Origin of the sequence: Rhizobium mesosinicum (genome assembly GCF_019511345.1) — a bacterium.
In the GTDB taxonomy this organism is placed as follows: Bacteria; Pseudomonadota; Alphaproteobacteria; order Rhizobiales; family Rhizobiaceae; genus Rhizobium; species Rhizobium mesosinicum.
Window position 1 is genome coordinate 171185 of the sequence record NZ_JAEUAK010000006.1, and the last position, 55884, is coordinate 227068.

Sequence of the window (55884 nt, forward strand, 5' to 3'; positions counted from 1 at the left end):
AGGCATTGCTCGATAAGGTTCTTGCCGCTCGCACGTTTAATTCCGGTTTCAACACGGTAGAGTTCACCTCGTCGGCTCTGGTCGATATGGCCTTTCATACGCGCGACAAGGTGGATGATCCGATGGCCGTTCAGGCCGAGGTGCTTGCGGAGATCGGCATGCCGAAATCGATCGTCATGCGCCACGCCACGCCGCATTTCCAGCATATCTTCTCCGGCGGTTATTCGGCGGGTTATTATTCCTACATGTGGTCGGAAGTGCTGGATGCAGATGCCTTTGCCGCCTTCGAAGAGACGGGCGACGCCTTCAACGGCGAAATGGCCAGGAAGCTTCGGGACAATATCTACTCCACGGGCGGCTCCGTGGATCCGGAAGACGCCTACAAGGCTTTCCGCGGCAAGCTGCCAAGCCCGGACGCGATGCTGGTCAAGAAGGGTCTCGCGACCTTCGAGGAATTGACAGGCAGCGACGCTTAAGACAGTTTGATGACATAGAGCAGAGCGGCATGGTGATAGCCATGCCGCAGCTTTCGCGTGCCACCCCCTTTCGCAATCGCGAAAAAAACGGTATGAGCGCGCCAACATAAATGGCGCGTCCAATTGGCCTAGCGCCCCAGCCTCAGAGATTATGACATATGGCACTTCGCAACATCGCGATTATCGCGCACGTTGACCATGGCAAAACGACCCTCGTCGACGAGCTTCTGAAACAGTCCGGTTCGTTCCGCGAGAACCAGCGCGTCATGGAACGCGTGATGGACTCCAACGATATCGAAAAAGAACGCGGCATTACCATTCTCGCCAAGGCGACGTCGATCGAATGGAAAGACACGCGCATCAACATCGTCGACACGCCCGGCCACGCCGACTTCGGCGGTGAAGTCGAGCGCATCCTCTCGATGGTGGATGGCGCTATAGTTCTCGTCGATGCTGCCGAAGGCCCGATGCCGCAGACCAAGTTCGTTGTCGGCAAAGCCCTGAAGGTCGGCCTTCGCCCTATCGTCGCCATCAACAAGATCGACCGGCCGGACGCTCGCGCCGAAGAAGTCGTCAACGAAGTCTTCGACCTTTTTGCCGCGCTCGACGCGACCGACGAACAGCTCGACTTTCCGATCCTTTACGGTTCCGGCCGTGCCGGCTGGATGAACTACGATCCGGCAGGTCCGACCGATGAAGGTCTCGCGCCGCTGCTCGACCTCGTCGTCAAGCACGTTCCGGCGCCGAAGGTGGAAGAAGGTCCGTTCCGCATGATCGGCACGATCCTGGAAGCCAACAACTTCCTCGGCCGCATCATCACCGGTCGTATCGCTTCCGGCTCGATCAAGCCGAACCAGGCGGTCAAGGTTCTCGGCCAGGATGGCAAGCTTATCGAGCAGGGCCGTATCTCCAAGATCCTTGCCTTCCGCGGGATCGAGCGCCAGCCGATCGAAGAAGCCCATGCCGGCGACATTGTCGCGATCGCCGGTCTCTCGAAGGGCACCGTAGCCGATACCTTCTGCGATCCGTCGGTGACGGAAGCGATGAAGGCGCAGCCGATCGATCCGCCGACGGTTACAATGTCCTTCATCGTCAACGACTCGCCGCTTGCCGGTACCGAAGGTGACAAGGTGACGAGCCGCGTCATCCGCGACCGTCTCTTGAAGGAAGCGGAAGGTAACGTTGCGCTGAAGATCGAAGAAAGCGCTGACAAGGATTCGTTCTTTGTTTCCGGCCGTGGCGAACTTCAGCTCGCGGTCCTCATCGAAAACATGCGTCGCGAAGGCTTCGAGCTTGCCGTTTCGCGTCCGCGCGTCGTCATGCACAAGGATGACGCTGGTCAGCTTCTCGAGCCGATCGAAGAAGTCTTGATCGACGTTGACGAAGAGCATTCCGGCGTCGTCGTCCAGAAGATGTCTGAGCGCAAGGCCGAAATGGTCGAGCTTCGTCCGTCGGGCGGCAACCGCGTCCGTCTGGTCTTCTACGCACCGACCCGCGGCCTCATTGGCTACCAATCGGAACTGCTGACGGATACGCGCGGCACGGCGATCATGAACCGCCTGTTCCACAGCTATCAGCCGTACAAGGGTGAGATCGGCGGCCGCGTCAACGGCGTACTGCTCGCCAACGAAGCCGGCGAAGCCGTTGCCTATGCTCTGTTCAACCTGGAAGACCGCGGCCCGATGATCATCGACGCCGGCGAGAAGGTCTATATGGGCATGATCATCGGCATCCACACGCGCGACAACGACCTCGAAGTCAACGTGCTGAAGGGCAAGAAGCTCACCAACATCCGCGCCGCCGGCAAGGACGAAGCCGTGAAGCTCACTCCGCCGATCCGCATGACGCTGGAACGTGCCCTTTCCTGGATTCAGGAGGACGAACTGGTCGAAGTGACGCCGAAGTCGATCCGTCTGCGCAAGATGTATCTCGACGCCAACGACCGCAAGCGTTTCGAAAAGTCGAAGGCCGCTCTCTAAGAGCTTTAAATGCCCCTATCAAACCCCGGCCTTGGCGCCGGGGTTTTTTATTGTGCGCTGCGTCGATTCCGTCTTGTGACAATCGTTAAAAAAGCGTTAAATTTTCTCTGTCGTCCACATATCAAGTCTGTGGGCAAACGATCATGATGCGGTCGTCGCATATGGTTAATTGCCTCCGGCAGGACCAGAGTAAGCGTTATGAAGACGTTGTCGATCGATGTCCGGCGGGCCGAACCGCATGATGCCCGAGCCATTTCGGAAGCCCACCGGCTTTCCTGGCAGCATACTTATGCCGGCATCATTCCACATCGTGCTCTGACCCAGATGGTCGAGCGCCGCGGCGAAAACTGGTGGCGCAAGGCGACCCGCGGTCCGGCAACTTTGCTTGTTCTGGATGTAGCAGGCACCGTTGCAGGCTATGCGACCCTCGGCCTCAATCGCGCCCGCGCATTGCCTCAGGAAGGCGAAATCTACGAGCTTTATCTGCGCCCGGAATATCAGGGCATCGGTCTCGGAAAACTGCTTTTCGGTGAAGCCCGGCGGCTGCTGAAGTCTCTGGGCTGCAACGGTCTCGTCGTCTGGTGCCTGGAAGAAAATGAGACCGCCGCCAACTTTTATCGCGACCATGGCGGTATGGATTTCTGCGAGGGCATGGAAAATTTCGACCATAAGCAGATTAAAAAGATCGGCTTCGTTTGGAACTGATTGCAGGTGCCGAAGGCGCTGCATCTTTCATTAGAGAAATTCTATATTCTGTGGCCCCGCATATTAAGCATCGCTTGCGAGGCATGTTGCGTTGCGAGATGAAACCGATTAACTGGCTTCGAGCAATTCAACCTCCCGGGAGTTCCCTATGCGCATCGACGCCGTTTCCATCGGTAAGAATCCACCTGAAGACGTCAACGTTATCGTCGAGGTTCCGGTCGGCGGGCATCCGATCAAGTACGAAATGGACAAGGAAGCCGGCACGCTGGTCGTCGACCGCTTCCTCTACACGCCGATGACCTACCCGGGTAACTATGGTTTCGTACCGCATACGCTCTCGGAAGATGGCGACCCGATCGACGTGCTGATCGCCAGCACCCGTCCGCTGGTCCCGGGCTGTGTCATCAACGTGCGCCCGATCGGCGTTCTGAAGATGGAAGACAATTCCGGCAAGGACGAGAAGATCATCGCCGTACCGTCGCCCAAGCTGACGCTGCGCTATGAGAAAGTCAAAGACTACACCGACCTTCCGGAAATCACGCTGAAGCAGATCGAGCACTTCTTCGAGCACTACAAGGATCTGGAACCTGGAAAGTGGGTGAAGATCTACGGTTGGGGCGATTCCAAGGAGGCCGGTGCGCTCATCCTCGAAGCGATCGAACGCGCGAAGAAGGAAAAGTCCTGATCTTCAGGCTGAAAGTACTTCGAGCTTTTTTACCAAATCCTCCGGGTCTCCGTCGATCCGGAGGATTTTTTTACGCGACGTGTCGCCGGACGCGATGCTGATGGAGGATTTGGCGATACCCAGAGATTTGGCGACAAGCGCTATGAGGGCTTTGTTCGCTTTTCCCTTTTCAGGGGCGGTGGAGACGCGCGCTTTCAGCAACATCTCCCCTTCGCCATCGGCTTCGATGCCGCCGATGGCATCCCGCCCGCCATTCGGCGTCAGCCGCACGGCGAGGCGGACGTGATCATCAAGTTTTTTCCAGGGCGGGTTCAAACGACGAGCGGATAGATCGTCGTCCAGAGGAAGGAGCGCAGGAAGAAGATGATCAGCAGCAGGATGATCGGCGAAATATCGATGCCGCCGAGATTGGGCAGCAAGCGACGGATCGGTCGCAGGGCCGGTTCCGTGACGTTGTAGAGGAATGTTCCAACCTGATTAACGAAGTGATTGCTGGAGTTGATGACATTGAATGCGTAGAGCCAAGAGAAGATAGCGCTGGCGATCAGGATCCAGGTGTAAAGTTGCAAAGCCAAATCAATGGTTTGAAACAGTGCAATCATCGTCGTCTCCAATTCGTTGTTGACAGACATGTAGACATTGGCGACTAAACGAGCAAGTGCCGTGTGGAAACGTACGGTGAATCATATTTAACGGCCGCTTTTGCACGGCTTTTGGCGCCCGTTTCCTCGGAAAAGCTTCATGTCGCTTTCGCCCACCGGAGACCGTTTTGCCGCGTTCCGGCATTCGTCTTACACCCGCTTCTTCTTCGCTCGGTTCCTGCTTTCCTTCTCGCAGCAGATCGTCAGCGTTGCGGTGGGCTGGCAGATGTACGACCAGACCGGCAGCGCCATCTATCTCGGCATGATCGGGCTCGTGCAGTTTCTGCCGTCTCTCGCCCTGATCCTCGTCACCGGCTCGGTGGCCGATCGGCACAATCGTCGCGCCATCGCCTCGATCTGCTCGCTCGTCAGCGCGCTCTGCACGCTCGCGCTGCTCGGAATGACGGTCGCCGGCAGTTTTTCTCCGATCCCGGTCTTCGTCGTGCTCTTAATCTTTGGTATCGAGCGTGCCTTCATGACGCCGGCAGTGCAGTCGCTCGCGCCGAACCTCGTGCCGGAAGAGGCTCTCTCCAATGCGATCGCATGGAATTCGTCTTCCTGGCAGCTGGCGGCCATTACCGGTCCTGTGCTTGGCGGTCTGCTTTACGGCATCAGCGCATCGACGGCCTACACGGTCGCCGTCATCTTTTCCGTACTCGGCGCGATCCTGCTCTATTTGATCCCTAAGCCGCCGCAGAAAACGGCTGGCGAGGCCAAGAGCTGGGATATGATCCTCGGCGGCTTCCGTTATATTCGGGAAGAGAAGGTGGTGCTTGGTGCCATCTCGCTCGATCTCTTCGCCGTTCTCCTCGGTGGCGCTACCGCGCTGATGCCAATCTTTGCGCGCGATATCTTGACGCTCGGGCCGTGGGGTCTCGGCCTGCTACGCTCGGCGCCAGGTGTCGGCGCCATCATCATGGCAGTCGTCCTTGCCGCCTATCCGCTGAAACATAAGGCCGGCATCTATATGTTCATCGGCGTGGCGATTTTTGGTCTTGGCACAATCGTGTTCGGCCTCTCGACCAATACCGAGGTGTCTATCGCGGCGCTCGCCATCATGGGCGCTGCCGACATGATCTCCGTTTATGTCCGCGAGAGCCTAATCGCGCTCTGGACGCCGGATCATCTGCGCGGCCGCGTCAACGCGGTCAATACGGTGTTTGTCGGCGCATCCAACGAGCTCGGGGAATTTCGCGCGGGTACTATGGCGTCGGTTTTCGGCGCTGTTCCGGCCGTCATTATCGGCGGCATCGGCACGCTTGCAGTCGCGGCGATCTGGGCAAGCGGCTTTCCGAAGCTCAGGAAGATCGATACGCTCGACGCGCCTATACGAGAAGCCGCGTAGCAGCTGCTGCCGTCTTGCCTTCGAAGACGATATCCAGGAAGTCGTCGAGCCAGGCTTTAAGCGGTGCATCGAACAGCATCCGGCCTTCCAGATGCTCGCGTCCCTGCTGCGCATTCGGCAGGATGAAGCGATGGGCGCCGTGCACGACCCAGCGATGCATCATCACTCGTGTCAGCTCCGCATGGAATTGCAGGCCCCAGGCATTATCGTTGTAGCGGAAGGCCTGGTTGGGGTAGGCGTCGCCGGATGCCAGCAACTCGGCGCCATGCGGCAGTTCGAATCCTTCCCGGTGGAAGTGGTAGACCATTTTCGGCCAGCGCATCAGCCGCCGACCCCTTTCGGTCGTATGCAGCGGATACCAACCGATCTCGGTGGACCCGTCATGATTGGCTGCAACCTTGCTACCAAGCTGGCGCGCGAGCATCTGCGCGCCGAGGCAGATGCCGAGATAGGGCCGGTTTTCCTTGAGCGGTACTTCCAGCCAGTCGATCTCCGCCTTGACGAATTCGTCGGGATCGTTAGCGCTCATCGGGCCGCCGAAGATCACCGCACCGCCATGGTTTTCAAGGGTGCAAGGCAAGGGGTCGCCAAGGATGGGGCGACGGATATCGAGATCATAGCCTTTCTGAACGAGAAGCTGGCCGACACGACCGGGGCTTGAGCGCTCCTGATGGAGTATGATGAGAATAGGGCGCCTGTCGTGTCTGATACTTCTGTCAGTCAGCGTCATCCTGCACCACCTGTGCGTCCGTCACTCTTGCGGCCGCCTCCTGCCGCTTCTGAATACGCTCACGGGAAGACACACCCAGGAGATCGGCGATCCGCCAGATCACATGGTCCTCCATCTCGCTGCGCTCGCCGTCGGCATAGACGATATCCCAGAGAATACCGATCAACTCCAGACGCTGCTCGGTATTGAGATGTCTCTTGAGATCGGACGTGAAGCGGAAATAATCGACTGCCGAGCTCTCGGCTTCCAAGCCTGCGGCCATCAAGGCGTCGAGTTGCTTTCCGTCCAGCGCATATTGCTCCTTCAGGAGCCTGCGCAGCCGCTTCTTCTCGCTGTCCTTGATCTGGCCGTCTGCTTCCATGACCTGCATACAGAGCGCGGCGACCGCAATGCGCGGGTCATCGGGGGCAAAGCCTGATTTCGGGCGGTCGGCGGTCAGATGCTGGAAGAATGCCTGAAAGCGTTCGAACATGCGGTTTTTCGTTCCATTTCAGAAAAGGCGGAGCCGTGTCTTGGGTTCCGGTTCCACCTTGGGGTCGCGAACGCCGGGGTCATCCGGCAGGCCGCCAAAGAAAGGCTTTGGATCGGGTGTGGTAGGAGCCGGCCGGGAGGTGGACGGTCCGACGGCTTTTGCCGGCGCTGGCGCTCGGGGTCGCACGGCTTCGGCAATCGTTGCGGCGCGCTCCAGTTCGATAATACGGTGGTCGTTGACCACGCTTTCGGGTCGGGTTTGACGCAGCGGCGGCAAGGTCTTCAGCGCTGTTTCGATCGAGGCGTTCGAGCCCTCCTCGACAGGGCCTTCGAGCTGGCCGAAAGGCGCCTTCCACTCGAAGGCATCGAGACGGCCGGTCACCGGCGAGACCGGCAGCCACTTGTCGGAAACAAAACCATCGGCAACCCAGGCAGGATCGCGCGGCGCCTTCAGCGCTTGAGCCAGCCAATGGCGAACGCGTCCCTGATCGCCGGTCTCGGCTTCCTCGATATCCGCAAGCAGCAGGAAGGCCGCCTCGCGGGGCTCGATACGGGCGGCAGCTTCCGCTTTGGCGCGAGCCTTGGCGAATTCCTGCGCATCGAGTGCAGCCTGGGCGACGACGAGGAGAGATTCGACATTGTTCGGCCGCATGCCCTCCAGTCGCTCGGCGCGCTTCAGGCGATCGAGCGTGGAATCGCCGCTGCGGGCGCGGACATAGACACGGCCAATCTCGGGATGTGGTCCAGCCTTCCACGCCTGTTCGAGAATGGAGGCCGCTTTGCGTATACCGTTTTCGCGGAACAGCGCCTTTGCGGCAATCAGTGCGGCGGGTACAAAATCAGCCGACAGTTTTAGCGCCTGGAGGGCATCGTCGCGTGCGCCGGCAGGATCGCTCTCCAGCTTGTCATCGGCGCGGGCGGTCAGCAGCACTGCATGGAGGCGGTTTGCCTCTGCCTTTTCGACAACCTTGGCTGCCTTCTGCTGTTCCAGGAGACGGATGGCGTCGTCCCAGCGGCCGGATTGGCTGCGATATTCGAGCGTCGCCTGCGCGGCCCAGGGTAGATAAGGGGCGTTGTCGGCCGCCCTTTCCGCATATTGACGGGCGGCCTCGTTGGCGCCGAGGCGCTTGGCCTCCAGGTAAAGGCCGCGCAAGCCGAGTTCGCGTGTCTCGGGGTCGTTGGCCATCGCCTCGAATTTGGAACGAGCCTCGTCGTAGCGCCCTTCAATGAGAGCGGCCTGTGCTTCCAGAAGGTTGATCAGCGGTTCCTGATCGGCGCGGATAAGGCCGCGCGAGCGGGCGGCCATCTTGCGGGCGAGCAGGGCATTGCCTGCTCCGGCGGCGATGAGGCCAGTCGACAAGGCTTGGTAGCCACGATCGCGCTTGCGGGCGCGGAAGTAGCGCGTCACCGAATGCGGCGAGGTCCATATCAAGCGGACGAACCACCAGGCCACCATGACGGCAGCGATCAGCGCAATGATGGCGCTTGCCGCGACAATCAGTTTTGTCTGGTAGATCTGGCCCTCCCAGAGCAGCGAAAGATCGCCGGGGCGATCGGCAAGCCAGGAGAAACCATAGGCGAGAACGAGGACGAGGAGCGCGAAGATAATCAGGCGGACCATGCTCATCCTTCCTTGCCGGTGCCGGAAACGGCCTTGGAGAGAGTACCGCTGACGAGATCCTCGACGCGGATACGAGCTTCGAGCGATTGCTTGAAGGCGGCAGAAGCCTGTTTTGCGACAGCAGGCAGGCTGTTCCATTCGGTAGCTGCACCGGGCAGATCGCCGTTCTTCACCTTGTCCTCCATGCGCGCGGCGATCGCTTCAACGCTTTCGCCTTCGACATTGCCAACGGGGCGGACGGAGACCAAGGATTTGGCGCTCGACATCAGCCGGTCCGACCAGCTCTGATTAGGATCCGGCTGATTGACGGATTCAACGATGGCGGTGGCGACATCGGGAACCTGACGGATCAGTTCGGCACGGGAGGGAACGCCGGTTTCGGCAAAGCCGCGCAGATCGGCTGCAGCCGGATCATCGGGTGCTACTCCGGCAAATGTATCAAGTTCGGCGATGAAGGGGCCGCCACGGTCGATCGCGGCCTTGAGAGCTGCGGCGGCGATGGCGCGGGCAACGGCGACATCCTCGCGCGGTTCGTTCAGCTTCTTTTCGGCTTCGGCGAGGCGGCTCGTAATGTCGGCACCGTTTGAGGCCTGCTGTTCGGTGGTCTGCGCAAGGCTCGTCTTCAACTGAGCAATCTGAGCTGTCAGATCTGCAATCTTCTGGTTGAGTGCTTCGACATCTGCGGAGCCGGTCGACGTGTCGGATGCCGGTGTCTGAGGGACCGCTTCGAGAGCCGCGATGCGCTTTTCGAGGGCACTGTTATCGGCTGCCGGTGGCGGATTGGCGGCAAGGCTTGCAACCGATTGCTTGAGGCCTTCGATCTCGCCGGAGAGGCCGGCCATTTCGGCAGAGTTCGTCTGCTGGGTGGAGGAGCCCGGCAGATAACCGGCATATTGTATCGCGCCGGCGCCAAGCAGCGCGACAAGACCGCCGAAGATACCGGCGGCAATCAGGCCCGACGTGACCACGCCCTTTTGTGGCGGAGGCAGCTGTAGCGGTTCCGATGGCGGGAGCTCCTTGGAGAGGGGCTCTTCCTGCGCGCCGGCGGCGCGTTCGCTCTCATGTTCCGACAGGGGTTCACCGCCGGCTTCCGCAGCGGCAGCGGCCTCAGTGACAGGCGCGTCATCGGCTGCTTGTGCGGCTTCTTCGGCAGGCTTTTCAGAATCGGCCGCCGCGGCGAAGTCCTGTGCGTCCAGGTCAATCGTGACCGGCTTATCGGAGCTCTTCGAGTGGCGTGGCGGATTTCCCGATACCATGAGGTCCTCATTATCCTGCATTGCAACGAAACTAGACAGGGATGGCAATTAAGGGAAGAGGTTAGATCAAATTTGGGCGGCTAAAGCCTTCTAAGCAGCGACAAAAGGCTTTTTTCATCCGGCATCGGTGAAATCTCCAGGCCTTTCCTCAAAACGGGTGGAACAGCTTCCGCTACAGTGTTGCTGAGGCAAATGAGATGGATTTTCGGCAGCTGCAACAAAAGGGATTCTACCCCCGGGATATGAAAGAAATTTCCAGCCGTCTGGCGGGAATAGAAAAGAACAGCATCGGGAGGATTGCTCAACAGGAGGGTTGCAACGGTCTCCGGGTTGGGAGCAACAGGCTCCATTCGGTAACATTCAGCCACCGAGAAATGCTGCCCGAGTTCCGTCAGGCGCCTCTCGAAAGTGTCGGCGCGCGGATTGCCGGCGAGGTAGAGAAGCCTATCGACCTTGTTTGCCGCTATCATCTCGGCCAATTCGCGGCCGCTGCCCGACGATGCCGAGACAGAATGGAATCCCAGCCTGCGCGCCTCGTCGGCTGTGGTTTCACCAACGGCAAAGAGACGGCGCGAAAGGTGAGGCGTCAGCGCCTCCCCCAGTGACTGCAAGGTGCGCACAGCTTCGGCGCTCGTTACGGCTATCGCCCCAGTGGTCGTTTCCAGAGCCTGCCGAGCGGCGGCCATGTCGTGGACGGGACGGGTGAGCGGCAGCAATAGTGGCTCGTGACCCAGCTCGCGCAAACGTTGAGCGGTGCGCTCGCCCGAATGCGCCGGACGGGTGACGAGCACGCGCATGCAGGCTAGCTCCAGTCCTCGAAGAAGCTGCTGCCGGCCCGTGCGCGCACGTCCTGTCCGGCGCGGGTACCAAGGGCTGCGGCGTCGCGGCGGTTGCCGTCGATGGTGATTGCATGGTGGTGGCGGCCGTCAGGCGTGAGAATAAGGCCCGAGAAGCGGATCTGATCCCCCTCGCAGACGGCGTAGCCGCCGATCGGCGTGCGACAGGAGCCATCGAGGGCGGCCAGGAAGGCGCGCTCGCAGGAGACCGTGTCGAATGTCGGTGCATCATTGATCGGCGCCAGCAGTTCGTCGACCCTTGTGTCGCCGATGCGGCTTTCGATGCAGATCGCGCCCTGGGCGGGTGCCGGCGGGAAGCTGTCAGGGTCGAGGATATCGGTGATCACCTCGACCTTGCCGAGGCGCTTGAGGCCGGCAAGTGCCAGAAGTGTCGCATCCACCTGGCCTTCCTGAAGCTTTCGCAGGCGGGTGTCGACGAGGCCGCGAAAGGTAATGACATTGATGTCCGGTCGCATGCGGCGGATGAGCGCCTGACGGCGCAGCGAGGATGAACCGACAGTTGCGCCGTGCGGCAGGTCGATCAGCTTCGGCGCGGTGCGGCCGACGACGGCGTCGCGGATATCTTCGCGCGGAAGGTAAGCGGAGAGATAAAGACCTTCCGGTAGCACAGTCGGCATGTCTTTGCTCGAATGCACGGCGAGATCGAGATCGCCGGCGACGAGCTGCTGCTCCAGTTCTGCCGTGAAAAGTCCTTTGCCGCCGATCTCGGCCAGCGAGCGGTCGGTGATGCGATCGCCCTTGGTCGTCAGCACCACGATCTCGAAGATTTCCTCCGGCAGGTTATGGGCTGCCATCAGCCGGTCGCGGGCCTCGTATGCCTGCGCGAGCGCCAGCGGGCTGCCGCGTGTGCCGATCCGGAAAGGTTTTGTTTGCATCCGCTTTGATCCGTTGTTACCGGAGTTCTCGTAAACAGGTTTAACCCCTATCGCAATCGACGAACAGGTTTCATGGCTCCCTTTCTGCGCATCCTCGGCATCGAGACAAGCTGCGACGAGACCGCCGCTGCCGTCGTTGAGCGCGATGCGGAAGGCCGCTCCAACGTGTTGTCGGATGTCGTTCTTTCCCAGCTAGACGAGCATAGTGCCTATGGCGGCGTGGTGCCAGAAATTGCCGCTCGCGCCCATGTCGAAGCGCTCGACGAGTTGATCGACGAGGCCCTGAAGCGCGCCAATGTGTCGCTCTCGGATGTCGATGCGATCGCGGCGACATCAGGGCCTGGCCTGATCGGAGGGCTGCTTGTCGGGCTGATGACCGGCAAGGCGATCGCCAAGGCGGCCGGCAAGCCGCTTTATGCCATCAACCATCTGGAAGGCCACGCGCTGACGGCGCGGCTGACGGACGGACTTTCCTTCCCCTATCTGATGCTGCTCGTCTCCGGCGGCCATACGCAGCTCATCCTCGTGCGCGGCATCGGCGAATATGAGCGCTGGGGCACGACGATCGACGATGCGCTGGGCGAGGCTTTCGACAAGACGGCGAAACTGCTCGGCCTTCCCTATCCCGGCGGGCCGGCCGTGGAACGGATGGCGAAGGACGGCAATGCCGACCGGTTCAATTTCCCGCGACCGCTGGTTGGCGAGGCGCGGCTCGATTTTTCCTTCTCCGGCCTTAAGACCGCCGTGCGCCAGGCGGCGACCGAGATCGCGCCGCTGACGGATCGGGATGTCGCCGATATCTGCGCCTCCTTCCAGAAGGCGATTTCCCGCACGATGAAGGATCGCATCGGCCGCGGCCTGCAGCGGTTCAAGGCGGAATTTCCGGACCTTCCGGAAAAGCCGGCGCTCGTGGTGGCCGGCGGTGTCGCAGCGAACAAGGAGATCCGCAGTACGCTGCAGGCGCTCTGCGACAAGAATGGCTTCCGTTTCATCGCGCCGCCGCTCCACCTCTGCACCGACAATGCCGTGATGATTGCCTGGGCCGGACTTGAGCGCATGGCGAAAGGTGTTGCGTCTGACGATCTCGATGTGCAGCCGCGTTCGCGCTGGCCGCTCGATTCCAAGGCCGAAACCGTGCTCGGATCAGGGAAGCGGGGAGCCAAGGCATGAGCGAGCGCATCGCCGTCGTCGGATCGGGAGCTTTCGGTACGGCGCTTGCTACCGTCATCGCGCTGACGGGACGCAATTCGGCTATCCTCGTCGGCCGCGATCCGGCTCTGATCGAAGACCTTAAGGCAGAGCGACTGCATGATGTTGTTTTGCCGGGCATTCCTCTGCCCGAGATGCTGGAATTTTCCGCTGAGGCAGATGCGATCAGCAATGCAGACATCGTGCTCTTCGCCATGCCCTCGCAGGCGCAGGCGGATGCCGCGCGGCATTACGGTCCTTACCTGGCTAAAGACGCCATCGTGGTCACCTGCGCGAAGGGTATCGAGCGGGCAACCGGCGCCCTTCTGACCGACATGCTGGAGCGGGAATTGCCCAACCATCCGGTGGCCGTGCTCTCCGGGCCAGGCTTTGCCGCCGATATCGCGAAAGGGTTGCCAACAGCCATGGTCATCGCCGCGGCCAGCATGCAGGTTGCCGAGCGGCTAGCGCAGGCGATCTCTGGCCGCACCTTCCGGCTCTATGCCTCGGCAGACCGCATCGGCGTACAGCTTGGCGGAGCATTGAAGAATGTATTGGCGATTGCCTGCGGCATCGTCGAAGGCAGCGGTATCGGCGATTCGGCGCGTGCGGCACTGATTGCCCGCGGGCTTGCCGAGATGTCGCGCTTCATCGTCGCCAAGGGCGGCAATGCCGATACGGCGCGGGGGCTATCAGGCCTGGGCGATCTCGTGCTGACGGCAACCAGCCATCAGTCGCGCAACCTGCGTTTTGGCATTGCGCTCGGGCGCGGCGAAAAGGTGGACCCTTCCCGCGGCGAGTTGGTGGAAGGGGCTTTTGCGGCGGCGGTTGCCTCGCGGCTTGCCGAAGAACTCGGCGTCGAGATGCCGATCACCGATGCGGTTTCTGCGATCATTGAAGGCAAGCTCGCCATATCCGAAGCCATCGAACAATTGATGACGCGTCCGATTACGACCGAATAGGAGACAGACATGCTTTTCGCCCTTCTTTGCAAGGACAAGCCCGGCCATCTCAACGTGCGCATGGAAACGCGCCCCACTCACCTCGAGTATCTCAACAAGCTGAATGCCGAAGGCAAGCTTGCTATGGCTGGCCCGTTCCTCGATGCTGAAGGCAAGCCGAATGGCAGCCTCGTTTTGGTTCATGCCGAAACGCTGGAGGAAGCCACGGCGCTTGGCGCCGCGGACCCCTACGCGCTGGCCGGTCTTTTCGAAAGCGTCGAAGTGAAGCCCTTCAACTGGGTCTTCAACAAGCCGGAGGCTTAAGCAGAATGGCGCACTGGCTTTACAAATCCGAGCCTGGAGCTTGGTCCTGGGAGCAGCAGAAGGCGGCAGGCGAGAAGGGCACGGAATGGACCGGCGTGCGCAACTATCTCGCGCGTAACAACATGCGAGCCATGCAGATCGGCGACAAGGGTTTCTTCTACCATTCCAATGATGGACTGGAGATCGTGGGTATCGTCGAAGTCTGTGCGCTCTCGCATCCGGATTCGACGGCGAAGGGCGACGATCGCTGGGATTGCGTCGATATCCGCGCGGTCATGGATGTACCGAAGCCGGTGACGCTGAAGGATATCAAGGCAAACGAAAAGCTGTCCAAGATGTCGCTGGTCACCTCGATGCGGCTTTCCGTGCAGCCGGTGACGGATGACGAATGGGCCGAGGTCTGCCGCATGGGCGGTTTTGACAATCCGCCGCGCTGAGCAGCTTTGAAGACCGACCCTGAAACCTTTATCCGCGCCAATACCAGTCTGCTTGCGCTGCCGCATGTGCCGGAAATCCGGCTTTATCTGGCGAGCGAAGCTCACGAACTCTGGCTGAAGACGGAAGAGGAGCTTGAGGCAATCGGCCTGCCGCCGCCTTTCTGGGCGTTTGCCTGGGCGGGCGGACAGGGGCTGGCGCGCTATGTTCTCGACCGTCGCGAAACGGTCAAAGGAATGCGGGTACTGGATTTCGCGAGCGGTTCCGGATTGGTGGGAATTGCCGCAAGCAAGGCTGGTGCGGCCAGGGTGACGGCCGCCGATATCGATCCGTGGTCGCAGACGGCGGTGCGGTTGAATGCCGCTGTCAATTCCGTCTCACTGGATTTCACCGGAGCCGATCTCATCGCTCAGAATGTCGATTCGGATGTGGTCCTTGCCGGCGACGTTTTCTACGACAAATCCTTCGCCGAAGCGCTGATTCCGTGGTTCGAGACGCTTGTGGCCGAGGGCAAGGATGTTCTGGTCGGCGATCCGGGGCGGGCCTATCTGCCAAAAGACAGGCTGGAGTTTTGCGCCGTTTATGAGGTGCCCGTGACCCGGGCGCTTGAAGACAGCGAGGTCAAGAAGACGACCGTCTGGCGGTTCAGGCCTCAGGGTCGGATGACACAGACATTGGCCTCATAGGAGCAGGGATCATCGGCGATGCCGACATCGATAACCTTGGCCTTCGGGGCAAGGTTGCGTTCCGGCGCGGCCAGACGATAGTACCCGTCGCCGCCGACATAGGTCCCGCCATCCGTCTGATAGGTATAGGACGATCCGGCGTAGATGCCGTTGCTCCCGTAATTCTGATCATAGCTTTGGGGCTGAGCCGCAATGACAACGATGTTGCTGCTGCGGTAGCGGCTTGTCCCCGGGTAGCTGAACTGCTTCAGAAACGGGGTACGGGGGCGATAGCGGATGACGTTGTCACGTCTGAAGTGCAGGCCGCTATCCCAGTGGGTGCGCCTGCCGAGGAAGACGTCGTCATGAAAACCGTTATGGCGCGGAAAGCGATGATCGAAGTTGCGCTCTCCTGCTGCTGCGGGCAGCGCTGTCAGCACCGCAAGGAGAGCAAGGGTGGTCTTGGACAGACTGCGGAACATGGACCAAACTCCGAAACGCTAACAAATCGTTAACGCCAGATTGCGCCAAAAGGCTGATCTTGTCCACGCGGCCATAAGCGCAGCTTAAAAAATGAGCGATGGAGACGAGTTTCGCGGCGTTGAAAACTTCCCGGTAACGCGAATCGATTAAATTAAAAGCAGGCAGCAATTATGCTTGTCGTCAGGGGTTTCGGTGATTAAACGTCGAGAATGATGCAACGCACACAGAATTTTGTCATTCGTGTGGTTGACTGAGAAAAGCCCCTGACGTCAAGGGCAAATGGAAGACGCCGCGAGGTTCTGATGGCGAATGTGACAAACCGGCCCCTGTCGCCGCATCTGCAAGTTTACAAGCTTATCCCAACTATGGCCATGTCGATCGTTCACCGCATTACAGGTGGCGCTCTTTATTTCGGCACGCTGCTGATTGCCTGGTGGCTCATCGCGGCGGCCACCGGCCAAGCATATTATGACTGGGCCAACTGGGTGCTTGGCAGCATCGTCGGTAAGCTCGTCCTGCTCGGTTATACCTGGGCCTTGCTGCACCATATGCTCGGCGGCTTTCGCCACCTGATGTGGGATCTTGGACACGGATTCGAGAAGGAATTCTCCACCAAGCTCGCCATCGCCAACGTCATCGGATCGCTCTGTCTGACCGTGCTGGTCTGGGTGATCGGTTTCATCATCCGCTTCTGAAGGTCGCACTCATGGATATGCGCACTCCTCTGGGCAAGGTTCGCGGCCTCGGCTCCGCCAAGGAAGGCACCGATCATTTCTGGCGCCAGCGCCTGACGGCTGTCTCCAACATCCCGCTCATCATTTTCTTCGTCATCTTCATGATCGTCTATGCCGGTGCGCCCTATGTCGACGTGGTTCGTGCTCTCTCGAACCCATTTGTCGCCGTTGTCATGGGCCTGATGGTCGTCTCCGGCACCGTCCATATGAAGCTCGGCATGCAGGCCATCATCGAAGACTACGTTCACGGCGAGATCGGCAAGCTGCTGCTGCTGATGCTGAACACCTTCTTCGCGATCCTTGTCGCCGGCCTCTGTCTCTTCGCCATTCTGAAAATCGCATTCGTAGGATAACCGTATCATGGCAACGTCTTCACCCGCTCAGAATGGGAAGGCCTATACCTATGTCGATCACTCCTATGATGTGATCGTCGTCGGCGCCGGCGGCGCCGGCCTGCGCGCCACGCTCGGCATGGCCGAACAGGGTTTCCGCACGGCCTGCATCACCAAGGTATTTCCGACCCGCTCGCACACGGTTGCCGCCCAGGGCGGTATTGCCGCCTCGCTGCAGAACATGACGCCGGATAGCTGGCAGTGGCACCTCTACGACACCGTCAAGGGGTCCGACTGGCTCGGCGATGTCGACGCCATGCAGTATCTCACCATGGAAGCCCCGAAGGCGGTCTATGAGCTGGAACATTACGGCGTGCCCTTCTCGCGCAACGAGGAAGGCAAGATTTACCAGCGTCCGTTTGGCGGCCATATGCAGAATTTCGGCGAAGGCCCGCCGGTGCAGCGCACCTGCGCTGTCGCCGACCGTACTGGCCACGCCATCCTGCACACGCTTTACGGCCAGTCGCTGCGCAACAATGCCGAGTTCTTCGTCGAGTATTTCGCGCTCGACCTGATCATGTCGGATGATGGCAGCCGCTGCACCGGCGTCATCGCCTGGTGCCTCGACGACGGTACGATCCATCGTTTCGCTGCCAAGATGGTAGTGCTCGCGACCGGCGGTTACGGCCGCGCCTATTTCTCGGCGACCTCGGCTCATACCTGCACCGGCGACGGCGGCGGGATGGTGGCCCGCGCCGGCCTGCCACTGCAGGATATGGAATTCGTGCAGTTCCATCCAACCGGCATCTACGGCTCCGGCTGTCTCATCACCGAGGGCGCGCGCGGCGAAGGCGGCTATCTCGTCAATTCCGAAGGCGAGCGCTTCATGGAGCGTTACGCGCCGTCGGCCAAGGACCTGGCCTCGCGCGACGTCGTTTCGCGCTGCATGACGCTGGAAATCCGCGAAGGCCGCGGTGTGGGCAAGAACAAGGACCACATCTTCCTGCATCTCGACCATCTCGATCCGGCCGTGCTGCACGAGCGCCTGCCGGGCATTTCCGAGAGCGCCAAGATCTTCGCAGGCGTCGATGTGACCCGCGAACCGATCCCGGTTCTGCCCACCGTTCACTACAATATGGGCGGTATTCCCACCAACTATTGGGGCGAAGTGCTGAACGCCGACAGCGCCAATCCGGAACGCATCATCCCCGGCCTGATGGCCGTCGGTGAAGCAGGTTGCGCATCGGTTCACGGGGCCAACCGTCTCGGCTCCAACTCGCTCATCGATCTCGTCGTCTTCGGCCGTGCGGCCGCGATCCGCGCCGGCGAGATCATCGATCGCAACGAGCCGGTGCCGGCGCTGAACAAGGCCGCCTGCGACAAGATCATGGATCGCTTCGACGGCCTGCGTTACGCCAATGGTGGCACGCCGACGGCGGTGCTGCGCGAGAAGATGCAGCGCGCCATGCAGGAGGATGCAGCGGTGTTCCGCACACAGGAATCGCTGGAATCCGGCTGCCGCCGTCTCTCGGAAATCTGGGGCGAGCTCAAGGATATAAAGGTCACCGACCGCTCGATGATCTGGAACTCCGACCTTGTCGAGACGCTGGAACTGCAGAACCTGATGGCCAACGCCATCACGACGATCTACGGCGCCGAAGCCCGCAAGGAAAGCCGCGGTTCGCATGCCCGCGAAGACTACACGTCAGGTCCCTTCGCAGGCCGCGACGACGTCAACTGGCGCAAGCACACGCTAGCCTGGGTCAACGAGGCGGGCGACGTGAAGCTCGACTACCGGCCTGTCCACACCGACCTCATCGCAGACGGTATCGATCCTCATAAGATCGAGCCGAAGGCCCGCGTATACTGATCAGAGGAACCTGACATGGTTGAACTCGCTCTCCCCAAGAACTCCCAGATGCGCGAAGGCAAGGTGTGGCCGAAGCCGGCGGGTGCCAAGAACACCCGCGAGTTCCGCGTCTATCGCTGGAGCCCGGATGACGGCCAGAACCCATCGATCGACACCTTCTATGTCGATGTCGACGATTGCGGCCCGATGGTTCTCGACGCTCTTCTCTACATCAAGAATAAGATCGATCCGACGCTGACGCTGCGCCGTTCCTGTCGTGAAGGCATCTGCGGTTCCTGCGCGATGAATATCGACGGCACGAACACGCTCGCTTGCACCAAGGGCATGGACGACATCAAGGGTGCGGTGAAGATCTACCCGCTGCCGCATATGCCTGTCGTCAAGGATCTGGTTCCCGATCTCAGCAATTTCTACGCCCAGCACCGCTCCATCGAGCCCTGGCTGAAGACGGTTTCGCCGACGCCGGCCAAGGAATGGAAGCAGAGCCATGAAGATCGTCAGAAGCTCGACGGCCTCTATGAGTGCATTCTTTGTGCCTGCTGCTCGACCTCCTGTCCGAGCTACTGGTGGAACGGCGACCGTTATCTCGGACCGGCCGTGCTGCTGCAGGCCTATCGCTGGCTGATCGATAGCCGTGACGAAGCGACCGGCGAGCGTCTCGACAATCTTGAGGATCCGTTCCGCCTTTATCGTTGCCACACGATCATGAACTGCGCGCAGACCTGCCCGAAGGGTCTAAACCCGGCCAAGGCAATCGCCGAAATCAAGAAAATGATGGTCGAGCGTCGCGTGTGAGCGTCGACGCCTCCATCGGATTCAATTGAGCATTATCTCGACTTCCCGAACGGATCGAACTTAATCAAGAACGAGACGGCCGGGCACAACACCTTGCTGACATATTTTATCAGCAAGAAGTCCGGCGAGAGGGTCGGTTGAATTGTGCCGGCCTTGCTATAGGTGTCACAAGGGCGGATTTGCGTTGTGCTGACTTGATTAACCAAAGTGAAATACGGTAATTCGAACCCAGAATTGAATATCTCTGCGGTTGAGGCGGACATTCGGGAGCTTGATGATGCAGTTGCGATATGTGGTGACGGGTCTAACGGCCGCTCTAGCCTTGGCGGGATGCCAGCGCACCTCATATGACTACAGCAGTAACAGCGCGCCTCCGCCGTTGACGGCGCAGCCGGTACCTTCCGTACAGGGCGGCCAGCTACCTCCTCCGACCGGACAGTTTCCTGCCGCTCCGACTTCAACGGCGCCGACCGCGGGTGTCCAGCCGGGCGGTGCTGCACCGGCGACTTCGCTTGATGTCACCAAGGAATCGATGGTCGGCAGCTGGCGTGTCAACGGCACCTGCGACATGTTCCTGACGCTCACCAATCTCGGCAGCGGATCGCGCGGCGGTACGCGCGGTTGCGTCGGTGAGCTGACAGCCATGGGTTCCTGGGAAGTGTCCGGCAAACAGGTTCTGCTCAAGGATCGCAGCGGCAACCAGATCGGCTCCGTCTACAAGGTTGCCGACAACAGCTTCAATGGCCAGACGACGACCGGGCAGCCGATCACCCTCAGCCGGTAAGACAGTCCGGCGGGGTTCCGCCGGTTACGCATAGGCGGACAAGCCCTCATGCAGCCAATGCCAGACTATTCGCTCAGCGTTACCGAGCAGCTCAAATCGCTGACTGCATCGGGGACGCTGCAGGTTGATTCTGCCCAGATGGATGTGGCCAAGTGCCTCGATCGGGTGCTTGCTGCTCTCAAGCGGAAACAACCCGCTGCCAAGAGCAGCGCGCTCGGCTGGTTGTTTGCTTCCAAGAAGAAGACCGAGGCCGGTATTAGAGGCCTCTACATCCATGGCAGCGTGGGGCGCGGCAAGACTATGCTCATGGATATGTTCTTCCAAATGGCGCCCTGCCGGAAAAAACGGCGCGCGCATTTCCACGAATTCATGGCGGATGTGCACAATCGCATCGCCGTCCATCGGCAAAAGCTGAAGAACGGCGAGACGAAGCAGGCCGATCCGATGCCGCCGGTCGCCGCTGCCCTTTTCGAGGAAGCGGAACTGCTCTGCTTCGACGAATTCACCGTCACCGATATCGCCGATGCGATGATCCTGTCGCGGCTGTTTTCCGAGCTTTTCGCGCGCGGCTGTGTGCTGGTGGCGACCTCGAATGTTGAGCCCGATAACCTCTACAAGGATGGCCTCAATCGCGGGCTTTTCCTGCCTTTCGTCGGTCTCCTCAAGAAACATGTCGAGATTGTCTCGCTCGATTCACCGACCGACTACCGGATGGAGAAGCTGAACAGTCAGCCGGTCTATCTCGTCCCGATCGATGAGCGCACCGACATGGCAATGGATGCGTCCTGGACGCAGGCGCTGCACGGCCGCAAGGCACAGCCAACGGAAATTGCGATGAAGGGGCGGGCAATCCATGTGCCCTTCGCCGTCGACCGCATGGCGCGCTTCTCCTTCTCCGATCTTTGCGACAAGCCGATGGGTGCTGCCGATTTCCTGGCCATTGCCGAACGCTTCGACATGATCTTCATCGATCACATTCCCTTGCTCGGCCCAGAAAAGCGGAACCAGATCAAACGCTTTATCATTCTGATCGATACGCTCTACGATCACGGCACCCGCCTCTATGCTTCGGCCGCCGCAATGCCCGAAGGTCTGCTCCTCGAAAGACGCGGCACCGAAGGCTTTGAATTCGATCGTACGGCATCCCGCCTTTTTGAGATGAGAAGCGCGGAGTATCTCGCGGCGCACCATGAACGGCGGGCTGCCGAGTAACACTTCAGTGACAAATAGTCTTACGTTTACGTAAGAATTTTGACATCTAAACGATTGAAATTGCTGCGCCAAAAATAGTGCATTGCCATTTTTGGGCTTTAGGTCTATGCGATGGCGGCATTGGGCGATGCCCGCGCGTCGCCCGACGGATTTTGATCGCAAAGGAAAAGCGAAATGGCGCGTAACAAGATCGCACTCATCGGTTCTGGCATGATTGGTGGCACGCTGGCGCATCTCGCCGGTCTGAAGGAACTGGGCGATATCGTCCTCTTCGACATTGCCGACGGCATTCCCCAAGGCAAGGGTCTCGACATCGCACAGTCCTCCCCGGTTGACGGTTTCGACGCCAACTTCACCGGCGCCAGCGACTATTCGGCGATCGAAGGCGCTGACGTCTGCATCGTCACCGCCGGCGTTCCGCGCAAGCCGGGCATGAGCCGCGACGACCTTCTCGGCATCAACCTTAAGGTGATGGAGCAGGTCGGCGCCGGCATCAAGAAGTATGCCCCGAACGCTTTCGTCATCTGCATCACCAACCCCCTCGACGCCATGGTCTGGGCGCTGCAGAAGTTCTCCGGGCTTCCGGCCAACAAGGTCGTCGGTATGGCCGGCGTTCTCGACTCCTCGCGCTTCCGCCTTTTCCTCGCCAAGGAATTCAACGTTTCCGTTCAGGACGTCACGGCCTTCGTTCTCGGCGGCCACGGCGACACGATGGTGCCGCTCGCCCGTTATTCGACCGTTGCCGGCATTCCGCTGACCGACCTCGTCACCATGGGCTGGGTCACCAAGGAGCGTCTCGAAGAGATCATCCAGCGCACCCGTGACGGCGGCGCCGAAATTGTCGGCCTCTTGAAGACCGGTTCAGCCTATTACGCTCCGGCTGCTTCCGCGATCGAAATGGCCGAATCCTACCTCAAGGACAAGAAGCGCGTTCTGCCTTGCGCTGCCCACCTCTCCGGCCAGTACGGCGTCAAGGACATGTATGTCGGCGTTCCCACCGTCATCGGTGCCGGCGGCGTCGAGCGCATCATCGAGATCGACCTCAACAAGACCGAGAAGGAGGCCTTCGACAAGTCCGTCGGCGCCGTCGCCGGTCTCTGCGAAGCCTGCATCAACATCGCGCCCGCTCTGAAGTAATCGGTGCGCTGACGTTATCGAAATAGGGACAAACCCATGAACATTCACGAATATCAGGCCAAGGCTCTGCTGAAGGGCTATGGCGCACCGGTCGCGCAGGGTGTGGCTATCCTCAAGGTTGAAGAAGCCGAGGCTGCCGCCAAGTCGCTTCCCGGCCCGCTCTACGTGGTCAAGAGCCAGATCCATGCGGGCGGCCGCGGCAAGGGCAAGTTCAAGGAGCTCGGTCCGGATGCCAAGGGCGGTGTTCGTCTTGCCAAGTCGATCGATGAAGTCGTTGCGCATGCCAAGGAAATGCTCGGCAATACGCTCGTGACGGCGCAGACCGGCGAAGCCGGCAAACAGGTCAACCGCCTCTACATCGAAGACGGTGCCGACATTGCTCGCGAGCTTTATTGTTCGCTTCTGGTCGATCGTTCGGTCGGCAAGGTGGCCTTCGTCGTTTCGACCGAAGGCGGCATGGATATCGAAGCCGTTGCTCACGACACGCCTGAGAAGATCCATACGATCGCCATCGATCCGGTAGCCGGCGTGACGGCTGCCGACGTTGCGACGATCTCCAAGGCGCTTCAGCTTGACGGTGCAGCCGTCGAAGACGCCAAGACGCTCTTCCCGGCGCTCTACAAGGCGTTCGGCGAAAAGGACATGGCCCTGCTCGAGGTCAATCCGCTGATCGTCATGAAGGACGGTCACCTGCGCGTCCTCGACGCAAAGATGTCTTTCGATGGCAACGCTTTGTTCCGTCATGATGACGTCAAGGCACTGCGGGACGAGACGGAAGAAGACGCCAAGGAAATCGAGGCCTCCAAGTGGGACCTTGCCTATGTCGCGCTCGACGGCAATATCGGCTGCATGGTCAACGGTGCTGGCCTTGCCATGGCGACGATGGACATCATCAAGCTCTACGGCAAGGAGCCGGCAAACTTCTGCGACGTCGGCGGCGGCGCCGGCAAGGAGAAGGTTGCTGCAGCCTTCAAGATCATCACCGCTGACCCCAAGGTCGAAGGTATTCTCGTCAACATCTTCGGCGGCATCATGAAGTGCGATGTCATTGCCGAGGGCGTCATTGCCGCGGTCAAGGAAGTCGGTCTCAAGGTTCCGCTCGTCGTTCGCCTTGAAGGCACCAACGTCGAGCTCGGCAAGAAGATCCTGAACGAGTCGGGTCTGGCAATCACGGCTGCTGACGATCTCGACGATGCGGCCAAGAAGATCGTTGCGGCGATCAACGGCTAATTTTGAAGGATCTGAAAGTATGTCCATTCTCGTCAACAAAGACACCAAAGTTCTGGTTCAGGGCCTAACCGGCAAGACCGGCACGTTCCACACCGAACAGGCGCTCGCTTACTACGGCACGCAGATGGTCGGCGGTATCCACCCGAAGAAGGGTGGCGAAACCTGGACCGGCTCCAAGGGCGAAAGCCTGCCGATCTTCGCAACCGTTGCTGAGGGCAAGGAAAAGACCGGCGCCAACGCGTCCGTCATCTATGTCCCGCCCGCAGGTGCAGCCGATGCGATCATCGAGGCGATCGACGCCGAGATCCCGTTCATCACCTGCATTACCGAAGGCATTCCGGTCATGGACATGGTTCGAGTCAAGGCTCGCCTCGACCGTTCCAAGTCGCGTCTGCTTGGCCCGAACTGCCCGGGCATCCTGACGCCGGAAGAATGCAAGATCGGCATCATGCCGGGCTCGATCTTCCGCAAGGGTTCGGTCGGTATCGTTTCCCGCTCGGGCACGCTGACCTACGAAGCTGTCTTCCAGACCTCCAATGAAGGTCTCGGCCAGACGACGGCTGTCGGCATCGGCGGCGACCCGGTCAAGGGCACCGAATTCATCGACGTGCTGGAAATGTTCCTGGCTGACGAAGCCACGACCTCGATCATCATGATCGGCGAAATCGGCGGCTCGGCTGAAGAAGACGCGGCACAGTTCCTCAAGGACGAGGCCAAGAAGGGCCGCAAGAAGCCGATGGCCGGCTTTATCGCTGGCCGTACGGCGCCGAAGGGCCGCACGATGGGCCATGCCGGTGCTGTGGTTTCCGGCGGCAAGGGCGATGCGGAATCGAAGATCGCGGCGATGGAATCGGCCGGCATCAAGGTGTCGCCATCTCCGGCTCGCCTCGGCAAGACGCTGGTTGAAGTCCTCAAGGGCTAATCCAACTTATATACCGGGCGGAGGAACGGCATCCTCGCCTCCGCCCGGCTCTCCACTTACTCAATGCGGATGTGCCGCGGACAGGCGGCAATCGGAATGCGGCAGCCGGCGATGAAGCCGGCAAATTCATCTAAGTCAGGAGGCGGACGGAAGCGTCCGCGTAACACCATGGCACGGCAAGAAGCCAACGAGCAATTTCAGATCACCTCGTTTCTGGATGGCGCCAATGCTGCCTATATCGAGCAGCTCTACGCCCGTTATGAGGACGATCCAAACTCGGTCGACGATCAGTGGCGGTCTTTCTTTAAGGCGCTGGAAGACGATCCTGCCGATGTGAAGAAGGCGGCCAAGGGAGCATCCTGGCGCAAGAAGAACTGGCCGTTGCAGGCAAGCGGCGATCTCGTCTCGGCGCTCGATGGCGACTGGGGCATCGTCGAAAAGGTCATCGAGACCAAGGTAAAGGCCAAGGCCGAAGCCGCCGGTCAGCCGGCAGGCGCTGCCGATGTGCTGCAGGCGACGCGCGATTCCGTCCGCGCCATCATGATGATCCGCGCCTACCGCATGCGTGGCCATCTGCACGCCAAGCTCGATCCGCTCGGCATCGCCGCCCCGGTCGATGACTATCACGAGCTTGCACCTGAAAATTATGGGTTTACGGCTGCCGATTACGATCGCAAGATTTTCATCGATAACGTGCTCGGCCTCGAATATGCGACCCTGCGCGAGATGATCGAAATCCTCGAGCGCACCTATTGCTCGACCCTCGGCGTCGAATTCATGCATATCTCCAATCCGGAAGAAAAGGCATGGATCCAGGAACGCATCGAAGGTCCGGACAAGGGTGTTGCCTTCTCCGCCGAAGGCAAGAAGGCAATCCTCGCCAAGCTGGTCGAAGCCGAAGGTTACGAACAGTTCCTCGACGTCAAGTTCAAGGGCACCAAGCGTTTCGGTCTCGACGGCGGTGAATCGCTGATTCCGGCGCTCGAGCAAATCCTGAAGCGTGGCGGTTCTCTCGGCCTCAAGGAAGCTGTTTTCGGGATGGCCCATCGCGGACGGCTGAACGTGCTTTCCCAGGTCATGGGTAAGCCGCACCGCGCCATCTTCCACGAGTTCAAGGGCGGTTCCTACGCGCCAGACGAAGTCGAAGGCTCCGGCGACGTGAAGTATCATCTTGGCGCTTCCTCCGACCGCGAATTCGACGGCAACAAGGTGCATGTCTCGCTGACGGCGAACCCGTCGCATCTTGAGATCGTCGACCCTGTCGTCATGGGCAAGGCTCGCGCCAAGCAGGACATGAGCGCTACGGTTTGGGACGGCGACATCATTCCGCTGTCCGAACGCTCCAAGGTTCTGCCGCTTCTCATCCACGGTGACGCAGCTTTCGCCGGCCAGGGCGTCATTGCCGAAATCCTCGGCCTGTCCGGTCTTCGCGGTCATCGCGTCGCCGGCACGATGCACGTCATCATCAACAACCAGATCGGCTTCACGACGAACCCGGCCTTCTCGCGCTCGTCGCCTTATCCGTCCGATGTCGCCAAGATGATCGAAGCGCCGATCCTGCACGTCAACGGCGACGATCCGGAAGCTGTCGTCTATGCGGCCAAGGTTGCGACCGAATTCCGCATGAAGTTCCACAAGCCTGTCGTGCTCGACATGTTCTGCTACCGCCGCTACGGGCACAATGAAGGCGATGAGCCGTCCTTCACGCAGCCGAAGATGTACAAGGTCATCCGTGGCCACAAGACGGTCCTGCAGCTCTATGCAGATCGTCTCGTCCGTGAAGGCCTGCTGACCGACGGCGAAGTCGAAAAGATGAAGGCTGACTGGCGCGCCCATCTCGAGCAGGAGTTCGAGGCTGGCCAGCACTACAAGCCGAACAAGGCCGACTGGCTGGATGGAGAATGGTCCGGCCTGCGCACGGCTGACAATGCCGACGAACAGCGACGCGGCAAGACTGCCGTGCCTATGAAGACGCTCAAGGATATCGGCCGCAAGCTGTCGGAAATTCCTGAAGGCTTCAATGCGCACCGCACGATCCAGCGCTTCATGGAAAACCGCGCCAACATGATCCAGAGTGGCGAAGGCCTCGATTGGGCGATGGCCGAAGCGCTGGCTTTCGGTGCGCTCGTCGTCGAAGGCCACAAGATCCGCCTGTCCGGTCAGGATTGCGAACGCGGCACCTTCTCGCAGCGCCATTCGGTTCTCTACGATCAGGAAACCGAAGAGCGCTACATTCCGCTCGCGAACCTGTCGCCGACGCAGGCCCGTTACGAAGTCATCAACTCGATGCTTTCGGAAGAAGCCGTTCTCGGCTTCGAATACGGTTACTCGCTGGCCCGCCCGAATGCGCTGACGCTCTGGGAAGCCCAGTTCGGCGACTTCGCAAACGGTGCACAGGTCGTATTCGACCAGTTCATCTCGTCTGGCGAACGCAAGTGGCTGCGCATGTCGGGTCTCGTCTGCCTGCTGCCGCATGGCTATGAGGGACAGGGGCCGGAACACTCGTCGGCCCGTCTGGAGCGCTTTCTCCAGCTGTGCGCGGAAGACAACATGCAGGTCGCCAACGTCACGACCCCGGCGAACTACTTCCACATCCTGCGCCGCCAGCTGAAGCGTGACTTCCGCAAGCCGCTGATCCTGATGACGCCGAAGTCGCTGCTGCGCCACAAGCGCGCGGTTTCGACGCTTGCCGAAATGGCCGGTGAATCCTCCTTCCACCGTCTCCTGTGGGACGATGCGGAGGTCATCAAGGATGGCCCGATCAAGCTGCAGAAGGATGCCAAGATCCGTCGCGTCGTCATCTGCACCGGCAAGGTCTATTACGACCTGCTGGAAGAGCGTGAAAAGCGCGGCATCGATGACATCTACCTGTTACGCATCGAACAGCTTTATCCGTTCCCGGCCAAGGCGCTCATCAACGAGCTGTCGCGCTTCCGCAATGCGGAAATGGTCTGGTGCCAGGAAGAGCCGAAGAACATGGGTGCATGGTCGTTCATCGACCCGTATCTGGAATGGGTGCTCGCCCATATCGATGCGAAGTATCAGCGTGTTCGATACACGGGTCGCCCGGCCGCCGCTTCGCCGGCGACGGGCCTGATGTCCAAGCATCTGTCGCAGCTCGCCGCGTTCCTTGAGGATGCGCTGGGCGGCTAACAAAAAGGGGAATCGCGGTGGCATATTTTTTCATGAGACTCGTGCCGCCGCGCCCCACGTTTCCGCATGATGGGACCGGGGAGGAAATGGCGGCGATGAAGCGCCATGCCGAATATTGGCACCAGAAGGCTGTTGCGGGATCGGCGATTGCCGTCGGTCCAGTCTTCGAGACTGGAGGGGCTTTCGGCATCGCCATCGTCGAGGTTGCGGATCAGGCGGCAGCCAAGGCGCTTGCCGATGCGGACCCGATCGTCACTTCCGGCTTCGGTTTCCGTTTCGATGTCTCCCCAATGCCCTCAATCATTCTCCGGCCGCAGACCGGGACCGCTATCTAACACGATAACAAGCACAATCAGGATTTGAACAATGGCCACAGAAATCCGCGTTCCAACACTCGGTGAATCCGTCAGCGAGGCAACCGTCGGCACCTGGTTCAAGAAGGTCGGCGATGCCATCAAGGCCGACGAGCCCATTCTCGAGCTTGAAACCGACAAGGTGACCATCGAAGTTCCGGCTCCGGCTTCCGGCACGCTCGCCGAAATCGTTGCCCAGGCTGGCGAAACGGTTGGCCTCGGCGCGCTTCTCGGCCAGATCGCCGAAGGTGCGGCCGCCGCTGCAGCTCCTGCCGCCGCAGCTCCGGCAGCAGCACCCGCCGCTCCGGCTCCGACACCTGCTGCTTCTGCGGCACCGGCTGCCGCCGCTGCAGCTCCGGCCGCTTCCGTGTCGACCATGCCGCCGGCTCCGGCTGCAGCAAAGATGCTGGCAGAAAACAATCTTTCGGCCGATCAGGTCGATGGCAGCGGCAAGCGCGGCCAGGTTCTGAAGGGTGATGTCATTGCTGCCGTCGCCAAGGCTGCAGTCGCTCCGGCTGCTGCTCCGACAGCTCCTGCCGCGCCACGTGGTCCGTCGACGGTCGAGGATGCCGCCCGCGAAGAGCGCGTGAAGATGACGCGCCTGCGCCAGACGATCGCCAAGCGCCTCAAGGACGCACAGAACACGGCCGCCATGCTGACCACCTACAACGAGGTGGACATGAAGGCAGTCATGGACCTGCGCAACAAGTACAAGGACATTTTCGAGAAGAAGCACGGCGTGAAGCTCGGCTTCATGGGCTTCTTCACCAAGGCTGTCACGCACGCGCTGAAGGAACTGCCGGCCGTTAACGCCGAAATCGACGGCACCGACATCATCTACAAGAACTACTGCCATGTCGGCATGGCCGTCGGCACCGACAAGGGCCTCGTCGTCCCGGTTATCCGCGACGCCGACCAGATGTCGATCGCCGAGATCGAGAAGGAGCTCGGTCGTCTCGCCAAGGCAGCCCGTGACGGTTCGCTCTCCATGGCCGAGATGCAAGGCGGCACCTTCACCATCACCAATGGCGGTGTCTACGGTTCGCTGATGTCCTCCCCGATCCTGAACGCCCCGCAGTCGGGCATTCTCGGCATGCACAAGATCCAGGAGCGTCCGGTCGCCATCGGCGGTCAGGTCGTCATCCGCCCGATGATGTATCTGGCGCTCTCCTACGACCACCGTATCGTCGACGGCAAGGAAGCCGTGACGTTCCTCGTGCGCGTCAAGGAAAGCCTGGAAGATCCGGAACGTCTGGTTCTGGACCTCTAAGCGGAGCGATCTGCCATGCGAGACCGGATCATGCGAGCGGCGGGCGCAGTATTCTGCGCCACGGTTGCCTTCATACCGGTTTCGGCTTTTGCCTTTGATGTGAGCAAGGCAAGCAGCAATTTCGACCTCGTGTCGCTCAGCGATGCGGAGCTTTCCGCACGCTCCATCAAGACCGTCGATATGGGCAATGTCGAGCTCACCTCGGGCCGTATCGTTGCCGCCGATCCCCTGGCACAGCCGGACCGGCCGGCATTTGCAAGAACGGTTCCTGCCGGCGAGTATCCGGTGCGGCTCTATGAGGCGTTCGGACGGGTTGCGGCTGCCAGCATGCGCTTTGCCGAGGGCAAGCCCGGTCATTGGGAGCTTGCGACCGTTCCGGGTCAGGACGTAGCTACGCTGAGGGATGACGAGATTTTCGGCTACCCCGTCGATGCCGGCCTCGGCAGCTATATGGATGCCGACACACTTGTGCTGATGGGGGAGCGTGCGCAGCAGGTACAGGTTCAGAAGCCCGATTCCGACGCGAACTATTATGACGACGTGCTGGCCCCAGAGCTCGATGCCAACAAGGGTGTCTATGCCCTGCACCGGCCGGTGGCCGGCAAGAAGGGCAATGTCGCGATTTTCTGGAGCGGCTCGGGCGACGGCTTCTATCCGGTCTTCTGGGGTATGGACAAAGACGAGCATCCACTGGTGCTGCTGACGGATTTCCAGGTCATCAAGAACGCTGACGGGCGCAGAAAGCCGAGCCTATAATGGATGGGGAACATATGGCGATAAAGCGGAAAGGTCTGGCAGCGATCGTGATCGCCGCTCTGTCCTGGGCGCCGGTTTCCGCCGTCGCTGCCGAGTGCAAGCAGGCCAACGCGATCTATGGAGATCGTGACGGTGCCTATGAACTACGCTTCTCGCCGATTACCTCCGAGGCCATGACCTCAACCCATCAGTTCAAGCTCAGCGCGTTGAAGAGCCCTGTCGTCATGAATGGCTATGTCATGTCCTCTGAGGATCCGGAGCGGACCATGGGCATGGCGATGTTCAACTGCCCGGACGGCGACGTCACTGGCGCCGATCTCGACGCCTGCATGGTCTGGCAGGGTTTCGTCTATCGCGCAAGCGCCGGTGGCGGGCTCGACAATCTTCAGTCCGGCGATAGCCCGGCCGCGGAAAAGATCGTCTTTCCCGGCCTCGGCCCGGCGATACGCCAGTCTTCGGCTTGGGGTGACGGCAAGGCAAAGGTCGCGCCGTGGGATGTCCTCGATTTCAAAGGATGCGCACAATGACTGATGGTCCTGTTCTGCTCGTGACCGGCGGCAGCCGTGGCATTGGTGCTGCCGCTTGCTTGGTTGCGGCTCGCCATGGCTGGCGCGTTGCCGTGAACTACGCCTCTAACGAGGCTGCGGCGAACGCCGTCGTTTCCGGGATCAAGAAGGCTGGCGGCGATGCGATCGCAATCAAGGGTGATGTCGGCAACGCCGCCGATATCATGTCCATGTTCGGGGCGGTCGACAAGCATTTCGGGCGGCTGGACGGGCTGGTGAACAATGCCGGTATCGTCGATTACACCGCGCGTGTTGATGAAATGTCAGCTGATCGTCTCGAACGGATGATGCGGATCAATGTGACCGGTTCCATTCTCTGCGCCGGTGAGGCGGTGCGGCGCATGTCGACCGCGCATGGCGGGCAGGGCGGCGCGATCGTCAACATCTCCTCCATGGCCGCAGTGCTCGGCGGATCTGGGCAATATGTCGACTATGCCGCCTCCAAGGGAGCCATCGATGCTTTTACGGTTGGGCTTTCCAAAGAAGTCGCGGCTGAAGGCATCAGAGTGAATGCGATCCGCCCCGGCATCATCGAAACGGATATTCATGCCTCCGGCGGACAGCCGGACAGGCCGAAAGAAATGGCTTCATCGATTCCGATGAAGCGAGCTGGACAAGCGGAGGAAGTAGCCGATGCGATCGTCTATCTGCTCTCGCCTTCGGCATCCTACATAACGGGCGCGATCCTCAATGTGAGCGGCGGGCGCTAGTCAATAACGTAAAAGGAAAAAGCAATGTCCTATGATGTGATTGTTATCGGAACCGGCCCCGGCGGCTATGTCGCGGCAATCAAGGCTGCCCAGCTCGGCCTCAAGGTCGCCGTCGTCGAGAAGCGCGCCACCTATGGCGGCACCTGCTTGAATGTCGGCTGCATCCCTTCAAAGGCGCTGCTGCATGCTTCCGAAATGTTTCACGCAACGCATCACATGGAAGAGCTTGGCATCGAAGTAGCCGCTCCGAAGCTCAATCTTGAAAAAATGCTGGCGCATAAGGATGCGACGGTAAAGTCCAATGTCGACGGCGTTGCCTTCCTGTTCAAGAAGAACAAGATCGATGCCTTCCATGGCACTGGCAAGATCGTTTCTGCCGGCAAGGTCTCGGTGACCGCCGAAGACGGCACGGTTCAGGAGATCGAAGGCAAGAACATCGTCATCGCCACGGGTTCCGACGTCGCCGGCATTCCGGGCGTCAAGGTCGATATCGATGAGAAGATCATCGTATCCTCCACCGGCGCTATCGCGCTGGAAAAGGTGCCGGAAACCATGATCGTCGTCGGCGGCGGCGTCATCGGCCTCGAGCTCGGTTCGGTCTGGTCGCGTCTGGGCACGAAGGTGACGGTCATCGAGTTTCTCGACAAGATCCTCGGGGCGATGGATGCCGATGTCTCCAAGCAGTTCCAGCGCATGCTCGGCAAGCAGGGTATCGATATTAAACTGAGCTCCAAGGTGACCGGTGTTGAAAAGGCTGAAAATGGCGCCAAGGTGACGTTCGAGCCGGTCGCAGGTGGTGCGGCCCAGACGCTCGAAGCCGATGTGGTGCTGATCTCGACCGGCCGCATTCCCTACACGGCAGCCCTTGGCCTGGAAGAAGCCGGCGTTAAGCTCGACAATCGTGGCCGCGTCGAAATCGACGGCCACTTCAAGACCAATGTCGAGGGTATCTACGCGATCGGCGACGTTGTGAAGGGACCGATGCTGGCGCACAAGGCCGAAGACGAAGGGGTGGCACTTGCCGAAATCCTTGCCGGCCAGCACGGCCATGTGAATTACGACGTCATCCCGAGCGTCGTCTACACGCAGCCGGAGGTCGCCTCCGTCGGCAAGACCGAGGAAGAGCTGAAGGCCGCCGGTGTCGCTTACAAGGTGGGCAAGTTCCCATTCACGGCAAACGGCCGCGCCCGCGCGATGCTGGCGACCGAAGGTTTCGTGAAGATCCTGTCCGACAAGGAAACCGATCGCGTGCTCGGCGGCCATATCGTCGGCTTCGGCGCCGGTGAAATGATCCACGAGATTGCCGTGCTGATGGAATTCGGCGGTTCGGCAGAAGACCTCGGCCGCACCTGCCATGCGCATCCGACCATGTCGGAAGCGGTGAAGGAAGCAGCGCTCGCCGCCTTCTTCAAGCCTATCCATCTGTAAGATTAAATATCAGCAATCATTCATAATGCCGCTTGCCTTCGGGCAGGCGGCGTTTTTTATTTGACAGGCAAGCTTTGCTAACTATTTGACGAAAGACAAGAAAATGAATGATCGCGTTGTTGTCGGCTACAGCCTCTCCCAGCGTTTCCTTCACTGGACGACCGTGCTCCTGGTCCTCTTCAATCTTCTTTTGCCTGACGGCATGAATGCCTGGTACCGGCTTGTCCGTCATGGCGACACGCCATCGCCGGAACAGATCGCTTCGGCCAATATCCACGCCTATGTGGGTATCGCGATCCTGCTTATGACGATCCTGAGGCTCGGCCTGCGTTTCGTACAGGGTATACCGCCTGAAGCCGCAGACGAATCGGCGATCTTTCGGCTCGCAGCGCGGCTCGCGCATACGAGCCTCTATCTGCTGCTGCTTGCCCTGCCGGCTTCAGGCATTGCGGTCTATTATTTTGGTGTGGAAGCATTGGGCACGCTGCATGCTGACGTCCTGAAGCTCATCCTCTGGATCGTCATTGTCGCGCATGTCTTTGGTGCGCTGGCCCACCAGTTCTATTGGAAGACAGATGCATTGCGGCGGATGACGGTCGGTTAGGCGATAAGGCGGTCAGTTCACCGCCGTGACCGTGAAGCCCTGCTGGCGCAGCAGTTCGATGACACCTTCCTTGCCCGGAAGGTGCAGGGCTCCGACGGCCATGAAGACGTTGCCGTTGGCGAAGATGGGGGCGGCGCGCTCAGCCATCACCTTGTTGCGGTCGAGGATGATGCGCTGTTCGAAGGCGGCGTAGTCGCTGTCCTCGTCGCTGCCTTCGGACGTGACCGTCTTCAGCATCGGCATGGTCATGCCGATATCGCCGGAGAGATAGATATCGGTCATGGTCTCGACCACGTCGTTCATCTTGGCTCCGAGTTCCAAGGTCTCAATCAGCGACTTCAGATGAAATTCGATCGGCAGCTCGGCCATGGCCTGCAGCTGTTCTGCCAGGGTTTCCAGCCCCTTGACCTGCTTGCCTTCAGCGGCCGCGTCGGCAGCGATCTTCTGATCGAGGAACTGCACGCCCTGGGCCTTGCGGGCGATCTCGCAGGCGGGCAGCGCCACGGCGCTGGCAATCATCCAGGGGCGCATGCGGGAAACGGCCGAGAGCGGGATACCGCGCTGCTTCAGCCCGGTTTCGAGGCGGGTATAGTCTTCAGGCGAAAGAAGCTTTTCAATAGTGGTGCCGTCCGTGAACATCATCAGGTCCGGTTGCATCAGAAGCGATGCAGTGGCCTTCTTCTCATCGAGGACCTCGTCTGATTCTATGACGATCGTGTCGGCACCGTCACGGGCTTCCTGCGCGCGGGCCGGCAGGTTCAAGACGCGCGGATCGGTGACGTGCATGGTGCCGAGCAGCCAGGAGGTTTTGAAACCCGGTTTTTCGATTTTCCAGAAGATGCCTTTGCCGTTCGGTGTGGCATCTGCCTCTTTCACCGCTTCGGCATATCGGTCCGGTTCGTTCTGCTGCAGCTCCGTCAGCAGGTTCTTTCCGGTGCAACTGTCCTCGGCGGCATCGGCCGGCGTGACGGAAAAGACGACAGCGAGCAATGCGGCGGCAAGCAGCATGTGAAAGGCGGCGATCAGCCAGAGCAGGACATTGCCCGGCTGCGCGATACGCAAAGTGCGGTGGCCGATGGAGATCGTCATGATGGTAATCCGGTCACATGTGCTTCAAGCCTCATGCTCTACGCCGGGCTTGCGCATATTCCTTTAAGAGACAGCGTTAACGAAGGCTTACGCGCGCGGATGCGCCTTATCATACACTTCCAGAAGCCTTGATGCATCGACGCCGGTATAGATCTGCGTGGTGGAGAGGCTGGCGTGGCCGAGCAATTCCTGAATGGTGCGCAGGTCGCCGCCGCCGGCCAGCAGATGCGTGGCGAAGGAATGGCGCAGTGCATGCGGCGTCGCCGTTTCCGGCAGGCCGAAAGCGCTCCGAAGCTTCTGCATGGCGCGCTGGACGATGGCAGGCTGCAGCGGACCGCCACGGGCGCCGCGAAAGAGCGGCTCGCCTTCGTCAAGATGAAAGGGGCAGAGCGCTCGATATTTCTCGACAGCTTCGAAAACGATGGGCAACAACGGCACGAGGCGCGTCTTGTTGCCTTTGCCTGTGATGCGCAGCGTCGTCGTGCCGGCTTTGATATCGGCGAGCGTCAGGCCGAGCGCTTCGGAAATGCGCAGGCCGCAACCATAAAGCAGCGTCATGACGGCGGCATCGCGCGCGGCAATCCATGGCTCGTCATGGAGCTGGGCTTCGTTGCTGACAACGGTGATGGCCTGTCTGTCCGACAGAGGCTTCGGAAGAGATTTCGGTTGCTTCGGAGATCGCACGGCGCCGGCGCCTGCCGCATTCGCGAGGCCCTTCTTCTCAAGGTGACGCAGGAAAGAGCGAATGCCGGCGAGATTGCGGGCTACCGAGCGAGCGCCGGAGCCCTCCTTGCGCCGAGCCGCCAAAAAGGCGCGGAAGTCTGCCGGGCGCAGCGCCTCGATATCGCGCAGCGTTGTCGGACCGCCGAGATGACCGGTCATGAAGGTCAGGAACTGACGCGTGTCACGCTCATAGGCATCGAGCGTATGGTCGGAAAGGCGGCGTTCCCGGGCGAGGTTTTCGAGCCAGGCGCTTCGTTCCGCCATCAGGTGCGGATCGGCGACGATCAGGAGTTCATTCACGGTCATGGCTCTTGAATTTGATTTCCGTGACGCCAATTCTGAAACAGTGGCGTTATGGAATTGCTAATGCTTGCCAAGCTCTTGTCATGTATCGATCATAATTCATTGAGATAGCTTATAGCTTCCGTAAAATAGGAATTTTCATGGCACAGCGCGATTCCATGACGGCCTTTGGACAGCTCGCGGAAGCGATTGCCCTGGTTTCACACGGAAAGCCCGGCCATATCGTCGATACGCTGATTGCCGAGCGCGGACAGAAGATCGTCCGCCATCCTCTGTGGCCGCTCATGCGGCCGTTTCTCTATACGCTGCTGCGCTACAATAAGGCGATCGAATTCGCCAATGATGTCGCCAACATGCCGGGCTTCCAGTCGTTCGAATATATGAGCAACCTGCTGAAGCTCGACATCAACGTCACCAATGCCGAGCGCATTCCGGCATTCGGCGGTTTCATTCTCGTCAGCAATCATCCAACCGGCATTGCCGATGGCGTAGCAGTGTTCGATCTGCTGAAGACGCGCCGGCCGGATATGATGTTCTTCGCTAACCGCGATGCGGTACGCGTCAATCCGCGCTTTGCAGAAATGATCATCCCAGTCGAATGGCGCGAGGAATTCAAGAGCAAAATCAAAGCGCGCGAGACGCTGCAGCTCACCAACCATGCGGTGAAGGAAGGCAAGGCGACCGTGCTCTTCCCTTCGGGCCGCATCGCCTATTGGGCGAACGGGCGATTGAACGAGCGGCCGTGGAAAACCTCCGCCGTCGGCCTTGCCCGCAAGTACGGTCTGCCGATCCTCCCTGTTCACATGACGGCGCGCAATTCCGGGCTCTTCTACTGGTTTGCCAAATGGTCGACCGAACTGCGCGACATGACGGTCTTCTATGAACTCCTGAACAAGAAGGGTGACCGTTTCGATTTCGTCATCGGCAATCTCATTCCCGCAGAAGAGCTCGACGGCGATCTGAACGAGGTGACGAAGGCGCTGGAAAGGCACACGGTCCATGACATGGCTGTTGATGGCGACTCACGCTTCGTGCCTGTGTCTCGGCAACTGTTGCCGGAGCCCATTGCGGCCCATTCTTTTTAGCGTTGCTTTGCGCTAAAGCGGAAGCATGCGTCTTCGCTCCATGTTTGCCAAGAATTATCGGTCACTGCGCTCGATCCGCATGGATCTGGCGGATACGACGTTATTTCTCGGCGAGAACGGTGCCGGCAAGTCCAATCTCTATCGTGCGCTGCAGCTTGTGCAGGCGGCGGTTCGCGGGCGGCTGGCCTATGAGCTTGCCTCCGAGGGCGGCATGTTCTCGGCCCTCTGGTCGGGGACACGTCGTAAATCCGACGGTCCTGCCCGCATTCGTCTGGAGGTAGAGATTGTCGACGAAGAGCGGGCGATCACATTTCGATATTATGTCGAGGCTGGGCTGCGTCCGCCGATAGATGCGGCAGGTTTTGCGCTGGAGCCGCAGATCAAGGCCGAGGAACTTTCCGTCGAAGCCGGTCGCCGCGCCGTGACAATGATGAAGCGCGCCGGTCCCGGCATTTCCGTTCGCGATGCGGCAGGGCGGATGCAGGATTATCCTGACGAGGCAATGACATCGGAGAATGCAATCGCTCTGCTCGGCGATGCCGGTCATTTTCCCGAGATAGCTGCCTTCCGCCGTATCGTCAGCAACTGGCGTTTTTTCCACGGTTTTCGCACGGACAGGGCTTCGCCGCTTCGCCATCCCTGCCTTGCCGTCACCAGCCCTATGCTGGACGAGGATGGTGCCAATCTCGCCGCCGTCTTTGCGACGCTCGCCCATACGCGGCAGGATACGTTTGAGCTCGATAGGATCCTGGCATCGGCGTTGGGCGGCGCACGGTTGGTCGTGCCGGAACCGCTCGAGACAGCGGAATTTGGCTTGATGCTGCCGGACTTCCCGCACCGCGTCTTCCATCCGCGTGAATTGTCTGACGGGCAGATTCGCTTTCTCGGTCTTGCCGCCGCGTTGCTCTCCTACAGGCTGCCGCCGCTCATCGCCCTGAATGAGCCTGAGGCGAGCCTGCATCCCGACATGCTGGTGCCTCTCGCCGACATGATCGCTGAAGCGTCAAAGAGCAGCCAGGTCTGGATCGTGACTCATTCGGTGCAACTGGCAGAGGCCGTGCGCGAACGCTGCGGCGTTCGCCCGCGAAAGGTTATCCGAGAAAACGGCGCCACGTGGATCGAAGGCATGCGGCTGACGGGAGCGATCGCCGGTGAAGACGATGACGACGATTAAGCGTCATTTCCGGCGGGTTTCATTTTTCTCTGGTTGCGGGCATGGTCTGCCGCGATGAGCACAGATTCGTCCGATCTTTTTGGTGCGCTTTTCGAAGCCCCGCCCGTGAACCGCACGGTTCCGGTCCTGGTACCGATGCCGGCGCCAAAACCCTATTCCTACTCGGTGCCTGAAGGCATGGCGGTCGAGCCCGGCTCGGTCGTACAGGTGCCGCTCGGCCCCCGCCAGGTGATCGGCGTCGTCTGGGATGGTGGCGAGGATGGCGTCGATCCCAAGAAGCTCCGGCCCATCACCCATGTCTTCGATTGCCCGCCGCTCAACAAGGAAATGCGGGATTTTATCGACTGGGTCGCCGCCTATACGCTTTCTCCGCCGGGATTGGTTGCGCGCATGGCGCTGAGGGCGCCGAATGCCTTCGAGCCGGAGCCGATGGTGGAAGGATTGCGCTTTATCGGCGGTGAGCCCGAGCGGATGACGCCGGCGCGCGCCCGCGTGCTCGATACCGCCGCGGACGGGCTGTCCTGGACACGGACCGGCCTTGCGCATGCAGCGGGTGTTTCCACCAGCGTCGTCGACGGTCTGATCGCGCAGGGTATCTTCGAAACCATCTTCCTGCCGCCACCACCTGTCGTCGCCAAGCCCGATCCGGATTTCATCGGCTCCCGCCTCGAGGGTCCGCAGAAGGAAGCTGCCGAAGAAATTCTGGATGAGGTGCGCAAGGGCGAATTTACAGTCTCGCTCATCGACGGCGTGACCGGTTCCGGCAAGACTGAGGTGTATTTCGAAGCGATTGCCGAGACGCTGAGGCGCGGCAAACAGGTGCTGATCCTGCTGCCGGAGATCGCGCTCACGGCAAGCTTCCTGGAACGCTTTCAGAACCGGTTCGGCGCGAAACCTGCGGAGTGGCATTCCGATCTCGCGCCGCGCACGCGCGAAAAGGTCTGGCGGCAGGCGGTGACGGGTGAGGTGCGGGTCGTCGCAGGCGCGCGTTCGGCGCTGTTCCTGCCCTTCGAAGATCTCGGCCTCATCATTGTCGATGAAGAGCATGATCCTGCCTATAAGCAGGAAGACCGCGTCTATTACAATGCGCGGGACATGGCCGTCGTGCGAGCCCGGATCGGCGATTTTCCGGTGGTGCTCGTTTCAGCGACGCCTTCGGTCGAAAGTCAGGTCAACGGCCAGAGCGGACGCTACAGCACGATCCACCTGCCGACGCGTTTCGGCGATGCCGCGCTGCCCGATCTGCATCTGGTCGACATGCGGCGTCATGCGCCGGAACGCGGCGGTTTTCTCTCGCCGGTCCTGATCCGGGCGATCGGCAGGACGGTGGAGAAGGGCGAGCAGGCTCTGCTCTTCCTCAACCGCCGGGGTTACGCGCCGCTGACGCTCTGCCGTGTGTGCGGCCATCGTTTCCAGTGCCCGCAATGTTCAAGCTGGCTGGTGGAACATCGCTTTCGCCGGCAGCTGCAGTGCCATCAGTGCGGTCATAATGAGCCGACGCCGGAGGCATGCCCGGAATGCGGAACGCTCGATCATCTCGTGGCCTGCGGGCCGGGCGTGGAACGTATTGCCGAAGAGGTGGAACGGCATTTTCCTGACGCGCGCACCATCGTGCTCTCCTCCGACATCATGGGTGGAGTGAAACGGCTACGGCTGGAGCTTGATGCCATCGCCAAGGGCGAGGCGGATATCGTCATCGGTACGCAGCTTGTCGCCAAGGGGCACAATTTTCCGCTGATGACACTGGTTGGCATTGTCGACTCGGATCTTGGCCTCGCCAACGGCGATCCGCGTGCGGCGGAGCGGACGTTCCAGCTTCTCTCGCAGGTTACTGGCCGTGCCGGTCGAACGGGCCTGAAGAGCCATGGCCTGCTGCAGACCTATCAGCCGCAGCATCCCGTCATGCAGGCGATCGTCTCGGGCGATGCACGGGCCTTTTACGAGCGCGAAATAAGTGAACGGGAGCGTGCGATCCTTCCGCCTTTCGGTAGGCTCGCCTCCATCATCGTTTCTGCCGACACGCGACACGATGCGGAAAATCACGCGCGCGGCATTCGCAATGCCGCACCGCAGGTGTCGGGCATTTCCGTCCTGGGCCCGGCGGAAGCGCCGTTGGCGCTGGTACGCGGCCGTCATCGTTTCCGTCTGCTGGTGCATGGACGCCGAAACTCCGACATGCAGGCCTATCTGCGCGCGATGTTGTCGCAAGCGCCGAAGGAGCGGGGCTCGGTTCAGGTGCAACTCGATATCGACCCGCAGAGCTTCCTGTAGATCATCTCCGCCTTGGCTTTTCCGGATGTGGCCGGTCATGGCATAAACGCAGAATCAGCTGACGATTTGGGGTGAGGCATGGAATTCTACTTTCCGACGGAATTTGGCGAGCAGCTTGCCTTTGGCGCAGCGGCCTTCACCGCGCTTGCCGGCTTCGTCATCATGTTCGCGCCCGGTCTTGCCATGCAGGCCTTCGGTCTGGCGCCACGGGGCGAACGGCGTGAAGGTTTCAGCGAAGTGCGCTCCATGGGCGGCCTCTATCTCGGTCTCGGGGTTGCCGCGGTCATGCTGGCGCAGGACTGGACCTATCTGGCGCTCGGCGCATCCTTCGCAATGGCAGCGTTCGCGCGGATCATTTCCATCCTGTCAGATAGGGGAAGCACGCTCCTCAACTATATACTTCTGGTTGTGCAAGTGACCATCGCGGCATTGCCGTTGCTGCACGTATTCGGCTTCCTGCAGGGCTGATCCAAAGCAGAAATTAAAGCGTTTCGCTGACCGCTTTCGGGCGTCTGCGTAATTTTGCAGACAGAAAATCATGCGAAACACGTATTCGGACGTTACGCGTGTTGCGAGTCCGAACATCCTATGTTAGACGGACCCCGAATTTCGGAAGAAGCAAGAGGCTTCTCTTGCGATTTCTGGGGGAAATCAAAACGAATTCAAAGTCATAGGTTCGGCGCCCGCCGGACGTCCGATTTTGAATTGAAATCAGGGAAATTTGTGCCCGTGGCAGACACGTCCCAGCTTACTTCTGGTGTTGCAGAGCGCTATGCCTCGTCGCTATTCGAGCTGGCGCTCGAAGAAGGCGCAGTCGACAGCGTTACCGCCGATCTCGACCGTTTCCAGGCCATGCTGGACGAAAGCGACGACCTGAAGCGCTTTGTCCAGAGCCCGGTTTTCTCCGCAGAAGATCAGCTCAAGGGCATCGTTGCAATCAGCGAAAAGGCTGGTCTATCGGGCTTCTTTGCCAATTTCGTCAAGGTCGTGGCGCGTAACCGCCGCCTCTTTGCCCTGCCGGGCATGATCAAGGCCTTCCGTATCATTGCTGCCAATCAGCGCGGCGAAATTTCTGCCGAAGTGACTTCGGCCCATGCTCTCTCCGCAGAGCAGGAAAGTGAATTGAAGGCGGCGCTGAAGGGCGTCACCGGCAAAGACGTGGCAATTGCTGTCACGGTTGATCCGTCAATTCTTGGTGGTCTGATCGTCAAGGTCGGGTCCCGTCAGATTGATACGTCTCTTCGTACCAAACTCTCTACCCTTAAGCTTGCATTGAAAGAGGTCGGCTGATGGATATCCGCGCTGCGGAAATTTCCGCAATTCTTAAAGACCAGATCAAGAACTTCGGCAAAGAGGCAGAAGTCTCGGAAGTCGGCCAGGTTCTTTCCGTTGGTGACGGTATCGCTCGCGTTTACGGCCTGGACAACGTCCAGGCTGGTGAAATGGTCGAGTTCCCCGGCGGCATCCGCGGCATGGCGCTCAATCTTGAATCCGACAATGTCGGTGTCGTTATCTTCGGCTCCGACCGCGACATCAAGGAAGGCGACACCGTCAAGCGTACCGGCGCGATCGTTGACGTTCCGGTTGGTCCGGAACTGCTCGGCCGCGTTGTCGACGCTCTCGGCAACCCGATCGACGGCAAGGGCCCGATCAACGCGACCCGCCGTGCGCGCGTCGACGTCAAGGCTCCGGGCATCATTCCGCGCAAGTCGGTTCATGAGCCGATGTCGACCGGCCTCAAGGCCATCGACGCGCTCATCCCGGTTGGTCGCGGCCAGCGCGAGCTCGTCATCGGCGACCGCCAGACCGGCAAGACCGCCATCATCCTCGACACGTTCCTGAATCAGAAGCCGATCCATGACAACGGCCCGGATCAGGACAAGCTTTTCTGCGTATACGTTGCCGTTGGCCAGAAGCGCTCCACCGTTGCCCAGTTCGTCAAGGTTCTTGAGGAGCGTGGCGCGCTGAAGTATTCGATCGTCGTTGCCGCTACGGCTTCCGATCCTGCTCCGATGCAGTTCCTCGCTCCGTTTGCAGGCTGCGCCATGGGCGAATACTTCCGTGACAACGCCCAGCACGCGCTGATCGGCTATGACGACCTGTCCAAGCAGGCCGTTGCTTATCGTCAAATGTCGCTGCTGCTGCGCCGCCCGCCGGGCCGCGAAGCTTATCCGGGCGACGTTTTCTACCTGCACTCGCGCCTCCTTGAGCGCGCTGCAAAGATGAATGACGACAAGGGCGCTGGTTCGCTCACCGCTCTGCCGGTCATCGAAACTCAGGGCAACGACGTTTCGGCCTTCATTCCGACCAACGTGATTTCGATCACCGACGGCCAGATCTTCCTCGAAACCGACCTGTTCTACCAGGGTATCCGTCCGGCCGTTAACGTCGGTCTGTCGGTTTCCCGCGTCGGTTCTTCGGCCCAGATCAAGGCGATGAAGCAGGTTGCCGGCTCGATCAAGGGCGAACTCGCCCAGTATCGCGAGATGGCCGCCTTCGCACAGTTCGGCTCCGACCTTGACGCCGCTACGCAGCGCCTGCTGAACCGCGGCGCGCGCCTGACCGAACTCCTGAAGCAGCCGCAGTTCTCGCCGCTGAAGACGGAAGAGCAGGTGGCCGTGATCTTCGCGGGCGTCAATGGCTATCTCGACAAGCTGCCGGTCGCTCAGGTCGGCAAGTTCGAACAGGGCCTGTTGTCCTACCTGCGTTCGGAAGGCTCTGCTATCCTGGATGCGATCCGCACGGAAAAGGCTATCAGCGACGATACGAAGGGCAAGCTCGTTGCTGCTCTCGACAGCTTCGCCAAGTCTTTCCAGTAATCGGACCCTAGGTTAGGACGATAACGGATGCCTTCACTTAAGGATCTGAAAAACCGGATCGCCTCCGTCAAGGCGACGCAGAAGATCACCAAGGCGATGAAGATGGTCGCCGCGGCGAAGCTTCGGCGTGCGCAGGAGGCGGCCGAGGCCGCCCGGCCTTACTCGCAGCGTATGGGTGCGGTCCTGGCGAACATCGCCAAGGCCGTTACCGACGCGGACGGCGCGCCGGTCCTGATGACCGGCACAGGCAAGGACCAGGTGCACCTGCTCGTCGTCTGCACGGCCGAACGCGGCCTGTGCGGCGGTTTCAACTCTCAGATTGCCCGCTTTGCTCGCGATCACGTTCGCAAACTGGTTGCCGAAGGCAAGACGGTGAAGATCTTCACCGTCGGCAAAAAGGGCTATGACATCCTGCGTCGCGAATTCGCGTCGATGATCGTCGAGCGCAAGGAACTGCGCGAAGTCAAGAAGATCGGTTTCGAGAATGCCGATCAGATCGGCAAGCGCATCATCGAGATGTTCGAAGCCGGTGAATTCGACGTCTGCACGTTGTTCTACTCGGAATTCAAGTCGGTGATCAGCCAGATCCCGACGGCGCAGCAGCTCATCCCGGCGAAGGCTCCTGAAGCCGTTGCCGAAGATGCAGCCCATGCCAGCGCTGTCTATGAATACGAGCCGGATCCGGCGTCGATCCTCGACGATCTGATCCCGCGCAACATCTCCGTCCAGATCTTCCGCGCTCTCCTTGAGAACGTCGCGGGCGAGATGGGTGCCAAGATGAGCGCCATGGACAATGCGACGCGCAATGCTGGTGAGATGATCAATAAGCTGACGCTGAGCTACAACCGTCAGCGTCAGGCTCAGATCACCAAGGAACTGATTGAAATCATTTCGGGCGCGGAAGCGCTCTGAGTTAGGGAAAGAGGGTAAGAAAATGGCTGAGGCAGCTACCCGCTCTGTCGGCAAAGTCACCCAGGTTATCGGCGCCGTCGTCGACGTTGCTTTCGAAGGCGAACTGCCGGCGATTTTGAACGCGCTCGAAACCGACAACAACGGCAACCGTCTGGTTCTCGAAGTCGCTCAGCATCTGGGCGAAAACGAAGTCCGGACGATCGCCATGGACTCGTCCGAAGGTCTCGTTCGCGGTCAGCAGGTTACCGATACCGGCGCTCCGATCTCGGTTCCGGTTGGTGACGAAACGCTCGGCCGTATCATGAACGTCATCGGCGAGCCGGTCGACGAAGCTGGTCCGCTGAACACCGCTCACAAGCGCGCCATCCACCAGGACGCTCCGGCTTACGTCGAGCAGTCCACGGAAGCGCAGATCCTCGTCACCGGCATCAAGGTCGTAGACCTTCTCGCTCCCTACGCAAAGGGCGGCAAGATCGGTCTGTTCGGCGGTGCAGGCGTCGGCAAGACCGTTCTCATCATGGAACTGATCAACAACGTCGCCAAGGCGCACGGTGGTTACTCGGTCTTCGCAGGCGTGGGTGAACGTACCCGCGAAGGCAACGACCTTTACCACGAAATGATCGAATCTGGCGTCAACAAGCATGGCGGCGGCGAAGGCTCCAAGGCTGCGCTCGTTTATGGCCAGATGAACGAACCGCCGGGCGCCCGCGCTCGCGTCGCTCTGACGGGTCTGACGGTTGCTGAACATTTCCGCGACCAGGGCCAGGACGTTCTGTTCTTCGTGGACAACATCTTCCGCTTCACGCAGGCTGGCTCGGAAGTCTCGGCTCTGCTCGGCCGCATTCCTTCGGCCGTTGGTTATCAGCCGACGCTCGCAACCGACATGGGCCAGATGCAGGAACGCATCACCACGACGACGACAGGCTCGATCACCTCGGTTCAGGCCATTTACGTTCCCGCCGACGACTTGACCGACCCCGCACCGGCAACCTCGTTCGCCCACTTGGATGCAACGACGGTTCTGTCGCGCTCGATCGCTGAAAAGGGTATCTACCCGGCCGTCGATCCGCTCGACTCCACCTCGCGCATGCTCGACCCGATGGTCGTCGGCGAAGAGCACTATGAAGTTGCTCGTAAGGTTCAGTCGACGCTGCAGCGCTACAAGGCCCTGCAGGACATCATCGCGATCCTGGGCATGGACGAACTGTCCGAAGAAGACAAGCTGTCGGTTGCCCGCGCCCGCAAGATCGAGCGCTTCCTGTCGCAGCCGTTCTTCGTTGCCGAAGTCTTCACCGGTTCGCCGGGCAAGCTGGTTGCTCTCGAAGACACGATCAAGGGCTTCAAGGGCCTCGTCAACGGCGAGTACGATCACCTGCCGGAGGCTGCCTTCTACATGGTTGGCTCGATGGAAGAAGCTATCGAGAAGGCCAAGAAGCTCGCAGCCGCTTGATGAGCGACGCTCAGGACGAGGTATTCTGCTGCGACACCCTTAAAAGTGTCGTTGCAGAGCTTCCTGAGCCGGTTGCGCCGACCATCTACCGTGCCGACAACGGCGTGATGATGATGGTTGTCGGACTGGCCCAGACCGAGGAAGGCCTCGGTTATCTCGACCATGCGATACTGCACTGCCCGTTTTGCGGGACCAAATTGCAAGATGCAAAAGCCATAGCCGAGAAGGTAAGTCACTGATGGCTGACAATTTCAACTTTGAGCTCGTTTCGCCGGAGCGTTTGCTGCTGTCGCAGATGGTGACCGAGGTCGTCATTCCCGCGACTGAAGGCGAAATGACTGTTATGGCCAACCATGCCCCGACGATGACGACCGTCAAGCCGGGCATTGTAAGCGTTCGCTCCGCCTCCGGTTCGAAGCAGAACTATGTCGTATTCGGCGGCTTTGCCGATATTCTGCCGACCGGCTGCACGCTGCTTGCAGAATCGGCTGTTCCGGTCGAAGAACTCAACAAAGATGAACTGACCCGTCGCATCGAAGCTGCGAAGAAGGAACTCGAAGATGCCGAGCATCACGAGCACAAGTCGAAGCTCGAGCATTTCATCATGGAATTGACCCATCTGCGTGGCGTCGTCCAGCAGGATTGATCGGCACAGCCAGCAACAGGCAGAGTAAGCGGTCTTTCAAGGCCGCTTTTCTTTTTCCAAGCCCGCTGCAACGAGCTCAGCCATTCGCAATGCATCACCGGCAACCCGGAGAACCGTATGGAGGCGAGCCGAGACGCCCTGCAGACTTTCTTGATGCCGGGCAGGAAGTTCTCATCGCGGCGAGGGCTGTTGTTTCCACTCGGACCACGGAAAAGAAAACAGGCGGCTTCTGACCGCCTGTGCCGGAGAATTCCTTCGTAAGAGCGTCTTGGACTAGAAGCCTGTTCCCCCGCGCAGTTCGGACAGCAATGTGCGGAACAGGATCTTCAGATCCAGCCAGAGGCTGAAATTTCTGATGTAATAGATATCGCTAGCGATGCGGGCGCGGGCCTCCGTCGGGCGTTCTGTCGGGCCGCGCCAGCCGCGCGTCTGGGCGAGGCCGGTAATGCCCGGCCGCATCAGATGGCGGTAATGATAGTCGGGAACCAGTTCCTCGTAGAGCATGCCGGCTGCGCGCATGTTTATAGCGTGGCAGCGGGGGCCGATCAGCGCCATATCGCCTTTGATGACGTTGAGAAGCTGCGGCAGTTCATCGATGTTCGTCCTGCGCAGGAAGGCGCCGATCCGCGTTACGCGCCGATCGCCCTTGACCGTCTGTTCGACGCCGGTGGGATCGCAGAGATCGACCCGCATGGAGCGGAACTTGTAGACTGTGATTTTGCTACCCTTCAGACCCCAGCGAATCTGCCGGAAAAACACCGGCCCGCCGTCGTCGATCACGATAAAAAGAGCGATCGTCAGAAGAACGGGAAACAGGATGACCAGCGCGCTTGTTGCCCCCAAAATGTCGAAAGCCCTCTTCAAGCCAAACTGAAGCCTGCTCCGGCCACTCAACGAGGCAAAGCTTTCGGGCTGGCGAATATTGGAATTCGCTGCATCGAAAGCCTTCATCCTCACTGCTTTTGCAGAGAAAGCCATGTCTTGAAACTTGTTTGACGTAAACACATTCATTAAGCAACGTCCGTGGAAATACTCATATGATGTACCGCGCCGGCACAAATACATGGAATAGATTAATTTGTCACGAGCTTCCTTATTGTTTTCGTAACCATAATCGAGCCAAATTTGGGAGTATTTCGAATATGTCTCCGATATTTTGGACGAGTTGGGATTAACTATATTGAGTAATGACAGAATCCTTACGCGTTATGCGTGCGGCATGACGTATTACCTGTCGTTCGAGGGCGAAGTAACTAAGGCTTGCGAGAAGAAAAATGATCGCGGTCGCAAATGCGCAGCCGAGAAACCAGTCTCGCAGCGGATCGTCTTTGCCGATCCCGAATATGGCCGGAGCAATCGTCTGAATCGAGTTCAGGACGATGTCCTGCCAGATATAGATGCCGAATGAGACGGTTGCCGTGAAGCGTATGAAAGTATTGTCGAGCAGCACCGCGAGCCGCGCGGAGCGCGAGAGGGTCACAAGCGCGACAGCGATCAGAACCGCAAACAGCGGAAAGGCATAGGGGATCCCGAGCCATCCATAGGCTTCCCAAGGTCCACCTGTCGAAAGCGGAAGCTGTAAGCCGGCGGCGCCCAGGCAGGCGAATGCGATGATGTCGAACCAGATACGTGGCTTTCGCGGCAGCAGGATCTGAATGCCGGCTGCGAGTGAACCGAGCGCAAAAACGGCGAAAAAGCCGATAGGATTGTAGTTGGGCATCCACTCCTTCGCGCCGCCCTGCATGCCATATTGCCAGCCGCGGTCGATCTCATTGGGGGGAACAAGCGTGCGGAAGGTCTCGTGGGCAAGCAGCGTCACGGCAATGATGCCGAGCCAAGCAAGGCGCGTGCTGAGCGGAGAACGATGTTTTTCCGGGATAGCGAAAAGCCAGAGGAAACCGAGCGGCAGCAGCACATAGCTCGTTACTTCGAAAGATATGGACCAGAGCGGGCCGTTGCCTTCGACAGGAAAGAAAGTGCGCCAGTGCCACTGGTTCATGAAGAAGAGCCCGCTGATATAGCGCATAACGAGTTCCGGCGTCAGTGCATGCCCAAGCAGTGTGGCGCTGAGGATGAAGCCCGCCGTCAAAGCTACCCAATAACCGGGTACGATGCGGGCCGCGCGACGCAGCACATAGCTGCGCAGGTCAGGCATGGCGCAACCGGCATCGAGGGAACGCCAGAACGGCAGGGCCAGCAGGAAGCCGCTTAGGATGAAGAAGATGGCGACGCCGAAATTGCCGAAGCGCAGGGCGGTCAGCATCGGTTGCCATTCCTCGGTCTTGTTGAGGTCGACGCGCAGAATGAGATGATGGGTGAGGACAAACAGGCAGGCGGCTGCACGCAAGAAATCCGCTCCGGCCACCCGGTCCTGCTGTTGCATGTCACTCCCTCGCTCCTTGCCGGACTTTGCAGTGGAAAGCTGCTGCCGGCAAGGGCGGGGGGCGTCTCAGCCAAGCAGATTGTTGGTGTAATAGCTGGAAAAGTCGGGTTTTTCCTTCAGCGCCGCACCATTGGCATCAAGCAGGATGCCGTGGTCGAACAGGAAAGCGCCGATCGCTTCTGCCTTGGCCGGATCGATGATGCCGATCGCGCCATTTTCACCCTTGAGGAAATGACCTTCGACCAGCGCTCTTTGCGATGCCTTGACCAGTTCGGTATTCAGCAACGCGCCGTTGCTGCCGGCAATCAGGAGGTCACAGGCCTCGTCCGGATTGTCGACCGAATAGGCGTAACCCTTGAGCGTTGCCCGGATGAAGGCGCGGGCATTCTGCGGATTGGCCGAGAGATAGGCGTCGCTGGAAGCGATCGCTGTCGTCTGTTCGTCGGGAATGCCGTAATCGCTATAGCGCCAGCGGCCGACCTGCCGGTTTTCCAGCTGAGCGGCGATACCTTCCCAGGTGTAGATTTCCAGCGTGAAGTCCACGGCGCCGTTGTCGAGGGCCTCATAGGCCGAGGTGCCGAGCGTGACATTCTGGAAGTCGCCTTTGCCGCCGTCGTTGCGGATCATCGCGGAGACGAGCGCCTCCTCCCATGCGCCGCCGAAACCGCCATAGGTTTTGCCGTCCAGATCCTTGGGACTTTTGATATCGTTGCGGCCGCCCTTGAAGATCAGCCTGCCGGTTTCCGTCTGCACGACAGCATAGACGAGCTTCACATCAGCGCCGGCGGCGCGCTGGGTAAAGGCCTCGATCTCTCCGCAAATGCCGAAATCGGCAACGCCGTTCGCGACCAGTGTGCCAGCGCTGGTATCGGCATAGGGCAGGATCTCGACGTCGAGGCCTGCGGTCTCATAGAAGCCCTTGGCCTTGGCGACATAAATGCCGATGTGATTGGTGTTCGGCGTCCAGTCGAGTGCGATACGCAGCTTGGCGGCGGATTGGGCGAAGGCAGTGCGGCCGGCGAGGCTTGCGGCCATGGCGGCAAAAAGGGTCTGTCGACGGGTGAGAAGCATCATAACCTCCTCAGGTTCTTTGCGGATGCAGCAATGTTTGAAGAATTTCGGTTTCGATCGCCTGGGCGGCCGGGGAGCCGAGATCGGCAAGCGTGCGCGGCCTTTTCAGCGGCACTTCGAATTCCCTGATCACGGCCGCCGGGCGGGCGGAAAGCACATAGATACGGTCAGACAGGAAAACGGCTTCCCGTACATCATGGGTGATCAGCAGGGCCGTCCAGCGATGATCGGTCCACATGCCCTGCAGCCATTCCTGCATCTGGGTGCGGGTCAGCGCGTCGAGTGCCCCGAAGGGCTCGTCGAGCAGCAGCATATCCTGCCGCTGGATCACGGTGCGCAGGAGAGCTGCGCGCTGGCGCATGCCGCCTGAGAGGGTCGCGGGATAGTAATTCTCGAAACCGGCAAGGCCGAAGCGATCAAAGAGAGGGGCGGCAACGGCGCGCGCCTGGCTGCGGCGCATGCCGTGCACTTCGAGGCCAAGGATCGCATTGTCGATGACGCTTCGCCACGGCATCAGCGCATCGCGCTGGGGCATGAAGGCGAAGGCGTGCTGAGCTTGCAGGAGCGGCATGCCGTCAAAAAGAATGTCGCCTCCATCAGCCTGCAGCGCCTGCGTCAGCAGCCGCAGGATCGTTGACTTGCCGGAGCCGGAGGGGCCGACGATAGAGACAAATTCGCCTCTGGCGATATGAAGAGAAATGTCGTTCAGCACTTCCATGCCATCGAAGGACTTCGAGACATTCTTCAGCTCGAGCATCCCGTTCATCGGCGTTTCTCCGCAGGAGATTGCCATGGCATGACGAAACGCTGCACCGCCAGCGTGAGACCGAAGAGGCAGAGCGTCAGGAGGGCGCTGACGATGACGGCGGCAAGCACGAGGTCCGGCCGGAAATTGTTCTTGGCATTGAGGATATAGATCCCGAGGCCGCGTGCGGCGCCTGCATATTCGGCAAAGATGGCGCCGACCACGGCATAGGTGATCGAAATGCGCAGGCCGGCGAAGAAGAAAGGCATGGCGGAGGGCAGCCTCGCCAGGCAGAAGATGCGCCAGCGGCTTGCTTTCATGGAACTCAGAAGCTCGGCGATATCCCGGTCCGTCGCTTCATAACCCTGCAGCAGGGCGACCAGCAGCGGAAAGAAGGTGACCAGGGCGACAAGCAGGAGTTTCGGCAATAGTCCGAAACCGAACCAGAGTACGACCAGGGGCGCGATCGCCACCAGCGGCAGTGTCTGGCTGACGATGAAGAGCGGCAGCAGGGCGCGGCGCATGAAGGGCACGAAATCCATCAGCACCGACGAGGCGAAGGCGAAGACCAGCGACAAAGCGAAACCGCCGAGCGTCGCGCCAAGCGTCGGCCAGGTATTGTCGAGCAGCGCCTGCCTGTTCAGCCAGCCCTGTGTCAGGATGCGCGAAGGCGAGGGTAGGATGGAGGGCTTGATGCCGGAGAGATCGACATAGAGCTCCCAGACGGCCAGGAAGGCAAGCACGGCAAGAATGGCGGGCAAGGCCCGCCTCAGTGGCGCAAACGTCGAATCCGGTTTCGATAAGGTCATTGCCGTCAGGCGTCTCAGGCTTTGCTCGGGCTGTTTGCGGAGACCGTGATATCCAGCGTCACATGGCCATCAGGATCGCCAAAGCGATAGAAAGCTTCATGGATGGTCGCGAAGATCGCGCCGGCATCGCCGCGCAGCTTGGTGCAGAAATTCTTCGAGCGGTCGAATGTGCCCGAGCGCTTCAGAAAATCGATGCAGCCGTAGATCTCGTCCATATGGGTGCCGGTTCCCATAACATACAGAGAAAATTGGGCGGCCGTTGGCTGACTGGTTTCTGTCGTATCCCTGACTGCCGCAATCGCGGCTTCCACCCTCTCGGCGAGCGGCTCTGATCGGCTGGAAGACAAGCCAGGGCCGCAGAGCGCATCATCCGGTTCGCCGGGGCAGCCCCGCGAGATCGCGGCGGACAATACGCAATGCTCACCGCTTGCGGCAGCTGAGACGAAGAGGTCGCGCATGGCGGCAAACAGCACATCGGGCGGGCCGACCATCAGCGTGGAAATGTCGTCGGTTTCGATGCGAAGACGATCGCGATAGGGATCGAGAGCCTTGATCGCTTCAAGGATAATGCCGACGAAATTGCCGGACATCGGATATAGAGACACTTGTGCGCCGGAAAACATTTGGACCTCGCTCCGCTGGCATTACCCAGATCAGCTTTGAAGGGTCCGGAGGCATGCGCCTCACATCTCAGCCCCGGCAATTCGGAGCTCCCCCGTGAATTGTGGCGGAAGCTATCACCGGGCCTGCGATACCGCAACCGTAAAATTCCTATCCGGCTGCACGGTCGGTAAGGGTTCGGACGCACCAGGTGCTGGGAAGGAAACACCCGGACGGAGGTCCTGTCCGGGTGTCCAGCCGGTTCCGTACCTGCCAGAAACGGAATCGGATGTCGTTGTCTCAGGCGGCGACGCCGGCATAAGGCGTGTCGCTGCGGGCAGCGATCAGCGCCTCAGTCCACCATTGCAACTGGGCCATCATTCGCGAAAGCCGGCGCAACGAGTCCTCTGGATCCCACAGCCGGCCAGTACTGTCGAAACGGCGCCAGGGGGAATTGAAGCTGACGGCATCGCAGATCGTAACGGCGTGAAGCTCCGCAAAAAGGCGATCGGCTTGCCGTGCCAGGGCTCGGCAAAGAGATCGATAAGGAATTTCAGGGAAGCGGTGAAGCTGTGGTTATATTCCGGCGTGACGAGGACGAAGCCGTCGGCCTGATGGAGCCTGTCTGCAAGCCGTCTTGCCTCCGGATGATGCGGTACATGCTCTCGCGGCAGCGAAAATGTCAGCGGGTCGATGAGGTCGATCTCGAATTGCGGAAAGCGGGCGAGTTCTCTTTCGAGCCATTTCACCACCCTGTCGCAGGTGCGCCCTTCGCGCGTGCTGCCGTAGATGACGGCAAGCCTCATGGGTTTCTGCATGCATTGCTCCTTCTCATGTCGGCTTTACGGCCTCGGGAGCGCAGTCTATAAAACCTCAACTAATATTGAGGTCAATAGGCCATGCAGCTGAAACCGGCATTCTCCTTGAGCAGGCTCCTGACGGTGGGCGAGGTGGCGGAGCGCAGCGGACTTGCGGTTTCTGCGCTGCATTTCTACGAGGCGAAGGGGCTGATCTCCAGCATCCGCACCCGCGGCAACCAGCGCCGCTACGGCCGCGACGTGCTGCGGCGCCTCGGCATCATCAAGGTGGCGCAACGCGTCGGCATTCCGCTTGCCGAAATCCAGACCGCTTTCGAAACCCTGCCGCAGAGCCGGACGCCCACAGTCGAGGACTGGCAGAAACTGTCGGCGCTCTGGAAGGATGATCTCGATGCACGCATCAAGCAGCTCAGCCTGTTGCGCGACCATCTGACGGGCTGCATCGGCTGTGGTTGCCTCTCGATCGACGCCTGTCCGCTGCGTAATCCCTTCGACGTGCTCGGCAGGCAAGGCGCCGGCGCGCGGCTTCTCGACCCTGATGCTTAGACCTTCGGGCTTTCTTTTGACTAGTGGCCGCATATGTTAGGCCTGATAGCGCAAGCAGCGGGGTCGGCCCCGCAAGGAGGACAGCTTCGTGTTTCATCCCAAATTGTTCGAGAACCGCAATGTCGTCGTGACGGGTGCTGGCCGCGGTATCGGCCTCGAAGTTGCCCGACAGTTTCTGGATTGCGGTGCGCGCGTGCTTGTCCACACCGGGCGCGATGGGGAACGCGAACTCCCGGATTTTCTCCTGACTGCCGAATCGGAGCGCCGGGCGCTGCTGCTGCCGGCAGATTTCCTGCAGGCGGGCGGAGCTGCAAAGTTTGCAGGAGAGGCACTCGATTTCTTCGACAGGGTGCATGTGTTGATCAACAATGCCGGCACCATGCATGGACGTTTTCCCGCGGGTGAGCTGACCGATGCCGATTATGAGACCATCGTGCGCCTCAACCAGACATCGGTGGTAGAGCTGACGAGGGCCTTGCTTCCCGCGCTCCGGGCAGCGCACGGTGCTGCCATCGTCAACACGGTCTCCATTTCAGCGCTGACGGGAGGAAGCCCGGGTTCGGCGATCTATTCCGCATCAAAGGCGTTCGTCGCGACCTACTCGAAGGCGCTCGCTCGCGAGCTCGCGCCTGACAATATCAGGGTCAACTGCGTCTCACCCGGTACGATCGATACCGATTTCCATGCACGCTATTCATCCCGCGAAAAACTGGAACAGGCCCGCAAATCGATCCCGCTGCAGCGGCTTGGAACGTCGGAAGATTGTGCCCCCGCCTATCTCTTCCTGGCGGCTCCATCGCTCTCCGGTTACATCACAGGTCAAGTCCTGGAGATCAATGGCGGCCAGCTTATCTGCTGATTTAGTTGGACTTTTTTTGGTGTTTCACGACATTTGTCTAATTCGTTTCTGCGAATATGATAGTGTGCTGATCTATCCTATTACCTCCTTCCGAGAAGCAAATGCCATTGCCTAAACCGAAGCCGGGCATGACCGGCCAGGACTTGCAGAAGCTTGCTGACAAAGCCCGCGAGGCGAGTGATCTCCTGAAGGCGCTAGCGCATCAGACCCGGTTGCTTATCCTCTGTATCCTGTCGGAAGGGGAAAAGACGGTCGGCGAAATCGAGGATATCCTTGGTATACAGCAGGCTATGGTGTCCCAGCAGCTTGCGCGGCTGAGGCTCGAAGGTCTCGTCAGTACGCGGCGCGAAGGACGGCTCGTCTATTACAGCATGGGCAATGAAAGCGTCATGGCTTTCCTCGAATCGCTTTTCAGTCTCTTTCCGGTTGCCGAGGCGAGCTGAGCCTGCTGGCTCTTGCGAAGCGGTCGTCAAGCCGTAAAGATAGGCCTCATCCCGAATTCGGCGGGGAGGCCGGATGATCGACAAGCTGGAATTCTTCATCGCACTCGCCAACGAGAAACATTTCGGTCGTGCGGCAGAGGAATGCGGCGTTTCGCAACCAACGCTCTCGGCCGCCATTCGCCAGCTCGAAGATCAGCTGGGCGTCATGCTGGTGCAGCGCGGCTCCCGCTTTCAAGGATTGACGCCGGAAGGGCAGCGCGTGCTTGAATGGGCGCGACGCATCGTCGGCGATACGCGCACAATGCGCGAGGAAATGCGCGCCGCCCGCAAGGGTCTCTCCGGCCATCTGCGTCTGGCGTCCATTCCGACCGCGCTCGCCATGCTGTCGCGAATCACAACGCCCTTCCAGGAAAGGCATCCCGACGTCACCTTCTCCATCGTCTCGCGCAACTCGCTGCAGGTGCTGAGCATGCTCGAAAATCTCGAGATCGATGCCGGCATCACCTATCTGGAAAACGAGCCGCTCGGGCGCGTCACTTCGGTGCCGCTCTATGCGGAACGCTATAATCTCATCACCGCCGCCGGCAGTCCGCTCTCAGATCGCGAGAGTGTGACATGGCGTGAAGTGGGTGATCTTCGGCTTTGCCTATTGACTGCTGACATGCAGAACCGGCGTATCATCAACCGGCATTTGGCCGAAGCAGGCGCGACAGTCCATCCGACGCTCGAATCGAACTCGATGATCGTGCTTTTTTCGCACGTGCGGACCGGCCGCTGGGCGAGCATCATGCCGCATAATGTCGCGAAATCATTCGGTTTTCCTGTCGAGATCCGGATGATCCCGATCGTCGAGCCGGAGGCGCACCACCTCGTCGGCCTTGTCGCTCCCTATCGGGAACCTTTCACGCCGCTTGTTTCCGCCTTGTTGCATGAAGCAAGAACACTCGTGGAAGACGCGGAACTTTGATAGAAAGAAGCTATCAAGCAACGAGACTGCTTTATTGATTGCAGTCTGCTTCCCTGAGACAGTTCCGTTGAATTCGCGATGACATGGGGAGTTTTGCGGTTCACCGATGCGCAAGCCGAAGGGAGGGCTGCTGATGAACATACATATCGGTCAGGGCGACATCGCGGAGCGGATCCGCTCGATCGTTGCTGATCTTCGATCCCTCGAGGGACCACTGCTCCCCATTCTGCATGAGGTTCAGGACCAGTTCGGTTACGTGCCGCGGGAGGCTCTGCCAGTCATCGCTGACGAGCTCAACCTTTCCCGCGCCGAGGTCCACGGTGTCGTAACCTTCTATCATGATTATCGTGATCATCCTGCCGGTCGGCACGTGCTGAAGCTCTGTCGCGCCGAAGCCTGCCAGTCGATGGGTGGTGACGCACTGGCCGAGCGTATCAAGGTCCTGCTCGGCATCGATTTTCATCAAACGACACTCGACGGCGGCGTGACCCTGGAGCCTGTATACTGTCTCGGTCTCTGTGCCTGCGCGCCAGCCGCCATGTTCGATGGCGAAGTGCATGGTCGCGTCGATGACGAATTGGCGGCCGAACTCGTCGAGGAGGCGCGCCGATGACTGTGAAGATTTATGTTCCGCGCGA

Annotated in this window: 60 protein-coding genes and 1 pseudogene (2 of these 61 only partly in view); 43 read left to right on the forward strand and 18 right to left on the reverse strand. The window is 60.1% G+C overall.

The window, feature by feature from the left end:
- The 4 genes from JNB85_RS17735 to ppa all read left to right on the forward strand — a co-directional run.
- On the forward strand, window positions 1-476 hold the end of the coding sequence (locus JNB85_RS17735; protein ID WP_220335642.1) for a M3 family metallopeptidase. The gene continues 1612 nt to the left of window position 1, outside the view; 476 of the gene's 2088 nt are visible here — the last part of the coding sequence; its start codon lies off the left edge, out of view; it ends in the stop codon at window positions 474-476.
- Between the two features lie 158 nt (window positions 477-634).
- A complete protein-coding gene (gene typA, locus JNB85_RS17740) occupies window positions 635-2455 on the forward strand; it encodes a translational GTPase TypA (protein ID WP_183749454.1) in 1821 nt (606 codons plus the stop codon).
- A 198-nt stretch (window positions 2456-2653) separates the two neighbouring features.
- Window positions 2654-3160 carry a GNAT family N-acetyltransferase gene (locus JNB85_RS17745; protein WP_220335643.1) on the forward strand — a complete coding sequence of 169 codons (507 nt, stop codon included), beginning with the start codon at window positions 2654-2656 and terminating at the stop codon, window positions 3158-3160.
- 148 nt (window positions 3161-3308) lie between these two features.
- Window positions 3309-3845 (forward strand): inorganic diphosphatase, encoded by a 537-nt coding sequence (ppa, locus tag JNB85_RS17750; protein ID WP_220335644.1) that lies wholly within the window; start codon window positions 3309-3311, stop codon window positions 3843-3845.
- Window positions 3846-3848: 3 nt separating this feature from the next.
- Here the strand turns inward: ppa and JNB85_RS17755 are convergent, their stop codons facing one another.
- Window positions 3849-4160 carry a DUF167 domain-containing protein gene (locus JNB85_RS17755; RefSeq protein WP_220335645.1) on the reverse strand — a complete coding sequence of 104 codons (312 nt, stop codon included), beginning with the start codon at window positions 4158-4160 and terminating at the stop codon, window positions 3849-3851.
- Window positions 4157-4447, reverse strand: coding sequence for a YggT family protein (locus JNB85_RS17760; RefSeq protein ID WP_223216525.1), 291 nt, complete (start codon window positions 4445-4447; stop codon window positions 4157-4159). The genes JNB85_RS17755 and JNB85_RS17760 overlap by 4 nt, the downstream gene beginning before the upstream one ends.
- Window positions 4448-4586: 139 nt before the next feature.
- On the opposite strand from JNB85_RS17760, the gene JNB85_RS17765 reads away from it, so the two are divergent.
- Window positions 4587-5831, forward strand: a complete 1245-nt coding sequence (locus JNB85_RS17765) for an MFS transporter (RefSeq protein ID WP_220335646.1) — start codon at window positions 4587-4589, stop codon at window positions 5829-5831.
- On the opposite strand, the gene JNB85_RS17770 is transcribed toward JNB85_RS17765, so the two are convergent.
- Genes JNB85_RS17770 through hemC form a run of 6 tightly spaced genes read right to left on the reverse strand, consistent with a single transcriptional unit; the run spans window position 5812 to window position 11641 of the window.
- Window positions 5812-6561: a glutamine amidotransferase gene (locus tag JNB85_RS17770; RefSeq protein ID WP_220335647.1), complete on the reverse strand. Its 750-nt coding sequence runs from the start codon at window positions 6559-6561 to the stop codon at window positions 5812-5814. The genes JNB85_RS17765 and JNB85_RS17770 overlap by 20 nt on opposite strands.
- The gene (locus JNB85_RS17775) at window positions 6548-7033 is read right to left on the reverse strand and encodes a tellurite resistance TerB family protein (protein ID WP_220335648.1); all 486 of its coding nucleotides are present in this window, start codon (window positions 7031-7033) and stop codon (window positions 6548-6550) included. The genes JNB85_RS17770 and JNB85_RS17775 overlap by 14 nt, the downstream gene beginning before the upstream one ends.
- Window positions 7034-7051: 18 nt before the next feature.
- The gene (locus JNB85_RS17780) at window positions 7052-8653 is read right to left on the reverse strand and encodes a heme biosynthesis protein HemY (protein WP_220335649.1); all 1602 of its coding nucleotides are present in this window, start codon (window positions 8651-8653) and stop codon (window positions 7052-7054) included.
- Between the two features lie 2 nt (window positions 8654-8655).
- Window positions 8656-9930, reverse strand: coding sequence for a COG4223 family protein (locus JNB85_RS17785; protein ID WP_220335650.1), 1275 nt, complete (start codon window positions 9928-9930; stop codon window positions 8656-8658).
- Window positions 9931-9989: 59 nt separating this feature from the next.
- Window positions 9990-10706 (reverse strand): uroporphyrinogen-III synthase, encoded by a 717-nt coding sequence (locus JNB85_RS17790; RefSeq protein ID WP_220335651.1) that lies wholly within the window; start codon window positions 10704-10706, stop codon window positions 9990-9992.
- Between the two features lie 5 nt (window positions 10707-10711).
- Window positions 10712-11641 (reverse strand): hydroxymethylbilane synthase, encoded by a 930-nt coding sequence (gene hemC / locus JNB85_RS17795; protein WP_220335652.1) that lies wholly within the window; start codon window positions 11639-11641, stop codon window positions 10712-10714.
- A 72-nt stretch (window positions 11642-11713) separates the two neighbouring features.
- Here hemC and tsaD point away from each other — a divergent pair, with 72 nt between their 5' ends.
- From tsaD to JNB85_RS17820, 5 genes are read left to right on the forward strand one after another with little or no spacing between them, the layout of a single operon-like run.
- Window positions 11714-12811 carry a tRNA (adenosine(37)-N6)-threonylcarbamoyltransferase complex transferase subunit TsaD gene (gene tsaD, locus JNB85_RS17800; RefSeq protein WP_220335653.1) on the forward strand — a complete coding sequence of 366 codons (1098 nt, stop codon included), beginning with the start codon at window positions 11714-11716 and terminating at the stop codon, window positions 12809-12811.
- Complete coding sequence (locus JNB85_RS17805; RefSeq protein ID WP_220335654.1) at window positions 12808-13791, forward strand: NAD(P)H-dependent glycerol-3-phosphate dehydrogenase; 984 nt, start codon at window positions 12808-12810, stop codon at window positions 13789-13791. The genes tsaD and JNB85_RS17805 overlap by 4 nt, the downstream gene beginning before the upstream one ends.
- A 9-nt stretch (window positions 13792-13800) precedes the next feature.
- Window positions 13801-14094 carry a YciI-like protein gene (locus JNB85_RS17810; protein WP_220335655.1) on the forward strand — a complete coding sequence of 98 codons (294 nt, stop codon included), beginning with the start codon at window positions 13801-13803 and terminating at the stop codon, window positions 14092-14094.
- 5 nt (window positions 14095-14099) lie between these two features.
- Entirely contained in the window at window positions 14100-14531 is a 432-nt protein-coding gene (locus JNB85_RS17815) for an EVE domain-containing protein (protein WP_220335656.1), read from the forward strand.
- A 6-nt stretch (window positions 14532-14537) separates the two neighbouring features.
- Window positions 14538-15215 (forward strand): class I SAM-dependent methyltransferase, encoded by a 678-nt coding sequence (locus JNB85_RS17820; RefSeq protein ID WP_220335657.1) that lies wholly within the window; start codon window positions 14538-14540, stop codon window positions 15213-15215.
- Here JNB85_RS17820 and JNB85_RS17825 read toward each other — a convergent pair.
- A complete protein-coding gene (locus JNB85_RS17825) occupies window positions 15182-15676 on the reverse strand; it encodes a hypothetical protein (RefSeq protein WP_220335658.1) in 495 nt (164 codons plus the stop codon). The genes JNB85_RS17820 and JNB85_RS17825 overlap by 34 nt on opposite strands.
- 303 nt (window positions 15677-15979) lie before the next feature.
- On the opposite strand from JNB85_RS17825, the gene sdhC reads away from it, so the two are divergent.
- The 17 genes from sdhC (at window position 15980) to JNB85_RS17910 (ending at window position 33533) form a co-directional block, all read left to right on the forward strand.
- Window positions 15980-16372 carry a succinate dehydrogenase, cytochrome b556 subunit gene (gene sdhC, locus JNB85_RS17830; protein ID WP_220335659.1) on the forward strand — a complete coding sequence of 131 codons (393 nt, stop codon included), beginning with the start codon at window positions 15980-15982 and terminating at the stop codon, window positions 16370-16372.
- Between the two features lie 11 nt (window positions 16373-16383).
- The gene (gene sdhD / locus JNB85_RS17835; protein ID WP_220335660.1) at window positions 16384-16764 is read left to right on the forward strand and encodes a succinate dehydrogenase, hydrophobic membrane anchor protein; all 381 of its coding nucleotides are present in this window, start codon (window positions 16384-16386) and stop codon (window positions 16762-16764) included.
- Between the two features lie 7 nt (window positions 16765-16771).
- Window positions 16772-18613, forward strand: a complete 1842-nt coding sequence (gene sdhA, locus JNB85_RS17840) for a succinate dehydrogenase flavoprotein subunit (protein WP_220335661.1) — start codon at window positions 16772-16774, stop codon at window positions 18611-18613.
- A gap of 15 nt (window positions 18614-18628) precedes the next feature.
- The gene (locus JNB85_RS17845; RefSeq protein WP_220335662.1) at window positions 18629-19408 is read left to right on the forward strand and encodes a succinate dehydrogenase iron-sulfur subunit; all 780 of its coding nucleotides are present in this window, start codon (window positions 18629-18631) and stop codon (window positions 19406-19408) included.
- A gap of 277 nt (window positions 19409-19685) precedes the next feature.
- Window positions 19686-20192 (forward strand): protease inhibitor Inh/omp19 family protein, encoded by a 507-nt coding sequence (locus tag JNB85_RS17850; protein ID WP_220335663.1) that lies wholly within the window; start codon window positions 19686-19688, stop codon window positions 20190-20192.
- 48 nt (window positions 20193-20240) lie between these two features.
- Complete coding sequence (gene zapE, locus JNB85_RS17855) at window positions 20241-21404, forward strand: cell division protein ZapE (RefSeq protein WP_220335664.1); 1164 nt, start codon at window positions 20241-20243, stop codon at window positions 21402-21404.
- Between the two features lie 174 nt (window positions 21405-21578).
- Entirely contained in the window at window positions 21579-22541 is a 963-nt protein-coding gene (gene mdh, locus JNB85_RS17860; protein ID WP_220335665.1) for a malate dehydrogenase, read from the forward strand.
- A gap of 36 nt (window positions 22542-22577) precedes the next feature.
- A complete protein-coding gene (gene sucC / locus JNB85_RS17865) occupies window positions 22578-23771 on the forward strand; it encodes an ADP-forming succinate--CoA ligase subunit beta (protein ID WP_220335666.1) in 1194 nt (397 codons plus the stop codon).
- Between the two features lie 19 nt (window positions 23772-23790).
- On the forward strand, window positions 23791-24693 hold the full coding sequence (gene sucD / locus JNB85_RS17870) for a succinate--CoA ligase subunit alpha (protein ID WP_112545610.1): 903 nt from the start codon (window positions 23791-23793) through the stop codon (window positions 24691-24693).
- A gap of 168 nt (window positions 24694-24861) precedes the next feature.
- The gene (locus JNB85_RS17875; RefSeq protein ID WP_220335667.1) at window positions 24862-27846 is read left to right on the forward strand and encodes a 2-oxoglutarate dehydrogenase E1 component; all 2985 of its coding nucleotides are present in this window, start codon (window positions 24862-24864) and stop codon (window positions 27844-27846) included.
- Between the two features lie 17 nt (window positions 27847-27863).
- Window positions 27864-28181, forward strand: a complete 318-nt coding sequence (locus JNB85_RS17880; RefSeq protein WP_220335668.1) for a YciI family protein — start codon at window positions 27864-27866, stop codon at window positions 28179-28181.
- 31 nt (window positions 28182-28212) lie between these two features.
- The gene (gene odhB / locus JNB85_RS17885) at window positions 28213-29469 is read left to right on the forward strand and encodes a 2-oxoglutarate dehydrogenase complex dihydrolipoyllysine-residue succinyltransferase (protein ID WP_220335669.1); all 1257 of its coding nucleotides are present in this window, start codon (window positions 28213-28215) and stop codon (window positions 29467-29469) included.
- A 15-nt stretch (window positions 29470-29484) separates the two neighbouring features.
- Complete coding sequence (locus JNB85_RS17890) at window positions 29485-30225, forward strand: DUF4241 domain-containing protein (protein WP_220335670.1); 741 nt, start codon at window positions 29485-29487, stop codon at window positions 30223-30225.
- Between the two features lie 14 nt (window positions 30226-30239).
- Window positions 30240-30752: a hypothetical protein gene (locus tag JNB85_RS17895; RefSeq protein ID WP_223216526.1), complete on the forward strand. Its 513-nt coding sequence runs from the start codon at window positions 30240-30242 to the stop codon at window positions 30750-30752.
- On the forward strand, window positions 30749-31501 hold the full coding sequence (locus JNB85_RS17900) for an SDR family oxidoreductase (RefSeq protein WP_220335672.1): 753 nt from the start codon (window positions 30749-30751) through the stop codon (window positions 31499-31501). Before JNB85_RS17895 ends, JNB85_RS17900 begins: the two co-directional genes overlap by 4 nt.
- Before the next feature lie 24 nt (window positions 31502-31525).
- A complete protein-coding gene (gene lpdA, locus JNB85_RS17905; protein ID WP_220335673.1) occupies window positions 31526-32929 on the forward strand; it encodes a dihydrolipoyl dehydrogenase in 1404 nt (467 codons plus the stop codon).
- Between the two features lie 103 nt (window positions 32930-33032).
- On the forward strand, window positions 33033-33533 hold the full coding sequence (locus tag JNB85_RS17910; protein ID WP_220335674.1) for a cytochrome b: 501 nt from the start codon (window positions 33033-33035) through the stop codon (window positions 33531-33533).
- 12 nt (window positions 33534-33545) lie between these two features.
- Here the strand turns inward: JNB85_RS17910 and JNB85_RS17915 are convergent, their stop codons facing one another.
- Together JNB85_RS17915 and JNB85_RS17920 are read right to left on the reverse strand one after the other, a co-directional pair.
- Entirely contained in the window at window positions 33546-34622 is a 1077-nt protein-coding gene (locus JNB85_RS17915; protein ID WP_220335675.1) for a TraB/GumN family protein, read from the reverse strand.
- Window positions 34623-34709: 87 nt separating this feature from the next.
- The gene (locus tag JNB85_RS17920; RefSeq protein WP_220335676.1) at window positions 34710-35645 is read right to left on the reverse strand and encodes a tyrosine recombinase XerC; all 936 of its coding nucleotides are present in this window, start codon (window positions 35643-35645) and stop codon (window positions 34710-34712) included.
- Window positions 35646-35788: 143 nt separating this feature from the next.
- On the opposite strand from JNB85_RS17920, the gene JNB85_RS17925 reads away from it, so the two are divergent.
- The 10 genes from JNB85_RS17925 (at window position 35789) to JNB85_RS17970 (ending at window position 46005) form a co-directional block, all read left to right on the forward strand.
- A complete protein-coding gene (locus JNB85_RS17925) occupies window positions 35789-36733 on the forward strand; it encodes a GNAT family N-acetyltransferase (RefSeq protein WP_220335677.1) in 945 nt (314 codons plus the stop codon).
- Window positions 36734-36758: 25 nt separating this feature from the next.
- Window positions 36759-37907, forward strand: coding sequence for an AAA family ATPase (locus tag JNB85_RS17930; RefSeq protein WP_220335678.1), 1149 nt, complete (start codon window positions 36759-36761; stop codon window positions 37905-37907).
- A 54-nt stretch (window positions 37908-37961) separates the two neighbouring features.
- The gene (locus JNB85_RS17935; RefSeq protein ID WP_220335679.1) at window positions 37962-40178 is read left to right on the forward strand and encodes a primosomal protein N'; all 2217 of its coding nucleotides are present in this window, start codon (window positions 37962-37964) and stop codon (window positions 40176-40178) included.
- Between the two features lie 78 nt (window positions 40179-40256).
- The gene (locus JNB85_RS17940) at window positions 40257-40646 is read left to right on the forward strand and encodes an AGROH133_08824 family phage infection protein (protein WP_220335680.1); all 390 of its coding nucleotides are present in this window, start codon (window positions 40257-40259) and stop codon (window positions 40644-40646) included.
- 255 nt (window positions 40647-40901) lie between these two features.
- Window positions 40902-41468, forward strand: coding sequence for a F0F1 ATP synthase subunit delta (locus JNB85_RS17945; protein WP_220335784.1), 567 nt, complete (start codon window positions 40902-40904; stop codon window positions 41466-41468).
- A complete protein-coding gene (gene atpA / locus JNB85_RS17950; protein ID WP_183749491.1) occupies window positions 41468-42997 on the forward strand; it encodes a F0F1 ATP synthase subunit alpha in 1530 nt (509 codons plus the stop codon). The genes JNB85_RS17945 and atpA overlap by 1 nt, the downstream gene beginning before the upstream one ends.
- A gap of 27 nt (window positions 42998-43024) precedes the next feature.
- Window positions 43025-43909, forward strand: a complete 885-nt coding sequence (locus JNB85_RS17955; protein ID WP_183749492.1) for a F0F1 ATP synthase subunit gamma — start codon at window positions 43025-43027, stop codon at window positions 43907-43909.
- A 22-nt stretch (window positions 43910-43931) separates the two neighbouring features.
- Complete coding sequence (gene atpD / locus JNB85_RS17960; protein ID WP_183749493.1) at window positions 43932-45359, forward strand: F0F1 ATP synthase subunit beta; 1428 nt, start codon at window positions 43932-43934, stop codon at window positions 45357-45359.
- Window positions 45359-45598: a hypothetical protein gene (locus tag JNB85_RS17965; RefSeq protein ID WP_220335681.1), complete on the forward strand. Its 240-nt coding sequence runs from the start codon at window positions 45359-45361 to the stop codon at window positions 45596-45598. Before atpD ends, JNB85_RS17965 begins: the two co-directional genes overlap by 1 nt.
- Entirely contained in the window at window positions 45598-46005 is a 408-nt protein-coding gene (locus JNB85_RS17970) for a F0F1 ATP synthase subunit epsilon (protein WP_183749495.1), read from the forward strand. The genes JNB85_RS17965 and JNB85_RS17970 overlap by 1 nt, the downstream gene beginning before the upstream one ends.
- Window positions 46006-46278: 273 nt before the next feature.
- On the opposite strand, the gene JNB85_RS17975 is transcribed toward JNB85_RS17970, so the two are convergent.
- From JNB85_RS17975 to JNB85_RS18005, 7 genes and pseudogenes are all read right to left on the reverse strand, one after another.
- Window positions 46279-47016 carry a sugar transferase gene (locus tag JNB85_RS17975; protein WP_220335682.1) on the reverse strand — a complete coding sequence of 246 codons (738 nt, stop codon included), beginning with the start codon at window positions 47014-47016 and terminating at the stop codon, window positions 46279-46281.
- A gap of 160 nt (window positions 47017-47176) precedes the next feature.
- Window positions 47177-48388, reverse strand: a complete 1212-nt coding sequence (locus JNB85_RS17980) for an acyltransferase family protein (protein WP_220335683.1) — start codon at window positions 48386-48388, stop codon at window positions 47177-47179.
- Window positions 48389-48454: 66 nt separating this feature from the next.
- Window positions 48455-49462, reverse strand: a complete 1008-nt coding sequence (locus tag JNB85_RS17985) for an ABC transporter substrate-binding protein (protein WP_220335684.1) — start codon at window positions 49460-49462, stop codon at window positions 48455-48457.
- Window positions 49463-49469: 7 nt separating this feature from the next.
- Window positions 49470-50225 carry an ABC transporter ATP-binding protein gene (locus JNB85_RS17990; RefSeq protein WP_220335685.1) on the reverse strand — a complete coding sequence of 252 codons (756 nt, stop codon included), beginning with the start codon at window positions 50223-50225 and terminating at the stop codon, window positions 49470-49472.
- On the reverse strand, window positions 50222-51013 hold the full coding sequence (locus JNB85_RS17995; protein WP_220335686.1) for an ABC transporter permease: 792 nt from the start codon (window positions 51011-51013) through the stop codon (window positions 50222-50224). Before JNB85_RS17995 ends, JNB85_RS17990 begins: the two co-directional genes overlap by 4 nt.
- Window positions 51014-51027: 14 nt before the next feature.
- Window positions 51028-51636 (reverse strand): Ykof family thiamine-binding protein, encoded by a 609-nt coding sequence (locus JNB85_RS18000; RefSeq protein WP_220335687.1) that lies wholly within the window; start codon window positions 51634-51636, stop codon window positions 51028-51030.
- Between the two features lie 277 nt (window positions 51637-51913).
- Window positions 51914-52431: pseudogene (locus tag JNB85_RS18005) on the reverse strand (NADPH-dependent FMN reductase).
- An 81-nt stretch (window positions 52432-52512) separates the two neighbouring features.
- Here JNB85_RS18005 and soxR point away from each other — a divergent pair.
- The 6 genes from soxR to JNB85_RS18035 all read left to right on the forward strand — a co-directional run.
- A complete protein-coding gene (gene soxR, locus JNB85_RS18010; protein ID WP_220335688.1) occupies window positions 52513-52977 on the forward strand; it encodes a redox-sensitive transcriptional activator SoxR in 465 nt (154 codons plus the stop codon).
- A gap of 88 nt (window positions 52978-53065) precedes the next feature.
- Window positions 53066-53836, forward strand: a complete 771-nt coding sequence (locus JNB85_RS18015; protein WP_220335689.1) for an SDR family NAD(P)-dependent oxidoreductase — start codon at window positions 53066-53068, stop codon at window positions 53834-53836.
- A gap of 101 nt (window positions 53837-53937) precedes the next feature.
- Window positions 53938-54279 carry an ArsR/SmtB family transcription factor gene (locus JNB85_RS18020; protein ID WP_220335690.1) on the forward strand — a complete coding sequence of 114 codons (342 nt, stop codon included), beginning with the start codon at window positions 53938-53940 and terminating at the stop codon, window positions 54277-54279.
- A 73-nt stretch (window positions 54280-54352) separates the two neighbouring features.
- On the forward strand, window positions 54353-55246 hold the full coding sequence (locus tag JNB85_RS18025) for a LysR family transcriptional regulator (RefSeq protein WP_192728942.1): 894 nt from the start codon (window positions 54353-54355) through the stop codon (window positions 55244-55246).
- 133 nt (window positions 55247-55379) lie between these two features.
- Window positions 55380-55859, forward strand: coding sequence for a formate dehydrogenase subunit gamma (locus JNB85_RS18030; protein WP_220335691.1), 480 nt, complete (start codon window positions 55380-55382; stop codon window positions 55857-55859).
- Window positions 55856-55884 carry the start of a formate dehydrogenase beta subunit gene (locus JNB85_RS18035; protein ID WP_220335692.1) on the forward strand. The gene runs 1528 nt beyond the window's last position, so the window shows 29 of its 1557 coding nt (coding positions 1-29); it begins with the start codon at window positions 55856-55858; its stop codon lies beyond the right edge, outside the window. The genes JNB85_RS18030 and JNB85_RS18035 overlap by 4 nt, the downstream gene beginning before the upstream one ends.

Bases quoted from the DNA above. Each gene is read 5' to 3' on its own strand.
- JNB85_RS17875 (WP_220335667.1), top strand. From the start codon at position 24,862: ATGGCACGGCAAGAAGCCAACGAGCAATTTCAGATCACCTCGTTTCTG.
- JNB85_RS17850 (WP_220335663.1), top strand. From the start codon at position 19,686: ATGCAGTTGCGATATGTGGTGACGGGTCTAACGGCCGCTCTAGCCTTG.
- JNB85_RS17900 (WP_220335672.1), top strand. From the start codon at position 30,749: ATGACTGATGGTCCTGTTCTGCTCGTGACCGGCGGCAGCCGTGGCATT.
- hemC (WP_220335652.1), bottom strand. From the start codon at position 11,641: ATGCAAACAAAACCTTTCCGGATCGGCACACGCGGCAGCCCGCTGGCG.
- JNB85_RS17940 (WP_220335680.1), top strand. From the start codon at position 40,257: ATGGAATTCTACTTTCCGACGGAATTTGGCGAGCAGCTTGCCTTTGGC.
- JNB85_RS17780 (WP_220335649.1), bottom strand. From the start codon at position 8,653: ATGGTCCGCCTGATTATCTTCGCGCTCCTCGTCCTCGTTCTCGCCTAT.
- sucC (WP_220335666.1), top strand. From the start codon at position 22,578: ATGAACATTCACGAATATCAGGCCAAGGCTCTGCTGAAGGGCTATGGC.
- JNB85_RS17815 (WP_220335656.1), top strand. From the start codon at position 14,100: ATGGCGCACTGGCTTTACAAATCCGAGCCTGGAGCTTGGTCCTGGGAG.
- JNB85_RS17785 (WP_220335650.1), bottom strand. From the start codon at position 9,930: ATGCAGGATAATGAGGACCTCATGGTATCGGGAAATCCGCCACGCCAC.
- JNB85_RS17790 (WP_220335651.1), bottom strand. From the start codon at position 10,706: ATGCGCGTGCTCGTCACCCGTCCGGCGCATTCGGGCGAGCGCACCGCT.
- sdhA (WP_220335661.1), top strand. From the start codon at position 16,772: ATGGCAACGTCTTCACCCGCTCAGAATGGGAAGGCCTATACCTATGTC.
- JNB85_RS17995 (WP_220335686.1), bottom strand. From the start codon at position 51,013: ATGACCTTATCGAAACCGGATTCGACGTTTGCGCCACTGAGGCGGGCC.
- sucD (WP_112545610.1), top strand. From the start codon at position 23,791: ATGTCCATTCTCGTCAACAAAGACACCAAAGTTCTGGTTCAGGGCCTA.
- JNB85_RS17985 (WP_220335684.1), bottom strand. From the start codon at position 49,462: ATGATGCTTCTCACCCGTCGACAGACCCTTTTTGCCGCCATGGCCGCA.
- odhB (WP_220335669.1), top strand. From the start codon at position 28,213: ATGGCCACAGAAATCCGCGTTCCAACACTCGGTGAATCCGTCAGCGAG.
- typA (WP_183749454.1), top strand. From the start codon at position 635: ATGGCACTTCGCAACATCGCGATTATCGCGCACGTTGACCATGGCAAA.
- JNB85_RS17770 (WP_220335647.1), bottom strand. From the start codon at position 6,561: ATGACGCTGACTGACAGAAGTATCAGACACGACAGGCGCCCTATTCTC.
- JNB85_RS17930 (WP_220335678.1), top strand. From the start codon at position 36,759: ATGCGTCTTCGCTCCATGTTTGCCAAGAATTATCGGTCACTGCGCTCG.
- JNB85_RS17890 (WP_220335670.1), top strand. From the start codon at position 29,485: ATGCGAGACCGGATCATGCGAGCGGCGGGCGCAGTATTCTGCGCCACG.
- JNB85_RS17805 (WP_220335654.1), top strand. From the start codon at position 12,808: ATGAGCGAGCGCATCGCCGTCGTCGGATCGGGAGCTTTCGGTACGGCG.
- JNB85_RS17925 (WP_220335677.1), top strand. From the start codon at position 35,789: ATGGCACAGCGCGATTCCATGACGGCCTTTGGACAGCTCGCGGAAGCG.
- JNB85_RS17990 (WP_220335685.1), bottom strand. From the start codon at position 50,225: ATGAACGGGATGCTCGAGCTGAAGAATGTCTCGAAGTCCTTCGATGGC.
- JNB85_RS17970 (WP_183749495.1), top strand. From the start codon at position 45,598: ATGGCTGACAATTTCAACTTTGAGCTCGTTTCGCCGGAGCGTTTGCTG.
- sdhC (WP_220335659.1), top strand. From the start codon at position 15,980: ATGGCGAATGTGACAAACCGGCCCCTGTCGCCGCATCTGCAAGTTTAC.
- JNB85_RS17915 (WP_220335675.1), bottom strand. From the start codon at position 34,622: ATGACGATCTCCATCGGCCACCGCACTTTGCGTATCGCGCAGCCGGGC.
- JNB85_RS17975 (WP_220335682.1), bottom strand. From the start codon at position 47,016: ATGAATGTGTTTACGTCAAACAAGTTTCAAGACATGGCTTTCTCTGCA.
- JNB85_RS18020 (WP_220335690.1), top strand. From the start codon at position 53,938: ATGCCATTGCCTAAACCGAAGCCGGGCATGACCGGCCAGGACTTGCAG.
- tsaD (WP_220335653.1), top strand. From the start codon at position 11,714: ATGGCTCCCTTTCTGCGCATCCTCGGCATCGAGACAAGCTGCGACGAG.
- JNB85_RS17810 (WP_220335655.1), top strand. From the start codon at position 13,801: ATGCTTTTCGCCCTTCTTTGCAAGGACAAGCCCGGCCATCTCAACGTG.
- JNB85_RS17895 (WP_223216526.1), top strand. From the start codon at position 30,240: ATGGCGATAAAGCGGAAAGGTCTGGCAGCGATCGTGATCGCCGCTCTG.
- JNB85_RS17760 (WP_223216525.1), bottom strand. From the start codon at position 4,447: ATGATTGCACTGTTTCAAACCATTGATTTGGCTTTGCAACTTTACACC.
- JNB85_RS18000 (WP_220335687.1), bottom strand. From the start codon at position 51,636: ATGTTTTCCGGCGCACAAGTGTCTCTATATCCGATGTCCGGCAATTTC.
- JNB85_RS17965 (WP_220335681.1), top strand. From the start codon at position 45,359: ATGAGCGACGCTCAGGACGAGGTATTCTGCTGCGACACCCTTAAAAGT.
- JNB85_RS18025 (WP_192728942.1), top strand. From the start codon at position 54,353: ATGATCGACAAGCTGGAATTCTTCATCGCACTCGCCAACGAGAAACAT.
- JNB85_RS17845 (WP_220335662.1), top strand. From the start codon at position 18,629: ATGGTTGAACTCGCTCTCCCCAAGAACTCCCAGATGCGCGAAGGCAAG.
- JNB85_RS17935 (WP_220335679.1), top strand. From the start codon at position 37,962: ATGAGCACAGATTCGTCCGATCTTTTTGGTGCGCTTTTCGAAGCCCCG.
- JNB85_RS18030 (WP_220335691.1), top strand. From the start codon at position 55,380: ATGAACATACATATCGGTCAGGGCGACATCGCGGAGCGGATCCGCTCG.
- JNB85_RS17745 (WP_220335643.1), top strand. From the start codon at position 2,654: ATGAAGACGTTGTCGATCGATGTCCGGCGGGCCGAACCGCATGATGCC.
- JNB85_RS17765 (WP_220335646.1), top strand. From the start codon at position 4,587: ATGTCGCTTTCGCCCACCGGAGACCGTTTTGCCGCGTTCCGGCATTCG.
- zapE (WP_220335664.1), top strand. From the start codon at position 20,241: ATGCAGCCAATGCCAGACTATTCGCTCAGCGTTACCGAGCAGCTCAAA.
- JNB85_RS17825 (WP_220335658.1), bottom strand. From the start codon at position 15,676: ATGTTCCGCAGTCTGTCCAAGACCACCCTTGCTCTCCTTGCGGTGCTG.
- soxR (WP_220335688.1), top strand. From the start codon at position 52,513: ATGCAGCTGAAACCGGCATTCTCCTTGAGCAGGCTCCTGACGGTGGGC.
- lpdA (WP_220335673.1), top strand. From the start codon at position 31,526: ATGTCCTATGATGTGATTGTTATCGGAACCGGCCCCGGCGGCTATGTC.
- atpD (WP_183749493.1), top strand. From the start codon at position 43,932: ATGGCTGAGGCAGCTACCCGCTCTGTCGGCAAAGTCACCCAGGTTATC.
- atpA (WP_183749491.1), top strand. From the start codon at position 41,468: ATGGATATCCGCGCTGCGGAAATTTCCGCAATTCTTAAAGACCAGATC.
- mdh (WP_220335665.1), top strand. From the start codon at position 21,579: ATGGCGCGTAACAAGATCGCACTCATCGGTTCTGGCATGATTGGTGGC.
- JNB85_RS17775 (WP_220335648.1), bottom strand. From the start codon at position 7,033: ATGTTCGAACGCTTTCAGGCATTCTTCCAGCATCTGACCGCCGACCGC.
- JNB85_RS17955 (WP_183749492.1), top strand. From the start codon at position 43,025: ATGCCTTCACTTAAGGATCTGAAAAACCGGATCGCCTCCGTCAAGGCG.
- sdhD (WP_220335660.1), top strand. From the start codon at position 16,384: ATGGATATGCGCACTCCTCTGGGCAAGGTTCGCGGCCTCGGCTCCGCC.
- JNB85_RS17980 (WP_220335683.1), bottom strand. From the start codon at position 48,388: ATGCAACAGCAGGACCGGGTGGCCGGAGCGGATTTCTTGCGTGCAGCC.
- ppa (WP_220335644.1), top strand. From the start codon at position 3,309: ATGCGCATCGACGCCGTTTCCATCGGTAAGAATCCACCTGAAGACGTC.
- JNB85_RS17910 (WP_220335674.1), top strand. From the start codon at position 33,033: ATGAATGATCGCGTTGTTGTCGGCTACAGCCTCTCCCAGCGTTTCCTT.